A 57345-nucleotide genomic window follows, 5' to 3' on the forward strand; every position below is an offset into this window, starting at 1 on the left:
TTCGACCGGGTTTATGTGACTTCGTGCACACATCACCCCCTACCCAGAAGTCGAAAAAACCCCTCCCTCGACTCGAATCTGCCGTCCTGTACGCACTGACAGGATAAGAAAAGGGCCAAACACGAGGCGCGCGCCCCGCTGCGGGGCGCGCTCTTGCTTTTCAGCCTGGGGGCCTCAATCCTTCAGGACGCCTCCGGTACTCGCGCTGCTGGCCATCTTCGTGTACCGCGCCAGCCAGCCGGTCTTGAATCGGGGCTCGGGCGCGCGCCAGGCCTGCCGGCGCGCCGCCCACTCGCCGTCCGAAATCTTTGCGTTCAGCTGCCGGGCCGGGAGGTCGATGGATAGGAGGTCGCCGTCCTTCAGCAGTCCGATCGGCCCGCCCTCCGCCGCCTCGGGCGAGACGTGGCCGATGCACGCGCCGCGCGTGCCGCCGCTGAACCGGCCGTCCGTGATCAGCGCCACCTTGTCGCCCAGCCCCTGCCCCATGATGTAGCTCGTCGGCGAGAGCATCTCCTGCATGCCGGGCCCGCCCTTCGGACCCTCGTAGCGGATCACCACCACGTGGCCGGGCTTCACCTTGCCGGCCAGGATGCCCTCGCAGGCGTCTTCCTGCGACTCGAAAATGATCGCCGGGCCCTCGTGCTTCAGCATCTTCGGGTCCACGCCGGCCGTCTTGATCACCGCGCCCTCGGGCGCGAGGTTGCCATAGAGGATGGAGAGGCCGCCCTCCCGGCTGTACGCGTTCTCGACAGGCCGGATGCAGGCCGGATCCTTGCTCTTGGCCCGCGCAATGACTTTCCCCAGCGTCTTGCCCGTTACGGTTCGGCACGCGGTGTTCAGCAGGCCGCGAATCTTGCCGATTTCGTTGAGAATGGCGCTGATGCCGCCCGCGCGGTCCACGTCCTCGACATGGTACGGCGAGGACGGCGAGACCTTGCAGATGTTCGGGCATTTCTTCGACAGCTCGTTGATGCGGGCGAGGTCATACGCCACGCCCGCCTCGTGCGCGATGGCCAGCGTGTGCAGCACCGTGTTCGTGCTGCCGCCCATGGCCATGTCCAGCACGAAGGCGTTGTCCAGCGACTCCGCCGTGACGATGTCGCGCGGCTTGAGATCCTCGCGGACCATCTCCACGATCCGTTTTCCGGCGGTGCGCCACAGGCTGCGCCGCTTAGGGTCCTCGGCCAGGATCGTGCCGTTGCCGGGCAGGGCCAGGCCGATCGCCTCGCAGAGGCAGTTCATCGAATTGGCCGTGAACATGCCGGAGCAGGAGCCGGCGCCGGGGCAGGCGTGGCAGGATATGTCCTCGAGCTGCTCCTCGGAAATCTTACCCGCCTTGAACGCGCCGATACCCTCGAACACGCTGATCAGGTCCACCGCGCGGCCGTCCGGCATCTTGCCCGCGCGCATCGGGCCGCCGCTGACGAAGATCGTCGGGATGTTGCACCGCAGCGCGCCCATGACCATGCCGGGGACGATCTTGTCGCAGTTCGGGATGCAGACCATGCCGTCGAACAGGTGCGCGTTGACCATGGTCTCGACGCAGTCGGCCACCAGCTCGCGGCTGGGCAGGGAATACTTCATGCCCGCGTGGCCCATCGCGATGCCGTCGCAGATGCCGATGGTGTTGAACTCGAACGGCGTGCCGCCGGCCGCGAGGATGGCCTTGCGGACCAGGTCGCCGACCTTCCGCAGGTGGACGTGGCCGGGTATGATATCCGTGTACGAGTTGCAGATGGCGATGAACGGCTTGCGCATCGCCTCGGTGGTGAGCCCCGTGGCCCGCAGGAGGCTGCGGTGCGGCGCGCGCTCGAAACCCGTCTTGACCTTGTCGCTTCTCATGGTGATGTCCTTTCCGTTCGTTCCAAGGCTTTAGAGATGGGGGCGGCCTGCCCGAAAGGCAAGGAGAATCGGCCCGGGCGAAAGGCTGTTGCGCGGCGGGGCGTCTTTTGCCATAGTTTGGCCGCCATGAAATCCGTGCGACTGATGACCCTGGCCGCCGCGGCGGCAGGACTGGCGTGGGCGGACCCGGCCGCGGCCCGGTCGGTGGCTGTGGACGGCTATGCCGCCATGGTGAACCAGCGCGTGATTCTCAAGAGCGAGGTCTTCGCCATGGTCTACCCCCTCCAGCAGAAGCTGAAGCTGGAGCACTCGGGCTCCGAGCTGGAGAAGAAGCTGGAAGAGGCCTACACGAACGTCCTGGAAAGCCTGATCGAGCGCGCCCTGATCGTCGAGGAGTTCGTTCGCCAGGGCCGCATGCTGCCCGACCGCGCCATCGACAGCCAGGTCAACAGCCTGATCAGCGAGCGGTTCAACAACAACCGGATGGCCTTCCTCGACGCCCTCGCCGAGGAACGGCTCACCCTCGCGGAATGGCGCGAGCAGGCCAAGGACGGGCTCATCGTCACCATCCTGCGCCGCACGGAGATCCTCGACCGCGTGGCCGTCGCCCCGCGACAGGTCCGCGAGTACTACGAACAGCATCTCGACAGCTACCGTACCCCGGAGGAAGTCCAACTCCGGCTGATCGTCCTGCATCCCGGCGCCACGCCGGAGGAGCGTGCCGCGAAGATCGAGGAGGCCCGGCGCATCCGCGAGCGGCTCGCGGGCGGCGAGGATTTCGCGACCGTCGCCAAGACCGTGTCCGAAGGCCCCAAGGCCGCGCAGGGCGGCGACATGGGGTGGATGCAAACCTCCGACCTGCGGGCCGAACTGGCCGCCGGGGTGAAGGATCTCGGGCCGGGCCAGTTGAGCGAGGTCATCGAAACCTCCGACGAAATCTACCTCGCCAAGGTGGAGGGCCGGAAGCAGGCAGCGGTCGCGCCCTTTGAGGAAGCGCGCCGGAACATCGAGGATCGCCTGCACAAGCAGGAACTGGAACGCCTGTACGACGCCTGGATCGCGCGCCTGAAGAATCGCTTTTACGTCAAGGTGTTCTGAACGGCCACGGGCCGGACCGAGCCATGAGCGCGACGCTCCGCATCGGAATCACCCTCGGCGACGCCAACGGTATCGGGCCGGAAATCGCCCTGCGCGCCGTCACCCGCCGGGGCTGGCCGAAGAACGTGCAGTTCGTGCTCATCGGCGCGCCGGCCGTGATCCAGGCACAGGCCCGCGCCCTCCGTCTACCGCGGCCCGGACCCCGCGTATTCATCTGGAACCCCGTCCCCGCGCTCGCGCCGGCCTGGAAGCCCGGAAGCATCCGCGCCGACGCGTCGCGCGCGGCCGACGCCTGGATCCGCGCCGCCGTCGTCGCCTGCCTGGACGGCCGGCTGCACGCCATGGTGACCGCGCCGATCTGCAAGGAAGGATTTCAGAAGGCCGGCATCCACGTCCCCGGCCACACGGAGCTGCTGGCCGAACTCACCGGAACCCGCCGCTACGCCATGATGCTGTTCGGCGGCCCGCTGCGCGTGGTCCTCGCCACCCGGCACCTGCCGCTGCGCGACGTCGCGCGGGAATTGAACAAAGCCGACGTGCTCGAAGCCATCCGGATCGCCGGCGAGGCCCTCCCGTGGCTGGGCTGCCGCGGCGGGCGCATCGGGGTCTGCGGACTCAACCCGCACGCCGGCGACGGCGGCGCGATCGGCCGCGAGGAAATTACCGTGATCGCACCCGCGATCCGCGCCGCGCGCCGCGCGGGATTCAACGCCATCGGGCCGGTGCCGGCGGACGTCATCTTCCACCAGGCCGTGCGCGGCGCCTTCGACGCCGTGGTGGCCATGTACCACGACCAGGGGCTCGGCCCGCTCAAGATGCTCGCGTTCGAGACCGGCGTGAACGTCACGCTGGGCCTGCCCATCGTCCGCACGTCGCCCGATCACGGCACGGCCTTCGATATCGCCGGCCGCGGCCGGGCGAATCCCTCCAGCATGGTCGAGGCCGTCCGGCAGGCCATCCTGCTGGCCGGGCGCAGGAACCCGTGGCGCCGCCCGTGAACCTGACCCATCCCTCCGAAGTCAGGGAACTGTTGTCCCAGCTCGGTCTGCGGCCGCGGCGGGCGCTGGGGCAGAATTTCCTGATCGACGCCAACATCCTCCGTATCCTGCTGCGCACGGCGGAACTTCACCGGGACGAGCAGGTGCTGGAAGTCGGCCCTGGGCTCGGTGTGCTGACCGAGTGGCTGGTTCGCTATGCCGGCCGTGTCGCGGCCGTGGAAAAAGACCCCGTGCTGTTCGGCTTCCTTCAGCAGCACTTCGCCGGCGCGCCGAATCTCGAGTTAATCCACGCCGACATCCTCGACGTGGACCTGGCCGCCTTGCTCGCCGGGGGCATCACCAAGGTCGTCGCGAACCTTCCCTACTCCATCGGCAGCCGCTTCCTGGTCGAACTGTTCCAGTCCGCCACCCCGCCGGCGCGCATCGTGGTGACGGTCCAGCGCGAAGTGGCGGAGCGCCTCGCCGCCGCGCCGGGGACCGCCGCCTACGGGCTGCTCGGCATCCTCGCCCAGACGGCCTACGCGGTGAAGATCGTCAAGGACATCAGCCCCACCTGCTTCCTGCCGCCGCCCGAGGTGCGCTCCGCGATCGTGGCGCTGGACCGCCTGCCATACGACCGCGAGGATCGCCCGAAGAATCGCGCCGCGTTTCTGACGCTTCTCCAGGGCGCCTTTTCGAGGCGGCGCAAGCAGCTGGCGCCGCTCCTGAAAGCCCACGCCGGGCTGCTCCCCCGGCTGGGCATCGAGCCCCGCGCGCGGCCGGAGGATCTCTCGCCGGAGCAGTGGGTACGGCTGTCGAACGGACTTATACCAAATCCGGGTGAAGGCGGGTAGATTTCGGGCTCGCAGGAGCTCGCCCCTCCATGATTCCTGCCACTGGAGGGCGGAGCTCTGCGACGCCGTTCGCCGCCTCTCACCCGTACATGGTATTACAGGGTAGGATGCGCCGCGGCGCCGCAGAGCTGATCCGCCAGGCGCACGGGCTCGGGCAGACGATAGCGAAAGGCACAACGCAGCACCAGGTCCTCGGCCGTCGCCAGGTCCGCGTCATGCCCGACGCTGATGAAGAGGGGGCGAACGCCATCCCGCGTGCGCAGGACCGTGCCGACGCGCTCTCCGTGGTCGGTCAACGCCGCGCGTGATCCGCGCCGTTTCGCGGGCGCCCGGCACTCGCCGACGAGGAGGCTTTTCGCGCAGCCCACGGACGGGATTCCGGTCAGCACGCCGACGTGGCACGCGATGCCGAATCGGCGCGGGTGCGCGAAGCCCTGCCCGTCGCACATCAATACGTCCGGCCGGCGTTCGAGTTTCTCCAGCGCGGCGAGCAGCGCCGGCGCCTCGCGGAACGACAGCAGGCCGGGGATGTACGGAAACCGCAGCGGCGCGCGGGCCACATGCTGCTCCACCACTTCCCTGCGCGCGAGGTCCCACAGCACGACGGCCGCCACGCACTCCTTTTCCGAGAAGGCGGCATCCAAGCCGGCAATCCAGCGGAGCCCGGCAGGCAGCGGTTGAATCCGGACGCGAGAGGCCATTTTACGCTGCAACGCGATGGCCTGCCGCGGCGACAGGCTCCAAGGATGCGAAAGCCGCGGGCGCTTCATGCCGGCCTCCGTCACGGCATGCAACCCCTTTCCGCCGACAGAGCGGCGGAACTACAATCCTTTGTAGCTCCGGCGCTCCGTCGCCGGAGATTCATGCGATGCATTGGCACCACATCTTTCTACGGAACATTCCAATTACCCCCGCCGCCGGGTGCGGGAGGCGATGGCGCGATCGGCCTCGCGCTCGGCGGTACGGCGCTTGAGGGTTTCGCGCTTGTCCTCGGATTGCTTGCCCTTCCCCAGGGCCAGTTCGACCTTCACGAGGCCCTTCTTGAAATAGACGCGGAGCGGGATCAGCGCGCAGCCCTTGACGGCGGTCTGGCCGGCGAGCCGGTCGATCTCGCGCCGGTGGAGGAGCAGGCGCTTGGGACGCAGGGGGTCGTGCTCCTCGACGCGGGAGCAGGCATAGGGCTGGACGTGCAGCCCGCGGAGGATCACCTGGCCGCCCTCCACGAGAGCATGGCTCTCGGAGAGGCTGAAGCGGCCCTCGCGGATGGACTTGACCTCGGCGCCGCGCAGTTCGATCCCGGCCTCGAGCTTCTCGAGGATATGGTAATCCCGGAACGCCTTCCGGTGCGTCGCCATCGTCTTGATGGCGGGACGCGCTGGGGAAGGAGCCGGGGCCATGCGAACCGTTCCGGCCGGCCGCGGGAACTACAGGGAAAGCGGGTTGCTTTCCAGCGTCTTGCGGACCGGCACAAAGGAGATTTCGGCGGAGAGCTTGCCCTCGGCGATTTCCTTGAGGGCGATGTTCATCGGGGACATCTGCATGTTGTCCGGCTTGACCAGGGGCCGCTCGCCGTGATTCAACTGGCGCACGCGGCGCGACACCATGTTGATCAGCAGCGGGATATTGGGCACTTTTTCCTTCGCCAATTCCATGTACTTGATATTCACCGTTACAGCCTCCAGTCTCTGAAAAGCCGGGCGGGGCGCACTATAGGCGCCCCGCCCGGTTCGTGTCAATGGCCCATTCCGGGCTTAGTACATGTCTTCCATGCCGCCCATTCCCCCGCCGGCGCCGGGCATGGGCTTCTTTTCCTTCTCGGGAATTTCGGCGATCATGCACTCGGTGGTCAGCAGCAGCGAGGCGATGCTGGCCGAGTTCTGCAGGGCGCTCCGGGCGACCTTGGTCGGATCGATGATACCGGCCTTGACCAGGTCGCAGTACTCGTCCTTGGCCACGTCGTACCCGTAGCTGCCTTTCTGCTTCTTGACTTCCTGGATGACGATGGAGCCGTCCACGCCCGCGTTCGCCGTCAACTGGCGCAGCGGGGCCTCGAGGGCCTTGCGGACGATGTCCACGCCGATGCCGGCGTCGCCGTCGATCTTGACGTCGGCCAGCGCCGGCTGGCAGCGCAACAGGGCCACGCCGCCGCCCGGGACAATGCCTTCCTCGACGGCCGCGCGGGTCGCGTGCAGCGCGTCCTCGACGCGCGCCTTTTTCTCCTTCATCTCCGTCTCGGTCGCTGCGCCGACGTTGATGACCGCCACGCCGCCGGCGAGCTTCGCCAGGCGTTCCTGCAACTTCTCGCGGTCGTAGTCCGACGTGGTCTCCTCGATCTGCCGGCGGATCTGGCTGATCCGGCCCTGGATGTCGGCGGTCTTGCCCGCACCCTCGACGATCGTGGTGTTCTCCTTGTCCACGGTCACGCGCTTCGCGCGGCCCATGTCGGTGAGCTGGATGTTTTCCAGCTTGATGCCGAGGTCCTCGGAGATGAACCGGCCGCCGGTCAGGACGGCGATGTCTTCCATCATCGCCTTGCGACGGTCGCCGAAGCCCGGGGACTTCACGGCGCAGCACTGCAGCGTGCCGCGCAGCTTGTTGACCACCAGCGTGGCCAGCGCCTCGCCGTCGACGTCCTCCGCCACGATCAGCAGCGGGCGGCCGGACTTGGCGATGTTCTGGAGCACGGGCAGCAGGTCCTGCAGGTTCGAGATCTTCTTCTCGTACATCAGGATGTAGGGATCTTCCAGGGACGTCTCCATCGCTTCCGCGTTGGTGACGAAGTACGGGGAGAGGTAGCCCTTGTCGAACTGCATGCCCTCGACCACGTCCAGCGTGGTCTCGATGCTCTTGGCCTCCTCGACCGTGATCGTGCCGTCCTTGCCGACCTTGTCCATGGCGTCGGCGATGATCGCGCCGATCGTCGTGTCGCCGTTGGCGGAGATCGTCGCCACCTGGGAGATCTCCTGGCGGTCCTTGACCTTCTTGCTCATCTTCTGGAGCTGCTCGACGACGACCTCGGTCGCCTTGTCGATGCCGCGCTTCAGCTCCATCGGGCTGGCGCCGGCGGTGACGTTCTTGAGGCCTTCACGGTAGATGGCTTCCGCCAGGACCGTCGCGGTCGTCGTGCCGTCGCCGGCAACGTCGCTGGTCTTGCTGGCCACTTCGCGCACCATCTGGGCGCCCATGTTCTCGAAGGGGTGCTCCAGCTCGATCTCCTTGGCCACGGTCACGCCGTCCTTGGTGACGTTCGGCGAGCCGAATTTCTTGTCGAGGATCACGTTGCGCCCGCGAGGGCCCAGCGTGGCCTTGACGGCCCGGCTTAACTTCTCCACGCCGCGCAGGATGTACTGGCGGGCTTCCGCATCGTATACGAGTTGCTTCGCTGCCATGGGGGTTCTCCTTTAGTCCTGGATGATTCCGAGCAGATCGTCCTCGCGGAGGATCTGGTATTCCTTGTCGTCGATCTTCACTTCCGAGCCGCCGTAACGGGGCATCAGCACGCGGTCGCCCTTCTTGACGTGGAAGGGGATCACCTTGCCGTTATCGTCCACCTTGCCGGTGCCGATCGCGATGACCTTGCCCTGCGTGGGTTTTTCCTTCGCGGTGTCGGGAATGATGATCCCGCCCTTCTTGACCTCTTCCTCCTTGACCGGCTCGACCAGGATCCGATCGCCCAACGGTTGTATCTTCATGCCTTCTTACTCCTCCCTTTTGGGTTGGTTTTCTGCGTAAAGGGGCGGCGCCGGGCCGGCGCTTCCCGCTTATTTCTTTTTCTTGTCGTCGTCCACCATCTCGAAATCGGCGTCGATCACGTCGCCTTGGGCGTTGCCCTGGGGGCCCTCCCCGCCGGGGCCGCCGGCCTGCTGCGGACCGCCCTGCGGGCCCCCGCCCGGCTGCTGGGCGCGCGCCTGCGAGTACAGCTCGCCCGACAGCGCCTGCATCCCGGCGTTGACCTTCTCCAGGTCGGCCTTCATGCGCTCCGTGTCGCCCGACTTCACAGACTCCTTGAGCGCGGCCACGGCGCCTTCCACGGTCGCCTTCTTATCGGCGGACACCTTCGCGCCGTGCTCCTTGAGGAACTTCTCCGTCTCGTAGACCGTCGCGTCCGCGCGGTTGCGGGTCTCCGCCGCCTCGCGGCGCTTGGCGTCGTCCTCCGCGTGCGAGGACGCGTCGCGGGTCATCTGATCGATCTCCTGCTTGCTCAAGCCGCTGGAGGCCGTGATCGTGATCTTCTGCTCCTTGCCCGTGCCGAGGTCCTTCGCGCCGACGTGCAGGATGCCGTTGGCGTCGATGTCGAAGGTCACCTCGATCTGCGGCACGCCGCGCGGGGCCGGAGGGATGCCGTCCAGGTGGAACCGCCCGATGGTCTTGTTGTCGGAGGCCATCTTGCGCTCGCCCTGCAGCACGTGGATTTCCACCGTGGACTGGCCGTCCGCGGCGGTGCTGAAAATCTCGCTCTTGCGAGTCGGGATCGTCGTGTTGCGCTCGATCAGCGTCGTCGCGATGCCGCCCAGCGTCTCGATGCCGAGGGTCAGCGGGGTGACGTCCAGCAGCAGGACGTCCTTCACCTCGCCCTTCAGCACGCCGCCCTGGATCGCCGCGCCGACCGCGACCACCTCGTCCGGGTTCACGCCCTTGTGCGGCTCCTTCTTGAACAGCTGCTGCGCGATCTCTTGCACCTTGGGCATGCGCGTCATGCCGCCGACCAGAATCGCCTCATCGATTTTCGACGCTTCGATCTTCGCATCCCGCAGGCAGTTCTCCACCGGCTTGACCGTGCGGCCGACCAGGTCGTCCACCAACTGCTCCAGCTTCGCGCGGGTCAGGCTCACGGTCAGGTGCTTCGGCCCGCTCGCGTCGGCGGTGATGAAGGGCAGGTTGATCTCCGACTGCTGGGAGCTGGACAGCTCGCACTTGGCTTTTTCCGCGGCCTCCTTCAGCCGCTGCAGGGCCATCGGATCCTTCGAGAGATCAATCCCCTGCTCCTTCTTGAACAAATCCACCATCCAGTTGATCACCCGCTGGTCGAAATCGTCGCCGCCCAGGTGGGTGTCGCCGTTCGTCGCCTTCACCTCGAAGACGCCCTCGCCGATCTCCAGCACCGAGATGTCGAACGTGCCGCCGCCCAGGTCGTAGACCGCGATCTTCTCGTCCTTCTTCTTGTCCAGCCCGTAGGCCAGGGACGCGGCGGTGGGTTCGTTGATGATCCGCAGCACTTCCAGGCCCGCGATGCGGCCGGCGTCCTTCGTCGCCTGCCGCTGGCTGTCGTTGAAGTACGCCGGGACCGTGATGACCGCCTGGGTGATCTTCTCGCCCAGGTAGGCCTCGGCGTCCAACTTCATCTTCTGGAGGATCATCGACGAGATTTCCGGCGGCGAGTAGGTCTTGTCGCCGATCTTCACGTGGGCGTCGCCGTTCGACGCGCGGACAACCTCGTAGGGGACCAGCGAGATTTCATGGGCGACTTCTTCGTACTTCCGGCCCATGAAGCGCTTGATGGAAAAAACCGTGTGTTTCGGGTTGGTCACGGCCTGCCTCTTCGCCGCCGCGCCGACCAGCCGCTCGCCGCTCTTCGTGAACGCCACCACCGAAGGCGTCGTCCGGCCGCCTTCCGCGTTCGGAACCACCACCGGCTGGCCGCCTTCCATGATGGCCATGCACGAGTTCGTTGTGCCCAGATCAATGCCTAGAACTTTTGCCATGTTTTGCCTCTGCTTTCTTTCAAATTGAATTTTCGCACCCGTCAATGAGCATCCGCCGTGCCACACGAATATGAAAAACCATGCGCATTAGTCATATTTTATTTAATAGCAATAAATAATGACAATTTAATGCATTCCATCAAGTTATCATGCCAATAGCATGGATTGAGACGATTTGTCCCTATGCATGGTTGGGGGCGCCCTTTTGGCGCAGGGCTTGGTGAGCCTTCGGGCCCGATCTCATTCGCGAGTAGCTTGGACAAACAAGGCGGCCGATCCTTTTTTAAGATTGCTTTTTCGGCGACGAGTTGGCGTTCTAAAAATATAGGCGGCGGGTTCACAGAAAACAGCTTTGGGAGGCCGGCCATGAAGGACGCTATCATTCGAAGTGTCAGGACGCTGGTCCTGCTGCTCGCGGCGGGCGGATGCGCGACGGCACCGAAGTTCAGCCGGACGGGCGCGCAGCCGGCGGACGTGGTGATCGCGAACGCGCGGATCTTCACGAGCAACACCAACCAGTTGTACGCGGACTCGCTGGCGATCCGGGGCGAGCGCATCGCCTACGTCGGCTCGCGCGAGGGCGTCGCGGATTTCGTGGGGCCGAACACCGAGGTGATCGACGGGCGCGGACGGCTGGTGACACCGGGCTTCGTGGATAACCACTGCCACGCCCTGTGGATCGGCGGCATGACATACCTCCAGCCGTGGGAATTGTTCACGCTGGCGACCCAGGACGACATCCTGGCCTGGATCAAGGCGCGCGCGGAGAACTATCCCGACCTGCCGCTGATCGGCGGGATTGGCTGGCGGATGGACCAACTCCCGGACGGCCCACGGCGAGAGATCCTCGACGCCGTCGTGTCGGACCGCCCGGTGATGCTGATGGCCTACAGCGGCCAGGGCGGCTGGCTGAACAGCAAGGCGATCGAGCTGATGGAGGCGCGCAACCCGGAGGCCTTCGAGCGGCTCTCCCCCGTGCGCGACCCGGAGACGGGCCGCTGCACCGGCGAATGCCTGCATTATCACGTGGTCAACTACCTGGATTACTGGACCTGGGACGAACTGGGGCCGACGGTCGAGCAGGGCGTCATGGACGCCATGACGAAAACCCTGAACGAGGCGCTGTCCTACGGCGTGACGACGGTGCACGACATCCAGATCTACCCCCAGTTCATCCCCACGATCCTCAAGTTCCGCGACCGGGGCGGGCTGGACAACGTCCGGGCGCGCTGCGCGTACTTCATCGGGCACGAGCGGCTGGCGGACGAGGCGCAGTTGAAGAAGGACCTGCGGGACTGGAAAAAGCTGCGCGAGACGGAATCCGGTCCGCACCTGGTGCTGGGCGAGTCGCTGAAGTTCTACATTGACGGCACGGGGGACAACCGGACGGCCTTCCTGCTGGAGCCGTACTCGGACGATCCCTCGACCCGCGGCCGGCCGGACTGGACGGAGGAGGAGTTCAACCGGGTGATCGAGATCGCGGACAAGCTGGGCCTGCAATGCTGCACCCACGCGTGCGGCGACGCGGGCGCGCGCCGGGTGATCGACGCCTACGAGCGCGCGTTGAAGACCAACGGCATGCGGGACGCGCGGCACAGCATCGAGCACTGCGAAATGCCGCCGGCGGAGGATTGGCCCCGGATGGCGCGGCTGGACATCGGCGCCTCGATGCAGCCGCAGCACTTCTTCGCCGACGCAATGGTTGAGAACGGGCTGGGCTTCGAGCGAGTCTCGCGGCGGATGCCGTGGCGATCGCTGGACGAGGCCGGCGTGCGGGTGTCGTTCGGCACCGACTGGGCGGCCGGCCCGTTCAACCCGGCCTACGGCCTGCTCATCGCCGCCCTGCGGATGAATTACAAGGGGGATAACTCCTGGGGACCGCGCGAGGCCGTGTCCATCGAGGACGGCATCCGGTTCTGGACGCTGGGTTCGGCCCGGAACTTGTTCATGGAAGACGAGATCGGCTCGCTCGAGGTCGGGAAGTACGCCGACCTAGTGATCTTCAACACGAACCTGCGCAAGATGCCCACGCTGTGGTTCCTGCTGACCCACGAGGTCGGGCTGGGCACGCTGGACCGGTTCGTGGACGTGACGATGGTCGGCGGGCGGAAGGTGTACGAGAAGGGCCGCCCCGGCCGCGAGCGGGGCTCGCTGGCGCTGACCCCCGGCCGGCGGGCGGAGAACCGCGAGGAGATCAGCGCCCGCTCGGGCACCTTTTAACCCGGCCATGCAGCCTTTCACAAGGAACATCCCATGTCCAAGCAGTGGAAGCGTTCTTGTTGGTTCGTCGGTTTAGTCGGGGTAATGGGTTACGCCGTGATGGCCGAAGCGGAAGGGCCGCGCGCCCCCGGCGAGGAAATTGCCGGTTTGTCGTTTATCACCACCGGTCGGGTCCGGTTTGAAGACCCGGACGATCCCGCCCTATCGGGTCGCGTGAGCGTTCAAGAAACCGGGCTCATGGCTCCGCTGGCGAGTCTGCCGCTGGGCGAAGCATCCCTCGCGGGTGGCGGCTGGGCTGGGTGGACGCGGCTCGATTTCAGCGGGCACCCGGACCTCGACACGGAGGACCTCTACGGGCTGGCCCTCTTCCTGGCGGCCGCCCGGCCTTCCGAATCCGGCTGGGGCTGGAGCGCACTGGTTATGCCCGGCTTCTTCACCGACCTCCGCGAGGGCCGCACCGGCGAGGGGAAACTCCTCCTTCACGCCGCGGGGGAATACCCGTTCACCCCGAGGCTCCAACTCACCTTGGGCGCGGCCTATGACACCGCGTTTGGCGAGCCACAGGTCTACCCCGTCGGCGGCCTCATCTGGCAGCCTTTAGAGGCCGTGACGCTCCGGCTCGTGCTGCCCGCGCCGTCCGCCTGCTGGGCACCCACTGCGAACCTCGGACTCTTCGCGCTCGTGCAGCCGGCGGGCGACCGCTGGGCCGTCGACGATGACGAGGCCGGCGAGCAGGTCTTCCTGATCGAGAGCTGGCGCGCGGGGCTGGGCGCCGAACACCGCCTGTTCAGCGATCTCTGGCTGCGCGTCGCGGGCGGCCTGGACTTCGAGCGCCGCTACGAAGCGCACAGTGGAGACCGCACCCTGCTCGACGAGGCCGTGGACGACACCTGGTACGCCTCCATCGCGTTGGTCGTTTACTGACCGAACCGCGCCGGCCCCCTTGCGGGCGGGGTGTTCAACAGGCAAGAGAGCCTGGCCGCCGGGTATCGGGCCGAATCCGGCATGGCACATCCCTCATGCCGAATCACCCGCAGCCCCCCGGCCGGCCTCTGCATCAGCCGGGCAGAGAGAAACCTCCTCATGGGGTCTGACCCCCTTCAGCCTCTATTCGATTGTCACTTCCATATGCGTTCCGTTCCCTGGCCTCCTTTCTATCGCGTTTCATTATAAGAAAGGAATGCGCACCGGAATATTCCGTAAAAAAATAAAAAACTTGAGAGATCCCTCGACTGCTTCGACGAAGGAAGAGGAGACAGGGACAGAGATAGTACAAGACCCCGGAGGCCTTGCGCCGCAGGTGAATCATTTCGGCGACGCGCTCCGCCCATCTTTCTGCCACCGGCGCTTTACCACGCCGGCGGCAGAAGGATGCCGAGGGAGACGGGCGCCGGCTCTCAGCCGCCAAACTGATTCACCCGCCAGACAAGCTGGCGGGGGGGGGCGAGGAAGCAGACAAAAAAAGCCAAGAATAATACCCCTCAACTACGGCTCGGGGGTGGCAGGTGATTTCAGTTGCCCCCCCGCCCAGCGGACCTGGCGGGCCATGCCGATGAGGATGCGGATGTCCTTCACGGTCAGGGTGCCGCGGGAGAGGATGCGGCGGATCCCCATCATCATGTGGTCGGCCTTGTCGCCCTTCATGAAGCCGACGGAGAGGAGCGCCTCGCGCCACATGGAGAACATTTGCTCGCGCATCGCGCCGCTGGCCTCGGGCGAGAACTCGCCGGGCAGCTCGAAAGTGCCCGACGCCAGGAACAGCTCGTAGCAGCAGATCAGGACGGCCTGGGCCAGGTTGAGCGAGGGGTACTCGGGCGAGGACGGGATACGGATGATCTGGGTGCAGCAGGCAAGATCCTCGTTGGACAGGCCGTCGGTTTCCGTGCCGAACACGAGGGCCACCTTGGATTTTTTTGCGGCCTGGATCAAATGCGGCGCCCATTCGCGCGGCGATTTGGCGTGGGAGCGGTAGAGGCCCGGGCGGGCGGTGGAGCCGGCGACGAGGCCGCAGTCCGCGACGGCCTCGGCCAGCGTGGGATATTCCTGGCGGTTCGCAAGGATGTCGTCGGCATGAAGGGCCATTTTGCGCGATTCCAGGTCGTCCAGAGGCCCGCGCGGCGCGGCGATGGCGAGGTGCTGCAGCCCCATGTTCTTCATCGCGCGGCAGACGGAGCCCACGTTCCCGCCGTAGATCGGGCTGACGAGGACCACGCGTATGTTGTCCAAGGACATGGCCCGGCAGGATAACCCAACACCGGATTCAAAACAATGCCGCCCGTTTTAACCACGGATTTCAGGATGGGAAGAAGAGGATATCCGTGCAATTCGCGTTATCCGTGGTAAAAAACGATCATCGATGATGCTGATCTTCAGGGTGGTTTTGCTGGCGATTTCGGCGGTTCTCTGGGCCGCGATCTGCGTGCGCCTCCGCTACCTCGAAACGCGGTTCCCGCCACTGGACTCGACGACGCCGCAGCCATCCCCGCCCGGCGGCTGGCCGGCGGTGTCGGTCGTGATCCCGGCGCGGAACGAGGAACGCGATATCAGCGCGACGCTGCAGGCGCTCGGGCGGCTGGACTACCCGGACTTCGAGATCATCCTGGTGGACGATCAGTCCACGGACGGCACGGCCCGGGCCGCCGAGGCGGCGGTCCGGGTGTTGGCAGCATTCCGCCTGCTCCGCGGGGCCGACCGGCCGGACGCCGGCTGGGCGGGCAAGAACTGGGCGCTCGTCCAGGGCGCGGCGGCGGCGCGGCACGACTGGCTGCTTTTCCTCGACGCCGACGTGGTGTTGCATCCGGCCGCGTTGAAGCAGGCGATGGCCGCCGCGCAGGCCGGCCGGGCGGACGCGTTAAGCGTGCTGCCGGCGATCGAGTGCCGGACGATCTGGGAGAAAACCATCATGCCGCTCTTCGCGCTGTTGAGCGCGCTGATCGAGCCGATGGACCGAGCCAACCGGCCGGGCAGCGCCGGCTCGCGCCTCTCCGGGGCGTTCATCCTCACGCGCCGCGCCGCTTACGAAGCCGCCGGCGGGCACCGCGCCGTCGCCGGACAGATCATCGAGGACATGGCGCTGGCGCGGAACCTCAAGCGCGGAGGGTTCGCCCTACGGCTTTTCTGGACCCACGACCTGCTGGCGACGCGGATGTACGACACGTTCCGCGACCTGTGGGCGGGCCTGGTCCGGTTGAGCTACCCGATGATGGAGTACCGGCCGGAGCGACTGCTGCTCGCGTGGGCGGCCGCGCTGGTCGGCGCGTGGCTCCCGTGGCTGGCGCTGGCCGGGGGCGGGCCGTCGGCCGCGGCCGGCCTGCTGCTCATCGCGATCATGCCGATCGCGCTTCGGAAAATCCTTCAAATCCTGCGCATCCCGTGGACCTGCGGGCTGCTGCTCCCGCCGGCCGCGCTGGTCTACTGCCTCGCCGCCACGTGGTCCGCCGCGAGGCACCATGCGGGCCGCGGGATCGCGTGGAAGCAGCGGCGATATGGGCAGTCCCCATAGCGGCTGCCCCGCAGGTTCCGGCGACGGAGCGCCGGAACTACAGGGGGCCGGCGTCCCTGCTCCGGAATTCGCTCGACGCGGGGCGATGCGTCGGTTATCACGTGCGGCTTAAGAAGCGAGGCGTTTATGGACGAATTACTCACGATTTTGAAGAACAACGCGCTGGAGAAGCCGGAGACCATCGCGCGGATGCTGAACCTTTCCGTGGACGTGGTGAAGGCGCGGATCGCCGAGTACGAGAAGCAGGGCATCATCCGCGGCTACCAGGCGATCCTGAACGTGGACCAGCTCGATGTCGCCCAGTGCACGGCCGTGATCGAGGTCAAGGTCACGCCGGAGCGCGAGGGCGGGTTCGACCGCATCGCCTCCCGGATCAGCCGCTACCCCGAGGTGCAGTCCGTCTACCTGATGTCCGGGGCGTACGACCTGCTGCTCTTCGTGGCCGGGAAGGACCTCAAGGAAGTCGCCTTCTTCGTCAGCGAGAAGCTGGCGACGCTGGACGGGGTGGTGTCCACCGCGACCCATTTCATGCTCAAGACCTACAAGCACCACGGGGTGCTCATGGAGACCCAGGATGCCGACGAACGACTCCAAGTCTCCCCCTAGTTTCATCGCCGGGCACATCGTGGACATGCCCCGCTCGGGCATCCGCGACTTCTTCGACATCGTCAGCACGATGAAGGACATCATCAGCCTGGGCATCGGCGAGCCGGACTTCGACACGCCCTGGCACGTGCGCGAGTACACCGTGTTCGCCCTCGAGCGCGGCGCGACGCACTACACGTCCAACATGGGCCTGCTCGAGCTGCGCCGGGCCATCTCGAAGTACGTCGAGAAGGCCTTCCGCGCGTCGTACAACCCGGAGACCGAGATCCTGATCACCGTCGGCGTCAGCGAGGCCCTCGACCTCGCCCTGCGCGCCACGCTGAACCCGGGCGACGAGGTGCTCTACCACGAGCCGTGCTACGTCTCGTACCGGTCGGACGTGATCCTGGCGCACGGGACCCCGGTCACGGTCGAGGCGAAGCGCGACAACCAGTTCCGGCTGACCCGCGCGATGCTGGAGGCGAAGGCCACGCCGCGGACGAAGGTCCTGCTGCTCAACTTCCCGAACAACCCGACGGGCGCGATCCTCCGGAAGGAGGACCTCGTCGAGATCGCCGCGTTCGCGCGCGAGCGCAACCTGCTGGTGATCACGGACGAGATCTACGCCGAGCTGACGTACGACGGCGAGCACACGAGCATCGCCTCGCTGCCGGGGATGAAGGAGCGGACAATCTTCCTGCACGGGTTCTCCAAGGCCTGGGCCATGACGGGGTTCCGGCTGGGCTACGCCTGCGCGCCGCCGGAGCTGACCGAGGCCATGATGAAGGTGCACCAGTACACGATGCTGTGCGCGCCGACCATGAGCCAGAAGGCCGCCGTAGAAGCCCTCACCAAGCCGCAGACGGCCGTCCAGGAGATGACCGCCGAATACCGGCGGCGACGAAACTACCTGGTCAAGAGCTTCGAGGAGATGGGCCTGCCGTGCACGACGCCCGCGGGCGCGTTCTACGCCTTCCCGTACATCGGGCACCTGGGCATCTCGTCGAAAGACTTCGCCCTGAAGTTCCTCGACCGCGAGAAGGTCGCCGTCGTCCCCGGCACCGCGTTCGGCGCGTGCGGCGAGGGCCACGTGCGCTGCGCGTACGCGACCTCCATGGAGAACATCCAGGAGGCCATGCGGCGCATGGCCCGGTTCGTGAAGGGGCTGTAGTGGCTTCGCTTGCGAAGCCGGCAGGGAAGCCTGTTCTCCGGGCGCCGGCAAGCGGCTAGCCGGCCCAGCCGATGAACGTCGGCCTTCCTCCGGCGTCTCGGATCTCCGCCCTCCAGGCGGCTCACCCCTCCGCGGGCGGCTCGCCGCTCATTTTTTCGTCGGCGGCGGCCGCCTGGAGCAGGCCGACGATGCGGTCGAGGGAGTTCTGGATGACCTCCACCTCGCCGCCGATCTGCTGGAAGCGGGCCATGTTCTCCGTGCGAAGATGCTCGAGGTAGCGGCGGCGCTCGCGGATTTCCTCCAGGCTGTCGACCAACCGCTCGATCTTGGCGTGCGCGGCGGCCAGGGCCTCGGCCGAGACGGTCATCGGCGGGGGCGGGACCTCCTCCAGGGTATCGCCGGGCGCCGGGGCCGGGACCTGGACCTCGCGGCCACAGTCCGGGCAGGTGACCATCAAGCCCGCGCCTCGCAGGTCTATGGCCAGGCTCTTATTACAGAAGGGACAGTCGAAAATGATATCCGTGGCGGCGGCCAACTTGGAGTCATGAGGCGTTTCTGTCACAGGTACCTCCCGTCCATTCTCTGTTGATTTCACTATGCCACCGCCCCCCCGGCGAGGCAAGCCGCCTTTTGCGGCACGGGACGCGGAAATTATGGGGATTGACACTCGCCCCCCCCTTCCGCTAGGTTCTGCGGCCTGTTTGCGGAAAAATAGGGGCAGATTCATGAAAACTACGTTGGTCAGGGAATCGGAGGTCGTCCGCGCGTGGCACGTGGTGGACGCCGCCGGTCAGCCGGCCGGGCGCTTGGCGGTCAAGATCGCCAATATTCTGCGCGGCCGGAACAAGCGCAATTACACCCCGCACGCCGACATGGGCGATTTCGTGGTCGTCATCAACGCGGCGCAAGTCAAGTTGACGGGCTCGAAGGAAGAGCAGAAGATCTACAAAGATTATTCCGGCTACCCGAGCGGCCTGAAACTGCAGAAGGCCAGCGTCATCCGCGTCCGCCAACCCACCCGCATCGTGGCGCAGGCGGTCAAGGGCATGCTGCCGAAGAACCATTTGAGCCGGAAGCTCATCAAGAGGCTGAAGGTGTACGCCGGCGCGGAGCATCCGCACGCGGCACAGGGCGCGAAGGCCCTGGCGGTCTGACATAGGACGGGGGAACGAACGTGGCACACAAAGTAGTGGAATATTCGGCGACGGGGCGGCGCAAGACTTCCGTGGCGCGCGTGCGCATCGCGCACGGCGTGGGGAAGACCACCGTCAACGGCAGGGACTTCAAGGATTACTTCCCCGTGGAGGCGGTCCGGCAGTTCATCGAGCAGCCCTTCGAGGCGGCCGACATGACGAAGCGATTCGACGTGATGGCCAATGTGACCGGCGGCGGCATCATGGGCCAGGCCGGCGCGCTGCGGCACGGGATCGCCCGCGCCCTCCTGCTGGCCGACGTGAACCTGCGCGAGAAGCTCAAGGGCGGCGGGTTCCTGACCCGCGACCCGCGCATGAAGGAGCGCAAGAAGTACGGCCAGCCCGGCGCCCGCAAGCGCTTCCAGTTCTCGAAGCGATAATTCACCGCCTGTTTTCCCGCGGCCCGGATCCGGCGATCCGGGCCGTTTTTTTCTTCCGGCTCGCCCTCCAGTGCCTGACACCCGAGATGGAGGGCGAGCGTCCCCGCGAGTCGTGTTCGGTTGTTTTATGCCGCCCATGTTCTATACTGGCCCGGCCATGCCGATTTTTGAATACGAGTGCGGAAAATGCCGGCGAGTCTCCAGCTTCCTCGTCCGGAATCCTGCCGGCCACCAGCCGCCGGCCTGCCCGCGCTGCGGCCACCCGGACACGACGCGCGTGTTCTCCCGCTTCGCCTCCGTGAAATCCGGCCGCGCCGGCCCGGCCGGAGGCGACGGGCCGGACCTGGCCACGCTGGATGGGCTGGACGAAAACGACCCCCGCTCGCTCGGCCGCGCCATGCGGAAGATGGCCGAGGAGACCGGCGAGCCGATACCGCCGGAAATGGATAACATGATGCGGCGGCTCGAGGCCGGCGAGGACCCGGAAAAACTCGGCGCGGAAATGGAAGGCCTGGAGGGCGGCGGCCCGGCCGGCGACGACACCCTGTATGAAGGATAATCAAACCATGCTCACTCCCGGCTCCTCCTTCCGCGGCTTCACGGTGACCCGATGCTCCCCGCTCGCTCCGCCCCTCGACACAGCGGTCGAACTGCGGCACGAGGCGTCCGGCGCCCGCGTCCTGCACGTCGTCAACGACGACCCCGAGAATCTCTTCTGCGTCGCCTTCCCGACGCCGCCGGCCGACGACACGGGGCTGCCGCATATCCTCGAGCACTCCGTCCTCGGCGGCTCGAAAAAATACCCCGTCCGCGACCCGTTCTTCGAGCTGGTCAAGATCAGCATGGCGACGTTCATCAACGCGATGACCTTCTGGGACCGCACGGTCTACCCCGTCGCCAGCAACGTGAAGCAGGACCTCTTCAACCTCGCGGACGTGTACTTCGACGCGGTGTTCCACCCGCTGCTGTCCGAAAACATCTTCAAGCGCGAGGGCCACCATCTCGCCCCCGACGGCGCGGGCGGGCTCACGGTCAGCGGCATCGTCTACAACGAGATGAAGGGCGTCTACTCGAACCCCGAGTGGGCCATGGAGATGATCGCGCTCCGGAGCCTGCTGCCGGACACGATCTACGGGCGCGAATCCGGCGGCGACCCGCGCGCCATCCCCGACCTGACCTTCGAGCAGTTCCGCGCCTTCCACGAGACCTTCTACCATCCGGCCCGCGGCCTGTTTGTCTGCTACGGCCACATCCCGACGGAGGACTACCTGGCGTTTCTTGCCGAGCGGCTCGCCGGCTATTCCGCGCGCGACGCCGCGCCCCTCCCCGCGCGCCAGCCGCGATGGAGCCATCCGCACGCGGCAGCCGAAACATACGCCATCGGGCACGACGAGCCCGCGTCGGGCCGCACGTACTTCCGGCTGGACTGGCTCGCCGGCGACGCCGCCGACGCGCGCGACACGGCCGCGCTCTACCTGCTCTCGCTGCTCCTCTTCGGGCACGAGGCCGCGCCCCTCAAGAAGGCGCTCGTGGACTCGAAGCTCGGCGAGGACGTCATCTCGTGCGGCGCGGAGCCGGCCGGGCTGGAGCTGACCTTCCGCGTCGGGCTCAAGGGCTCCGAGCCCGACCGGGCCGCCGCCTTCGAACGGCTCGTGCTCGACACGCTGCGCGGGCTGGCGGAGCAACCGTTCACGCCGGAGGCCGTGGACGCCGCGTTCCACCAGGCCGGCTACGAGTACCAGGAGATCCAGTCCGGCTACCCGCTGCACGTGCTCTTCCGCGTGCTCCAGTCGTGGACCTACTCCGACGAGCCGCTGCGCTTCCTGTCCATGCGCGACACGCTCGCGGCCGTGCGCGCGGAAGCGGCGGCCGATCCGCTGTTCTTCAGCCGCCTGATCCGCGAGAGGCTGCTGGATAATCCGCACCGGCTGCAACTCGCGCTGCGGCCGGACCGCGGGCACCAGGCGCGGCTGGACGCGGAATTCGCGGAGCGCATGAAGACGGTCCGCGCCGGGCTCGACGACGCGGCGATGCAGCGCGTCGCGAGGGAGGCCGAGGAACTGGACCGCGAATCCGGCACGCCCAACCCGCCCGAGGCGCTGGCCCTCCTGCCGCAACTCCGGCTTCAGGACCTGCCCGGGACGCCGGCCGAAATCCCGTCGAGGTTGGAGCGCGTTGGTCCCGGCATGCCCCTGCTGGTCAACGACGTGCCGTCCAACGGCGTGGCGTACCTGCACCTCGACTTCAACCTCGACGGCCTGCCGGCGGAGGGGTGGCCGTACGTTTCGCGGTTCACGGACGCGTTCACCAGGCTGGGCGCCGCGGGCATGGGCTACGAGGACGTCGCCCGGAGGCAGGCGGCGCGCCTTGGCGGCCTGCGCGCCTGGCCGTGGTTCCAGACCCGCGCCGACGACCCGGCGGCGCACATGGCGCGGCTGCGCATTGAGATCAAGACGCTGGACGATCGCATCGAGCCCGCGCTGGAGCTGCTCGGCCAACTGCTCTTCGGGCTCGACCCGAACGATCTGGCTCGGCTGCAGGATGTCGTCATCCAGGCGCGGACCTGGGAACGTACAGAGAAAATCCAGGGAGGAACGACCACGCCCCTGTTGCATGCCGGCCGGGGATTCAGCCTGTCCGGGCACCTGCGGGAGATATGCGAGGGGCTGCCGCAACTGTTTCTGCTCGAGGACCTGGGCGACCATTTCGAGCAGAGGGGGGCTGAACTTGCGGGAACCCTGCAGGCCGTGCGCGACTTCCTGCTCGATCCCCGCCGCCTGGCCGCCAGTTTCACCGGGCCGGCGCGGGCCCAGGCCGCGGTGTCGGCCGCCCTGAAAGACTGGGGAGCGAAAATGAAGGACGCGGACGCGGGCTCCGCGCCCGCCGCCTTCCCGGCCTTCACGGGGCCGGTGCTCGAAGGTCTCGCGGCCCCCCTCCAGATCGCGCACAACGCCCTCGTCCTGCCCGCGCCCCACGCCTCGCATCCGGACGAACCGCTGCTCGCGCTCGCGGCGCACCTCGTGACCTTTGACTACATCCTGCCGGAGATCCGCTTCAAGGGCAACGCCTACGGCGCGGGCTGCCGGCACGACCCGTTCCTCGGGACACTGGCCCTGACGTCGTTCCGCGACCCGCACGTCGCGCGCACGCTCGACGTGTTCGAGAAGACCGCCGACTTCGTGCGGCAGGCGCCGTGGAGCCGCGCCGACCTGGACCGCGCGGTGATCGGCAGGGCGCGGGACGACCTCAAGCCGATCCGTCCCGGCGAGGCGACCGGGGTCGCCCTGCACCGCTGGCTGGCCGGCGTGACGCCCGAGCGACGGGCGGAGCGCTACCGCCGCCGGATGCGGGCGACGCCCGACGAGGTGCGGCGGGCGATGCTCGAGGCCCTCGAGGCCGGCCGGCCGCGGCAGGCGATCTGCGTCCTCGCCGGACGCGAGAAACTCGAAGAGGCCAACCGCCACAGGCCGTCGCCGCTCGCCATCGAGGACGTGCTGAAGGCGTGAGCGGCCCTGGAGGGAGGGCGGTCTCGCCAGGCGGCTCATAGAGCCGCCGCTACAGGGGGGTCCCTCTTTTGCAATTCGGACCGGACTGCATTATCATGTGGCGCTGTAGCGGCGCTTCTATGAAGCGCCCTTTGTGCGGCTCGCAGGGCCGTCACTACAGCGGGAGGGAAGGCCATGCGTAAAATCACGGACGGCGTGCACTGGTGCGGCGCGGTGGACTGGGACCGGCGGATGTTTGACGCCCTGGTCCCCCTGCCCGACGGCACCAGCTACAACGCGTACCTCGTCCAGGGCTCGGAAAAAACCGCGCTGCTGGACGGCGTGGACGATTCCAAGATCGATGTGCAACTCGAACTGCTCCGGGACGTCCCGCGGGTGGACTACATCATTGCCCACCACGCCGAGCAGGATCACTCCGGCGCGCTGCCCGCGCTGATGCAACGATTTCCCGAGGCCCGGCTCCTCGCCTCCGCGCCCGGCCGCAAGTTCCTGCTCGAGCTCCTCGACCTGCCCGCGGACCGCGTCGTCGCGGTCAAGGACGGCGACACGCTGGCGCTGGGCGGCAAGACGCTGAAATTCCTGTACACGCCGTGGGTGCACTGGCCGGAAACCATGAGCACGTGGCTGGAGGAGGACGGCATCCTGTTCTCGTGCGATTTCTTCGGGTCGCACCTGGCCACCTCCGAGCTGTATGCCAAGGAAGGCGTCCGCGTGTACAACGCCGCGAAGCTGTACTACGCGCAGATCATGATGCCCTACGCGAAGCAGGTCGCAAAAAACCTGGAAAAGGTGTCCGCGCTGCCGATCCGCACCATCGCGCCGAGCCACGGGCCGCTATACGACAAGCCCGCCATCGTCATGGACGCCTGGCGCGAGTGGGCGTCCGCGCCGCCGAAAAACATGGCCGTCGTGGCGTACGTCAGCATGCATGGGAGCACCCGACGGATGGCCGAGCACCTCGCGCAGGCGCTCGTCGCCCGCGGGATCTCGGTCCGTCAGTTCGAGCTGACCACCGCCGACCTGGGCGAGGTCGCCATGACGCTGGTGGACGCCTCGACGATCCTGCTCGGCACGCCCGCGATGCTGAACGGCGTGCATCCCGTCGCGGCCAACGCCGCGTTCGTGATCAACGCGCTGCACCCCAAGGCGAAGTACGCGGGCCTGTTCGGCTCGTTCGGCTGGGGCTCGAAGCCGCTGGAGAATCCCGCGGCGCTGTGCCCGGACCTCCAGGTGGAGTGGCTGCCGCCCGTGCTGGCCCGCGGCCTGCCCCGCGAAGCGGAGTTCGCGGCGCTGGACCAACTCGCGGACACGGTCGCCGGGCGGCATGCCGCCGCGAGCTAACGGCCATGAAAACCAGGATCATTCAGGCCGCGGAGGACCCCCGCGAATTGGAAAGGCTGTATCGCGCAAACCCCAAGGACTTCACCGGCGCGTTTCGCGAGGCCTTCGCCGAGCGGCGCAACTCGCCCGTTCTGGCGGCGTGGAACGAACGCCTCTTTTTCCAGGAGGCGGCGGAGGAGCCGAAGGGGTCCGCCCCCGGATGGCCCTCCCGCGATATCGGGCTGACGATCGCCCTGGCGCTCGTGGCCGGCACGCTGGCCAAGCTGCCGCACTTCCTGCCGGCGCTGGATGATGAGCGATTCTACCTCTGCAACCTCGGCGGGATTGTCGCCGGCGCCCTGATCGCCTTCTTCTGCCTTCAGAAGGCGTGCCGGGTAAAAACGGCGGCCGCGATCGCCGCCCTGCTGGCGGGAGGAATCGTCTATCTGAATCTCCTTCCTTACCTGTCCCGTGGGCGGCATACCCTGATCCTGTCCTGCCTCCATATGCCGTTCGTCTTCTGGTCTCTTCTGGGAATCGCCTTCCTGGGCGGCCGGTGGAGGGACCTGCGGGGAAGAATGGCCTACATCCAATACAATGGGGAGTTGCTGATCTACAGCACCATCCTGCTCATCGGCGGCATGGTGCTCACGGGGCTGACCTTCGCCCTTTTCGAACTGATCGGCTTGAGGATAGAAAACTGGTACATGAAAAACGTGGTCGTGTACGGCGCGATGGCGGCCCCCCTGGTCGCGACCTTGCTCGTCGTGCGGATCGTCGGAGGCCGGTTCAGGATCGCCCCCCTCCTGGCCAAGGTGTTCACGCCGCTCTTTCTCGTGACGGTCATCGCGTACCTGGCGGCCATGATGATGAGCGGGAAAAGCCCGTTCACCGACAGGGATTTCCTGATCGCCTTTAACGGCCTGCTGCTGGTCGTGCTGGGGCTCTGCGTTTTCTCGATTTCCGAGCGCGGGGCGAGGGCCTCCGCGGGCATCGGCGATTTCATGAACATCGGCCTGGTGGCCGTTACGCTCGTCATCGACGTGATCGCGCTGGCGGCCATTTTCTTCCGGCTGACCTCGTACGGATTCACGCCGAACCGGGTTGCCGTGCTGGGCGCGAACCTGCTGGCTTTCGTTCATTTGTCCGGCATCCTGTGGCGCTACGTGCGATTCGCGAGGGGGAAAGCCGGCATGGATTCTCTCGACCACTGGATCGCGAGATATCTCCCCGCCTACACGACATGGGCCCTGGTCGTGGCCGTGGGATTCCCTCTCGTGTTCCGGTTCAAGTAGAAATCGCCCGTCCGCCGGTTTTCCCAGGGGCCTTGCCGGCCCATCATGGTTCAGCCGGATTCGGCCCCGGCCCGGCGGGCGGGGGCCCGACCACCAACATGGAATTCGTCACGCCGCCCGCGACCCTGGTCAACGAATTGCTCGGATCCATTTTCCACTCGCCGTCGACGACGAACTTGTAGGCGTAGACGCCATTCGTCAGCCACTGGCTCGCGCTCCACACGCCCGCCCGCTTCGGCGTCATGGGCAGCGCCGTCCCGTTCCAGGCATTGAATTCGCCGGCTACGCACACGCCATGCGCTTGGCGATCGTAATAGATGAATTCGACCGCATGATAGCCGTTCGCCGTCGAGGGCGCCCGCGACGGGCGCATGTGGACGAGTTGATTCGTGGCGTACAGAATGGAGTTATCCACGTTCCGATGCGGGTCGGCTTCATGCTCCAGGGCCTTCAGGTCGGTGAACCAGCCCCCGTCGGCATAGATCTTGTAGAAATATCGTCCCGGAAAGAGGTCCACCTCGGCGTACCACCAACCGTCGTCCTCCCGTCGTTTCATGGGCGTCACGTTCTCGCGCCATTCGTTGAAGGTGCCAACCACGGAGACGGTGCGAGCTATCGGCGCGTCATAGTCAAAGTAGACGCGAACCATACTGGTCGGGGCCATCTGTCCAGGTGTCATGTGTTGCGCGAGCCATGCGGCGCTGTTGGTTTGCCCGCGGATCATGGCGAGGTGCCAGGGAGTGAGTTGCTCGTCGCCGCGTAGGGCCGGGTCCGCGCCGGCTTCCAGCAGCGTCTTCAGCACATCCTGGGCTTCGCGCCGGACGGCGATGTACAGCGGCGTCTGTCCAGGCTCGAGCCGGTTGGTTCCGCTGCCGAGGGACGGATCGGCCCCGCCCTCGATCAGCGCCTTGGCGGCGGCATTCCTGTTGTCCCACGCGGCCGCCATCAGCAGCGACCAGTTCCCCTCCCACAGGGGACCGTCCGGATCGGCTCCCCTGGACATCAGCAACTGCATCATCCCCGGGTCGTCATTCTCCATGGCCAGGTACAGCGCGCCGTCTTCCCTGTCGGTTCGCGCCTCGACATCAGCACCGGCCTCGAGCAGGGCGAGCACGTTGTTGGTCCTGCGGCTGCGGACGGCGTCGAGGAGCGGAGTCCGGCCGCCCGGCCGCCGGGTTTCGATGTCGGCGCCGGCGCGGAGGAGGCGACGCACGGTGCCCTCCGCGTCTTCCGTGGCCGCGGCGTGGATCGCCGTCCAACCGTTGGTGGTGGGAAGCGTGAAATCCGCGCCGTGATCGAGCAGTTCGTTCAACGCGTTGGTACGGGCGTCGACGGCCGCCAGGTACACGGGCGTCGCGCCGAAATCGTTCCGCGCATTCAAATCCGCGCCGCGTTCAAGGCACCAGTGGACCGCGGCGGCGCTGTCGAAACGCGCGGCAAGGTGTAGCAGGCTGTTGCCCTTATTATCCAGGACGGCCAGGTCCGCGCCGTGATCGGCGAGCCTTTGCGCGATCGACACGGAGCCGTTCCGGATGGCATAGGCGATGGCGGAGAGCCCCTGGTTGTCGAGAAGGTTGACCGTGGCTCCATGCCGGAGCAGGGACTCTACGGCGTCGGCGGCGTTATTCTGCGCCGCCCGCATGAGCGGCGTTTGTCCCCGCGGGGTGACCGCGTCCTTGTCGGCTCCGGCCTGCAGGAGCCGGGCCACGATCCCGGCATGGTCCGCCTCGGCGGCCACGTGAAGAGCGGTCTCCTCGTCGCGATCTTTTTCGACTTTAACGCCTTGATTCAACAACCAGTCCACGACGTCCGGGTGCCCGTATCGCGCCGCGACATGGAGAAGCTGGAGTTCCGCCGACGGATCCTCCACGCGGGCCCCGCCTTCATGAAGGATATGCAGCAGATTGGTCGAACCCATCATGGCCGCCGCGTAAACAGGGGCGATCAACCCCCGCAGGGGGCCATTCGAATCCGCGCCGCGCTGGAGAAGCAGTTGGACGCAGGCCGGGTGATCCGCCAGCACGGCCAGATGCAAGGGAGAGTAGCCCCATCGTTTCTCGGGCTTGGCATCACCCTGAACACCGGCAACGCTCACGCCGAGATCCAACAGGTAGGACAGAACATCCGTCTGCCCCAGGGCGGCGGCGAGGTGAAGATAGGTCAGGCCGTCCACTGGACAATGCTGCGCCTGCTCCGCCGATCGGACGGCGTTCGTGAACCGGGCGAAATCAGCGCTTCTCAAGGCCTGGAATCCTTCGTCGCCTGCCAGTGTCTGCGGCAGGTTGAGGGCATCCATCAGCCCTTCTCGAAAGCGGGAGACAGGATCAAACTCCTCACCCTCGGCATGGGCTTCGACAGCAGCGACCTTCAGGAACAGCGCAGACAGGATTACAACGGCGGCGCCGGGGAATGTGGCACGATGCATAAGCGGGTCTCCATGAACCATCCAATTCGTCCGAGAAGCGTATTCATATGGATTCCGCGCTAAAAGCGAAATCTTCCGATGACCGCTGTTGCTACGGTTGTTCCCGCGGGCCGCCGCCCCATTGACTTCGCGCCGCCGCTGCCCCATCTTCACGCGCATGCCGGAGCCCGTTTCCAACCGTTCGGGAGCGATGGCCCGCGCCCTGCTGGCGCTGGGCGCGGCCATCCTGTTCTGGTCGTGCGTGCCGCTGCTGCTGAAGTACTTCACGCGCGAGTTGGACGCGTGGACCGTCAACGGCCTGCGCTACACGTTCGCCCTGCTGTTCTGGCTGCCGTACGTCCTGCGGCATCGCCGCGAGTTGCCGGCCCGCTCGCGCATCTGGCGGGACGCGATCCCGCCCGCCGGCATCCACGTGGTCGGCCAGGTCCTCTTCGGGCTCTGCCCGTACTTCAACGACGCGACGGTGATCAACTTCGTCAGCCGCGCGGCTTTCCTGTTCACCACGCTGACGGGCTTCATCCTGCTGCGCGAGGAGCGGGCCGTGGGGCGCCAGCCGCTGTTCTGGGTCGGCATGGCGGCGACGATTGGCGGCCTCGCGGCCATGTACGCCGGCGGGATCGGCACGCCGTCGACGTCGGCCTTCGGCATGCTGCTGCTGTTGGCGACGGCGGCGTTCTGGGGTTTCTACTCGGTCCTGGTGCGGAAGTTCATGAAGCCCTATTCCATCCGGTTGAGCTTCAGCGTGATCAGCCTGTACGCCGCGCCGGGCCTGCTGGCGCTGATGTTCGCGCTGGGCGACTGGCGGAAGGCGCTGGCGCTCGGGCCGGGCTACTGGGCGATGATCTGGCTCTCCGCAATCCTGGGCATCGCCCTGGGCCACACGCTCTTCTACCGCGCGATCCACGCGCTCGGCCCGGTCGCGTCGGAGGGGTCGCTGTTGCTGATCCCGTTCACGACGGCGGTCCTGGCGCACTTCCTCCTGGACGAGCGGCTCGGGCGGCTGCAGTGGATCGGCGGCGTGATCCTCGTCGCGGGCTGCTTCGTCCTGCTCCGGGCCAACCTGCGGGCGCGCGGGCGGGTCACGGCGAAGGAGGCGCAAGCCGCCGCGCCGTCGCCGCGGTGACCCGTATTTTAGGCTTCCTTTTATGACCCCGGCGGGCTTGTCCCGCCGGTGAACGAGGTCGGGGAATCCGCGCCGAGCGCGGCTTCCCCACCTTCCGCTCCTGCCGGACAAGCCGGCAGGGGGCGGATTCCATGCCCAAGCCATCGACGCGATCAGACGATCTTCTTCACCTTCGCGCCCTTGAACCGGCCGACCGGCGGCAGGGGGCCGACGATCGGGGCGGCGTAGCGGACGAACGCGGCGGTGACGTTGTTGCCCTCGGCGTTGATGAACTCGTCGGGCATGTGGCGCGTTTCCTTGGCCACGTTCTTCAACTCCGTGCGCTCGATCCAGGCCTGGTAGACCTTGCCCGGCTTGCGCTTGATCGCGGTGCTGCCGTTGGCGAACTTCCCGCCGGTGGCGAACTTCACCGCGGACTGCCCGGCCAGCCGCGCCTCCTTCGCGTCCACGGCGGAGAGCACTCCGGGGAACGAGCGCTGGAGGTAGCCGAACGTGTCGGCCCGCACGCGCTTGATCTGGAGCTTCGCCTTCACCTGGTCGGCCAGCAGGTCGCCCAGCGCGCCGGAGCCGCTCAACTGCACGTTGCCGTGGGCGTCCACTTCCTTGGTGAACTTCGCCGCGATGGCCGTGCCCTCGGCGTCCGAGATGCCCTCGGAGACCGCCACCACGCACCGCCCGTACTTCTCGTTCACCGCCTTCACGTCGGCGAGGAACTTTTCCATGTCGAACGGCCGCTCGGGCAGGTAGACCAGGTGCGGGCCGTCGTCGGGATACACGCGGGCCAGCGCGGAGGCGGCGGTCAGGAAGCCGGCGTGCCGGCCCATGACCACGTTGATCTTCACGCCGGGCAGCGCGCGGTTGTCCAAGTTGTCGCCCATGAAGGCGCTCGCGACGAACTTCGCGCCGCTGCCGAACCCGGGCGTGTGGTCGTTCTCGCGCAGGTCGTTGTCGATCGTCTTGCAGATGTGGAAGCAGCGGAACTCGTAGCCCGCCTTGCGCGCCTCCTCGTTGATGATGTGCGTCGTCTCGGCGGAATCGTTGCCGCCGATATAGAAGAAATAGCGCACGTTATACTTCTGCATCACCTGGAAGATCTTCGCGCAGTCCTCGGGCGTGGGCTTCTTGCGGACCGAGCCCAGCGCGGAGGAGGGCGTGATCGCCACCGCTTCGAGCGTGGCCTTCGACTCCTTGCCGAGGTCGATGAAATTCTCGTTCAGGATGCCCTGGATGCCGTGGAGCGATCCGTAGATCTTCTTGATTTCCTTGTGCTTCTTCGCCTCCAGCACCGCGCCGACCAGGCTCTGGTTGATCACCACCGTCGGCCCGCCGCTCTGCGCGATGAGCATGTTGCCGGTCAGCTTGCTATTCTTGGCCATTTTGACACCTCTTGGTTAAACGGTTTTCCCGGAATGGAAGCCCGTAGATACCACACCGTGCCGGGCGCTTCAAGCGGGTACTGCGCCGCAGGCCCGGCGCCAGGCGGCCCGGTAGGCGGCCTCGATTTCCCGGGTGACGGCGGCCGCGTCGCAGAGCGGCGACCGGCGCACCCGGTCCGGCAACCCGGCACGGGCAGCCGCGATGGACCCCGCGTCCGCCGACAATGCAACCGATTGCCGCACATAGCGTTCCGCGTCTCCGGCAATCCATTCCGGCGCCCCGACGGTATGCAGCAGGCCGGCCGCGCGCCGGGCGCTCAACCGCTCGCCACATAACGTGATGACCGGAACCCCCATCCACAGGGCATCGCAGGTCGTGGCGTCGCCGTTGAACGGGAAGCTGTCGAGAACAAGGTCCATGTCCCGATAGACCGCGAGATTCGCGATGGTCCGATTGTCAGCATGGAAGCGGACGCGGGCCGGGTCCATGCCGGCCGCGCGCAGCCGGGTAGTCAGCCGCTCGCGCGTATCGGGATCGGCCAGGACATCGCGCGCCAGGAGCAATTGCGACCCCGGAACCTGGTCGAGGATTCGCTTCCAGCACGCGAGGACTTCGCCGTTGAGCTTGGCCAGGTGATGGACGGCGCCGAAGGTGACGAACCCGTTACGCCGGCACGGCAGCTCGGTGGAAGGCTCGGCCGCGTCCGGCGGCGGCCCGTAGCAGTGGTAGCCGGTGGCGGGACGCAGGATCGTCTCGTGGCTCCAGCGGTCGGCCTCGCCGGGCGGCTCGGTCACGGCGTCGGAAAAGCGGTAGTCGATGGCCTTCACGCCGGTCGTGACCGCGTTCCCGTACCAGTGGAACTGGAGCGGCGCGGGCTTGCGCGTGAAAAGCGCCAGCCGCCCGTTGTTGGCGTGCTCGTTAAGGTCGACCAGCAGGTCGATCCGGTCGACGCGAACGAGGTCCGCCGCCTCGGCATCGGACAGACCCGCGATCTCGCGCCAGTCGTCGGCGACGGCGCGCAGTTCGGCGGTCCAGTCATCCCGCGCGGTGCCGGCGGAATACAGCGTGACATGGAAACCGTTTCGGTCCCGGGCGCGCAGGAGGTTCATCAGGTGCGCGCTGCTGTTATGGCGGTGGAGGCAGGCGCTGACGTAGCCGACGCGAAGCGTCCGTTCGGGGTCCGGCTCGCGGACGGGCGGGGGTGCCGCGGGCGCCGCGTGCCAGGCGTTCCACCGCCCGGTCTCCTCGAACAGGTCACGGGCGGTGACGCGGGGATCGTAGAGCATGGCGCGGATGAGGCTGGAGTGCAGGCCCGCATGCCGCCGAAGCAGGGCCCCGGCCCCACGCAGTCCGGCCAGGGCCTCGTCCAGCCGGCCCTGTTCCAGGAGAAACTCGGCGCGGTTGTTGAGCCAGCCGGGCACGTGCGGGGCCGGGAGTTCATCGAGCAGGCGCAGCGCCTCGCCGACGCGGCCCAGACGGCGCAGCGAGACGCCGGCGGCGAGCCGGGCGCCGAGGTGCGCCCGGTCGCGGCCGAGGGCGCGATCGTACGCCTGCAGCGCGGGCGGATGCAGGCCCAGCCGGGCCAGGGCCCGGCCCATACGGTAGAACGCCTCGGCGGCGCGCGGCCCTTCCAGCCGCGCCGCATCGGCGTACGCGCCGGCGGCTTCCTCCCGACGGCCCAGCCGGTCGAGGATCGCACCGCGCAGGAAGGGCCAGGCGGGATCGGCCGGCGCGGCGGCCTGTTCGCGTTCGAGGGATGGCAGAACCGGATCGGGATTACCCGCCGCCGAGCCGGCGAAGCGATCCACGGCCGGCCAGTCGGCGGAATGAAAGGCCGAGCGGCCCGCCTCCAGCGGGGCGGTCATTCCCGGCGGCGCCGGAAGAACCGCCGCAGCAGGAGCCCGGCGACTCCGAGACACAGGAGCACGGTCAGTCCGGGCTCGGGAACGGCCGCGATGGTAATGCCTGTGTTGGGCGTGTCTTCGTAGGCCCAGCGCGTGACACGGATCTGCGTCTGATTGTCGCCGCTGTTGAAATCCGCGGTCAGCTGGGCATACCCGTACAGGTGGTCCGAGCCGGACTCGAACCGGTAGCCGATGTAGAACGACTGGCCCCAGGTCAGTTCGTTCGTGTCCACGCTGGCCGCCCAGCCGGAGCCGCCTCCGAACGCCCCCGCCCATTCCGTGTGGCCCGGCCCGACTGTCTGGCCCAGGGACAGGACGGGGGCCCAGCTGTTGGCGCTGTCGTAGTAGTACTCGACGCCGCCCGGCGTGCCGACGGCCAGTTCCATGTAGCCCATGCACCCGTACAGCGTAGCCGCATAGGGACCCGGATACAATCCGCTGCTTTCGCCGGCAGAGGCCTCGACGGTCGTGGGATCCCACGAGGCGAGGGGGGCGTGAAACCAGCCGGAGTCGATTTCCGGATCGGGGACCAAGTGGATGATCGTGGCCGGCGCGGTCTGCGCCAGCAGGCCGAGCGCGGACGCCAATCCCGCGGCTCGTTTATCGTGCTTTCCCGGTTGTGCGCGCATGAGACCCCCTCGTTGTGTCCATAAAAACACCCCGGTCGCCCGGCTGTCAAGCCCGACGCTTTCCACGCCGGGGCGATTTTGGTAGTGGTTCCGGGCGATGGAAACGATGCGCATCCAGTGTCTTGTACTCGCTGCGGGCATCTTGTTGGGCCTGTCCGCCGCCGGCCGGGCCGACCCGTTCTACCTGCCCAACGAGCATCCGGTCACACGGCTGTTCGGCGTCCCGCCGGCCGAAAGCGGTCTCGTGGCGACCGGCTCATGGGCCCACGGCTCCATCAACATCGCCAACAATTCCACCGATGACCTGGCCGGGGATTCGTCGCTGATGCTGGACGGCGAGACTTATGTCGCGCGAATCGCCTTGCGCCGCGGCTTCGCCGGCGGCTGGGAAATCGGTCTCGACCTGCCGTACGTCCGCCACGCGGGCGGGATACTCGACGACTTCATCGAGTCCTACCACGACACGTTCGGGTTCTCGCAGGGCAACCGCAAGGCCATCCCTTCCGACCGCCTGCTCTACGCCCTGACGCGGAATGGGGAAACGTTGTTCTATCTCGCCGACCCCGCGGACGGGTTGGGCGACGCGGCCGTGAGCCTGGGGCGGCAGTTGTACCGGCGGCTGGACGGGACGCGCGCCGCAGCGGCCCGCGTCGCTATCGAAGCGCCGACCGGGAACCGCGACAACTTGCTCGGCAGCGGCAGCACCGACATCGCGCTCTCGGTCGCCGGCACGGACACAGCCCTGCTCTGTCCCCTGCGTTTGGATGCCGTGCTCGGCGTGCTGTTCCTGGCCGGCGGCGGACTGCTGGAGCAATGGCGCGAGCCGGCCGCCGGGTTCGGCTCGGCCGCGATCACGTGGCCCGCGACGGAAAAGCTTTCCTTCAAGGTCCAGGCAGACGCGCATTCGCCGCTCTTCGACGGTCTCTACATCGGCCGACTGGACCACTGGGGCTGCCAGGTCTCGATGGGCGGAACGCTGCTCCTCCCCCGCGCGGCCGCGCTCGACATCGCCGTGACGGAAGATGTCGCTGTCGCCACGGCGCCGGATGTGGTATTTCATTTCGCGCTCTCGAAATCATGGTGAACCGATGCGCCCAATCGCCCGATGGCTTGTCCCGTCCCTCCTGATGACCGCCGCCGCCTGCCGCGGCGACCTGCTCGCCCCGGCGGAGCCGTCCGTTCAATTCTTCTCCGATTTCAGCGGCGGCGGGCATCTCCTGTACTTCCTCGATCACCGGGACCAGTTGCAGGAGGATCGCTTCGTCACCGAGGGCCTGATGGAAATGGATTTCAGCATGCTCTCGTTCCCCCGCGGCCTCGACCTCCGGCTCCGCTTCGAAATGGACGCCAACATGGGCCGGTCGGTCGCGGAGAATCTCCCCTTCTCGCCCAAGGAAACCGCCTACGAGATCAACCCCTTCGCCGAGTACCGGCGGGACGGCCTGCTCTGCCGCGCGGGCCTGGTCCACGCCTGCCAGCACCTGATCTACAAGGACGACGACTCCCCGTGGTACCTCGAGGAGGGCGTGGACATCCCGCCCGACGTCTACTGGAACCGCCTCTACGCCGGCGCCGGCCGGCCGGAGATCCGTCCCGAGATTCTCCGGGAAACTTACCTCGGAGATTCAGAGGGGCCAAAGCGGCCCCTCGTCGTCTGGTACGCCGAGGCCGGCTGGTACCTGCGCTCGCTCGGCGGGTTGATGGACGACGAGTCGCTCTACGGCGACAACGACTGGGCGTACGACGGGAAGCTGGACCTGATGCTCCCCGTGTGCGTGACCCGGCGCCTCGCGCTGTTCGCCTCCAGCCGCGCGCACGCGCTCTTCGACACGGGCGACAAGGCGTACTGGCGCGAGCGGCTCGAACTGGAGAGCTTTTTCGCCAGCCGCGGCTTCGGCTCGTCGGTCTTCCTGGCCTGGAACGCCGTGGACGAGCATCCGCGGGACAGCCGCGAGGGGCTGTTCGAACTGGGCGCGCGGTTCTTTTTTTAAAATCGTTTTCGACTCGCGGGGACGCTCGCCCTCCAGGATGGAAACGGGTCTTGGAGGGCGAGCCTCTGGCGAGCCGGTCGCGTCATGCGGGTGGCGTACGCGATCGGCATGGCCATCGCACCCCCGCCAGCGCCGCCAACTGCAGCAACAGCATCGGAAGGACCACCGCCGGCACCCAGCGCCCGGCACGCAGCCCGAGCACGAACGGCTCGAACGGGCCGATCCCGTACACGCTCCGGCTGATGCCCACGCCCACCAGCACCGCCGCCACCGCGCCGCCCGCGATCAATCCCGCGCGCCGCAGGGACGTGGGCGCGGGCCGCGGCTGCTCGAACCGCAGCGCGGCCATCAGCAGCGGCGGGCCAAGCAGGACGCAGAACACAAGGTGGTGTACGGCGGCCACGCCGACGATGTATGCGTAGGGGTACAGGCCGAGCAGTTCCGAGCCCAGCGCGCGCCACGCGGCCGCGGCCAGCGCGCCCGGCACGCAGACCGTCACGAAGAAGACCGCGCGCCCCCACGACGCCTCCGGCTCCGGCGCCGCGTCCCACAGCCGCCACGCCGTCCATGCGAACGCGCCCATGCCCGCCGCCTGGAACAAACTGACCGCCCCCAACGCTCCCAAAAGCCAGTCCGCGGCCAGCGAGGCGGCCAGCGCGCTCCACACCCCCGCCGCGCCGAACAGGATCCCCGCCAGCGGCGTCAGCACGATCCCCGGATTGAAGTCGAGGTGCAGCGGGATCAGGTGGAGCCGGGAAAACAGGATCGCGGAGAGGAGTTGCGCCAGGGTACAGGCGGCGAAGCTCGAGTATGGGCGAAGGGTCATGAAGAGGGGGGAGGGTTCAGGGTTCAGGGTTCAGGGTTCAGGGTTCAGGTGGGAGGGGACAAGCAGGAAGCCTCAACGTCCAACAACCAACATCCAACGTCCAACAGAAGAGGTTTCAGTCCTTGGAAGTTGGACGTTGGACGTTGGAAGTTGAACACCATTTTATACTCTCAATTGAAAGGCCGGTCCGCTCCTCCTGAACCCCGAACCCTCCCTCCTATCATACCAACAGCATGCAATCCCCATAACTGTAAAACCGATACCCCTGCTCCACCGCCTCGCGGTAGGCGCGGAGCACCAACTCCCGCCCCCCGAACGCGCTGACCAGCATCAGCAGCGTCGAGCGCGGCAGGTGAAAATTCGTCAGCATCGCGTCCGTGACCTTGAACTCGAAGGGCGGGCGGATGAACAGGTCCGTCCGCCCGGAGCACGGGACCACGCCCCCGCGCTCCGCGGCCACGGCCTCCAACGTGCGCACGGTGGTCGTGCCCACGGCGACGACGCGGCCCCCGCGGGCGCGGGTTTCCGCGACGGCCTGCGCCGTGCGCTCCGGCACCTCGTACCGCTCGGATTCCATGCGATGGTCCTCGACGGTATCCGCCGACACGGGCCGGAACGTGCCGATCCCCACGTGGAGCGTGAGGAAGGTCATGGGCACGCCCGCCGCGTCGAGCCGGCCGAGGAGTTCGGGCGTGAAGTGGAGGCCGGCGGTCGGCGCCGCGACGGCGCCCGGCCGCTCGGCATAGACCGTCTGGTAGCGCCGGTCATCCAGGCCCGGCCGCGCGGGGCGATGGATGTACGGCGGCAGCGGAGGGACCCCCAGCCGGGCCAGCAGGTCCGGGACCGCCGCGCCCTCCACGCGCAGGACCGCGCGGCCTTTTTCCCCGTCCTCGAGCAGGATCGCCCTCGCGTCGGGGCCCAGCCGGATGGCGTCGCCGATCTTCGGCCGGCGGGAGGCGTGCATCAACACCTCCCACGTGCCGGGGACGCGCTCTTCGAGGAACAGGATTTCCACCTTGCCGCCCGTGGGCTTCACGCCGAAAACGCGGGCCGGGATCACCCGGGTATCGTTGGCCACCAGCAGGTCGCCCGCCCGGAGAAACTCCGGCAGGGCCCGAACGCGCTGGTGGCGCAGGACGCCCGTCCGGCGCTCGACGACCAGCATCCGGGCCTCGTCGCGCCGCTCCGCCGGCTCCTGGGCGATCCGCTCCGGCGGCAGCTCGTAATCGAAGTCCTGTGTCCGCATATGATTGGGAATCTATGTCGCCCGGCCAAATCGATCAAACCACAAGTGTAGCGCCGCACGGCGTGCGGCGACGCGCCACGCCGTGGCGCGCTACACAGACCCGCCGCAACCGCTCTTGACGCGGGTTCCATAACTCTTGTACGTTAAGGCTGAAGGAAAGAAAAGGTAGACATCGTGCCGCCGCATGCGGTAGAAATGGGCCCATTGGGTGAGGGCCCGGGAACGTAGGAGACAACTATGAAAAAGGTTTCACGCCGTTTCGCAGGTTTCACGCTGATCGAGCTGCTGGTCGTTATCGCCATCATATCCATCCTGGCCGCCCTGCTCTTCCCGGCGGTGCAGGGGGCGTTGCTTCGCGCGCGCCTGACGCAGATGCTGAACAACGGCGTGCAGATCCAGCGCGGTATCTTCCAGAAGATCACCGACGTGTCCGTCGTCACCGGCCAGTTGTCGTTCGACTACCCCACTTATGCTGAGTGGGGCAACTCCACGGATTACTGGAAGAACCTGATGACCAACAAGGTCCTGTCCGTCGACTCCTCTTTCTTCGCCGGCGGCGGCATCCCGGCCGAAAAAGACATCGACGCCTTTGCCGCGGAAAACAATGCGTGGTGCATGGTCGCCGATATCACCGAGGCCTCGGTGGATACCATCCCCATGATCTTCACCCGCAACCTGGACATCGCGGCCCTGCAGTCGGTCACCGAGGCCAACCTGACGGACGGCCAGAACCCGTTCGGCAAGCGCGGCATGGTGTTCGTGACCAAGGGCGGCGCGGGCTACGTCCTCGACAACACCACGATCAACGACCAGTCGTTCTACGTCGGGGACGCGGTGAACCAGGTCATGCGTCCATAGCAGAAGATCACGGGCGCCAAGCGCCGGATGACCGACGGATGCGTCGGTTATCCGGCGCTTCGTGTTTAGGGGGTGATTGAGCCTCCGCCGAAATCCCGTTCGCGTGCATTAGATGATGAGGAAAGGGCCCCGGGAAAAAGGCTGAGTGATGAAAAAGACTGTAATAATTACGGCAGTGATGATGGTCGCTGCTGGGTTAGCGAGTGCGGATAATCTAGTTGTAACGTCGTTTCATAGCAATGGACAGGTGACGTGGACTTTCCCAACGAATGGCGTAGCGGAGTACCGCGTGGAATGGTGTGCAGATCTATTGGCAGAGTTGTGGTGCGATCTTGAGAGCGGTTTGCGCGGGATAGCCCCAATAGACGACACGATGAACGAGTCTGTGCCGATGTCCTACAGGATCAAGGCGATGGGGCCGGAACCGACGAATATGGTGTACATCCCAGCGGGATGGTTTGATATGGGTAACTGCATGGACCCAAACGAAGGAAGGGACGATGAGTTGCCTGTGCATCGGGTGTATGTGAGTGGGTTCTACATGGACCGTTACGAAGTGAATGGCAACCTGTGGGGCGAGGTGTACGCGGATGCTTTGACAAACGGTTACAGCTTCGACAACACCGGAGCGGCGAAGGGGGCGAATCATCCCGTGCACACTGTAAACTGGTATGATGTAGTGAAGTGGGCCAACGCACGGAGCCAAATAGAGGGCCTAACGCCGTGCTACTACCTTGATGATGCCCACACCATCCTATTCAAAACGGGTACCGAAAATCTATCGTCTTCACAAGTCAACTGGACTGCAACTGGGTATCGCTTGCCTACGGAGGCGGAGTGGGAGAAGGCGGCGCGCGGGGGGGCGAGTGGGCACAGGTTCCCATGGGCGGACGATACGATCAGCCACGGGCGAGCGAATTACACTGCAGATTCATCATACAGCTACGACTTGAGCAATGGACTTCACCCAGACTACTCCAGTGGTGATATTCCGTATACCAGTCCGATTGGCTCGTTTACACCGAATGGCCATGGGCTTTATGACATGGCGGGGAACGCGTACGAATGGTGCTGGGACAGGTACGACAAAAACTACTACTCGGTTTCCCCAAGCGCCAATCCCGTTGGCCCCCTAACAAACATGCCCCGCGTGCTGCGTGGTGGCGACTACCACAACCTTCCGGACTTATGTCGCAGTTCTTATCGCTACAGCGCCCAACCCAACATCGAGTTCTACTACATGAGCTTCCGTCTTGTGCGTGCCGCGCCATAGACACCGAGGCCTCGGTGGATACCATCCCCATGATCTTCACCCGCAACCTGGACATCGCGGCCCTGCAGTCGGTCACCGAGGCCAACCTGACGGACGGCCAGAACCCGTTCGGCAAGCGCGGCATGGTGTTCGTAACCAAGGGCGGCGCGGGCTACGTCCTCGACAACACCACGATCAACGACCAGTCGTTCTACGTCGGGGATTCAGTCAACCCCGTCCTGCGGCCGTAAATCCGTCCGTTTGATCAAGGCGCCGGGCTCCAGGGTCCGGCGCCTTGTTTTTTGCATCCGCTCCTCTTTTATAGTAACTTCAATGCGCACCCTGTAGCGGCGCGTCTATGACGCGCGGGCGGCTCGTAGAGCCGCCGCTACAGCGTGAGCGATCATGCAGGACGACACCGCGCTTTTCGACGTCATTTTGAACGGCCGCCACGAGGCGGTCGAGGGCTTGATCCGCTCGGCGCTGGAACAAGGCCTGACGCCCGATGCGATTCTGCACGAGCGACTGCTTCCCGGCATGGAAGAACTCGGCCGCCGGTACGCCTCCGGGCAGGCGGTCATCCCGGACCTGCTGCTCGGCGCGCGCGCGATGCAGGCCGGGCTGGACGCGCTGGAGCCCCTGCTGCCGCATTCGAAATCGGCCTCCCGGCCGGCGGTCTGCATCGGCACGGTCCAGGGCGACCGGCACGGGATCGGCAAGAACATCGTCGCCATGCGGCTGCGCGCCGCGGGGTACCGCGTGACGGACCTCGGCGTCGACTGCGGCGCGGAGGCCTTTCTCCGCGCGGTGGACAAGGGCGCGCGCGCCGTGCTCTGCAGCGCGCTGATGACCCGCAGCCTGCGCTACCTGCGCGTGGTGGCCGACGCCTTCCGCGACCGGCCGGAGATTCCCATGATCATCGGCGGCGCGCCCGTCACGCCGGATTTCGCCGCGGAGCTCGGGGCGGGATATGCGCCGGACGCTTCAAGCGCTGTCCAGGCGCTTGAAGCCATCCTGCAACGAACGGAATTGAACAGAAGGTAACGGAGGCAACCAAGGAGTAATCGTTTTCTTCGTTCCCTTCGTTGTCTTCTGTTTACTACTCGCCGGGCGGCTCGCAGAGCCGCCTCCACAGGGAAGAGGCGGAGGAACTCCTACTCCGGCAGGATGTCCGGCATCAGGCTGCGCGCCTTGGCCTTCAGTTCCGGGTTCAGCTTGACCGCCTGGTCCGCGTAGTTGGCCGCGGCCCGGAATCCGCCGTTCTCGTAGCAGTACACGGCGATGGAGAGCGTGAGGTTGGCGCGGTCCGCCTCCTTGACGTCGGGCGCGGACAGGTAATGGCCGAGCATCTGCATGTACATACGGACGCTGATCTCCGGCCAGGTCCGCACCAGTTCCCCGTGGCTGCCGAGCGCCACCCGGATGCCCGTGGTGTCGGCGGCGATCGTCGTGCCCCCCAGCTCCGTGCCCGCGCCGGGGAACGGCGCGGCGTTGATGCGGGTCATGAGAAACTTCTTGAGTTCGTCCATCCGCTCGTAGATTTCGCGGATGTTCGCGAGGGTTTTCTGGCCTTCGGGCGTTTGCAGCGCCGGCCCGGCCTGCAGCAGGTTCTGGAGCGCCTTGCGGTAGTCCTTCTGCGCGACGATCGGCCCGTTGGCCCCGCGCACGGCATCGAGGCGGTCCAGGTCCGCCTGGATTTTCTCCGCGCGGACTTTTTCCTCGGCGGCCTGGCGGCTCGCGGCATCCTGGGCCTCGCTTTCCCGGGCCCGGGCGACCTCCGCGTCCACGTAGGGATAGAACAGCGGGCTCGTTTTGCGGAGAAACTCCTCCCAGGTGGACCGGGCCTTCGCGCCCTGACCGTGCTTCATCCACTCGTCCGCGGATTCCTTCTGGAACCGGAAGCCGGACACCTGTTCCTTCCAGGCCCGGGCGGCGGCCTGGAGCCCGTACGGCCAGGCAGGCTCGCTCGACGTGGCCCCGGCATACGCGTTGAAACCGGCCTCCGCGCCGACGAGGTCCAGGCGGCGCAACGCCGCCAGCCCGGAAAAGAGCTTGGCCAGATCGTTGTAGGCCGGCGGCCACTTGGCGGTCTCCTTCCTGACGCTGTCCTCGGTAGCCTCGTTCAGCAGGAGGCTGGCGAGCGTCCGGGCGAGGACGCCCTGATCGGCGCCCTCCGGTGCCACGGCCTGCAGCGGGCTTCGCAGCGCCTCGAGAAGGGGCTTGGCTTCGGCCTCGTTCCCGGACGCCAGCGCCCCGACGGCGTCCAGCAGCTGGAGCCAGGCCACCGTCGCGCCGGCCGTGTCCAAGCCCGTCTGCAGCCGCTTCGCTTGCAGGCGCAGCGCATCCGCCTGCCCGCCGGTCACCTGGCGCATGGCGGCCAGAATGGCCGATTCCATCTCGCGCGGGAACGGGCCGGCCGCGACGGCCGTCGAACCGGAGTCCGGCGGCTTTACGACGGCCGTCGTGCCCGTGGCCGGGGTCGGCGTCCGGGGGGTACCGACCCGCATCGTCGGCGGCAGGACGGGCGCGGGCGGCTTCTCCTCGGGCTTCTTAATCACGCGGACGAGGATCACGGCGAGGACAATGATGAGCAGGAGGAGCCCGCCGACGAGGCCCAGCACGGGGGCCAGCGAGCTCTTCTTTTCCTTCCGGTGATGCCCGCCGCTTTCCAGCTTGGCCACCCGGTGCGCTTCGCGCAGGTCGGTCAACAGCGAGGGATACGTGGGATACCGCATGAACGGGTCCGCCTCGAGCATGCGCCCGATGACGTCGGCGGTCTCGGGCTGCAGCGCGGGCCGCACCACGCGGATGCTGACGGCGGGATTCTTCAGGCGGGCCAGCACGACGTCGGTCGCGGTCTGCCCGTCGAACGGCGGCTTCGCCCCGAGGGCGTGGTAAAGGGTGGCGCCGAGGCTGTAGATGTCCGAGCGGTGGTCCTCTTTCTGGCCGCGGGCCTTTTCGGGCGCGATGTAATAGGGCGTGCCCCAAACCTCGCCGCCGCGGTTCTGCTGCCACGCAATGAACCGCGCCAAGCCGAAATCGGCCACCTTGGGCGTGTGATCCTTGTCGAACAGGATGTTGGCCGGCTTGATGTCGCCGTGGATCAGCCCGATGTCGTGGGCCGCCTTGAGGCCCTCGGCCACGCCGACGCCGATCTCCAGCACCCGGGTTTCGTCCAGCGGATCGCCCCGCCCGATCTGCTCGTCCAGGCGGCCGCCGCTGACAAGTTCCATCACGATGTACGGCTGGCCCTTCTCCTGGCCGCAGGAGTAGATCTGCACCACGTTGCGATGGTTGATGGCGGCGGCGGCCCGGGCCTCGCGCAGGAAGTTCTCCACGAACTGCGGGTCGTTGCCCATGGCCTGCTTCATGACCTTGATGGCCACGTAGCGGCCGAGGGCCTGGTCCAGCGCCTTGTACACCGCCCCCATGCCGCCGGCGCCCAGCAGTTCCAGCAGCAGGAACTGGCCCAGCAGCGCGGGCACCATCTGCTTCAGCCCGCATTGCGGGCAAACGACGGAGGAGAAAGACGGCAGGCGGCTGACGTCCAGGTGCGCGTTGCATTTCCGGCAGGCGATCTTCTCGACCGGATCCGCCAGGATGCTTATGGTCTCTTCGCCGGACACTTTTCCTCGAAGCCTGTGTGATACACCATAGCAGCCGCGCCTGTATGCAGCAATCCGGGATTCACCCGCGCGCACGGCACCCTTCCCGCCGTCTCCAAGGGCCTCTCGTTCAGCCATTCTACTTTTGGCGCTTTTCGGTGCCCGAATCACAGCGGGTTCGTAGCCCCGGCTGTCCTTTCAACAGACGTCCACGGTGCAGCAGGCGCTATGAGCCTGCTGTTCTATCCAGAATGAGAATGGCGGCCCCACACCTCATTTCTATTGACGCCTCACCACCCATCCTGTATTGATCTATTTTAGAACATAAAGGTGAAGTATGACGGGTGGAATAAAGAATATAAGCGGAAAACAGATCGCCTCTGCTCGAAAAAAGAACAAACCAAGAGTGACGCAACAGGAGCTTTCAAATGCGCTGATCAACCTTGGCGTGCCTTTGGACCGCGCCGCCGTGGCCAAGATCGAAATCGGGTTGCGGGGCGTCCTGGACTACGAATTGCTGGCCATCTCCCGCGTCCTGGACGTGAGCTTGGACTGGCTCCTGGCGGGCGATCTCGCCGAACCGCAGGGCGAAATCGCGCCGCCGCCGCGGCCCGCCGCTGAAGAAGAAACCGCGACCGAACCGCCCGCGCGGGATGATGACCGGGCCCTGGTCTTCCTGTAGTCGCGGCTACAGCATTTTTTCCAGCGCCGCTTCGTCGAGAATCTTCACGCCGAGGGTCCGGGCCTTGTCGAGTTTCGAGCCGGCGTCCTCGCCGACGACCAGGAAATCCGTCTTCTTGCTGACGCTGTCCGTCACCTTCGCGCCGGCGGCGCGCAACCGGTCCTTGATCCCCTCGCGGGAATAGCTTTTTAGCGCGCCCGTCACGACGACGGTCTTGCCGTCGAACAGCCCGCCGCCCGAGGCCGGGGCCTCGCTCTCGGGCCCGGCCTCGAAGTTCACGCCCGCTTTCCGGAGCTTCTCGATCACGGCGCGGTTGCGCGGATTGCGGAAGAAGTCGTGGATGCTCTCCGCCATCACCGGCCCGACGTCGCGCGCCTTTTCCAGGTCTTCGACGCCCGCGGCGGCCAGGCGGTCCAGGTCGCGGAACTGCGCGGCCAGCTTCCGCGCCGCGCCTTCCCCCACGTGCAGGATGCCCAACCCGTTGACGAGCCGCCACAACTCCCGATCCTTGCTCGCCGCGACGGCTTCGACTACGTTCGCGGCGGATTTTTCCGCCATGCGCTCCAGGGCGGCCAGGGGCTCCGCCGCGAGATGGTACAGGTCCGCCACGTCCTTCACCAGGCCGCGGTCCACGAGTTGGTTGACCAGCACCTCGCCGAGGTTCTCGATGTCCATCGCCCGGCGCGAGGCGTAGTGCAGGAGGGTGCGCTTGAGCTGCATGGGACACGCGATGTTCTCGCAGCGCCAGGCGACGAATTCCGGGTCGCGCCGGATCGGTCCGCCGCAGGCCGGGCATTTCCCGTCCAGGTGCTTCACCAGATCGAACGGCTTCGCGCCCCGCGGCCGCTCCTCCGGGACGACCGCGACGACGGCCGGGATGACCTCGCCGGCCTTTTCGATGATCACCGTGTCGCCGACGCGGATGTCCTTGCGCCGGATTTCCTCCTCGTTATGGAGCGTCGCGCGGGAGATCGTCGAGCCGGCGAGAAACACCGGCTCCAGCTCGGCGACGGGCGTCAGGGTGCCGGTGCGGCCGACCTGCACGGTGATGGCCTTGAGTTTCGTGCGGGCCTGCTCGTGGGAGTACTTGTAGGCGATCGCGAAGCGCGGGGCCTTGGCCGTGGCGCCGAGTTTCTTCCACTGGGCGAGGCGGTTGACCTTGACCACGGCGCCGTCGATCTCGTACGGAAGCGCCGCCTCGATCTTCTGCAAGTCGCCGGCGGCGGCGATGACCTCCTCGATATCCGCGCAGCGCCGCCAGAACTGCGGGGTCGGAAGCCCGAAGGCCTTGAGGGATTCGAGCACCTCGGCCTGTGTCTCGAAGGCGATGCCCTCGTGGGCGCCGACCGCGTAAAACACGGCCAAAAGCGGCCGCGCGGCGACGATCCGCGAGTCGAGCTGCTTGAGCGAGCCGGCGCAGGCGTTGCGCGGATTGGCGAAAAGTTCCTCGCCGTCCTTCTCGCGCTGGGCGTTGAGCTTCTTGAAGCCCTCGACCGGCAGGTAGGCCTCGCCGCGGACTTCGAGGAGAGGGGGGGGCGCGCGGGCGGCGTCGCGGGAGCTCCGCCCTCCAGATTCTTCTTTGTGGAGGGGCGAGCTCCCGCGAGCCCGCTCCGGCAACGAGCCGGCCAGATTCAGGGGAATGGCGCGGATGGTGCGGAGGTTGGCGGAGATGTCGTCGCCGGTGGTCCCGTCGCCGCGGGTGGCGCCGAGCGTGAAGACGCCGTTCTCGTACCGCAGGCTGACGGAGACGCCGTCGACCTTGGGCTCAATGACGTACTCGATTTCCTCGCCGGGCAGCAGTTTTTTCACACGCGCGTCAAACTCGCGGAGTTCGTCGAAATCGTACGTGTTATCCAGCGACATCATGGGGACGAGGTGGCGGACGTTCCGGAACTCCTTGAGCGGCTCGCCGCCGACGCGGCGGGTCGGGGAGTCGGGCGTCGCGAGATCGGGAAACTGCACCTCGAGATCGCGGAGTTCCTTGTACAGCGCGTCGTACTCGCGGTCGGATATCTCCGGGCGCGCCTCGACGTAGTAGAGGCGGTTGTGGCGGTTCAATTCCCGCCGGAGTTCCGCGATCCGCTTCTCGGCCTGTTTGCGCGTCATCTTCTTCCCTGTATTTCCGCTGCTCCGGCGGCGGAAGGAAGCTCCGGCGGCAGAGCGCCGGAGCTACAGGCGCTGCCGATTCGTTTTCACCATCCACGCCGCCAGGACTGCCACGGCGGCCCCGGCGGTATCCGCCAGCCAATCCGCGGCCTCCATGGACCGCGTCGGCACGAAATACTGGTGGATCTCGTCCAGGCCACCATACAACGAGGCCAGGACAAAGGCGAGCGCGGCCGAGCGCCAGGCCGCCAGGCCCAGCCGGGCGGAAAGCGCGCGGAAGAGCCACAGGGCGAGGATGCCGAAGAAGAGGGCATGGAGGACCTTGTCCTCGTGCGGGTAGGCCAGCGGGCGCGGGAAGCTGGGGCGCGAACTCAAGTAAAAGATCGCCCCCGCCCAGGCGAGCGGCGGCAGCCAGTAATAGAGCCGGGGGCCAAGGGCCTTCACAGCCCCCACCGCCTGGAAACAAAGGGCCAGACGATCTCGAAGGCGATGAGCAGGATGATGATCCACTCGAGGATTTCCAGCCGACGGTTCGCGTTGCGGTCGCTCAACTTCTCGTAGAGGCTCTCGATGGTGTCCAGCTTGCGGAGGTTGCCGGTGTTCCATTCCGCGAGGTGGAAGCGCTGGGAGGCCAGGCGGTAGACGCGGGCGAGGTACTGGTCGCCGAGCAGCTTGAGCGCGTTGCTGACGCGCTCGAAGAGGATCGCCCCGTCCACCTGCATCTGCCCGACGCGTCGCAGGCTGGACATGCGGGAGAGGCCCAGCAGGCGCTGCCAGGTGAAGCGCGAGAGGAGTTCGTAGGAGCGGTCGAGCGAATCGTCGAGCTGGGCGTCAAGCACGCGCAGCTCGAGCAACTCGATGTTGGCGAACTCCAGCACGTCGAGCACGTCGCCGGCGTCGCGGTCGAAGATCAGCGCCGCGTTCCAATCGATCAGCGTCAGGTCGTCGGGGCCATAGGAGAGCTGGACGGAGACGGCGTCGGCGACCTCCTGGGCGGAGAGCGGGCCGGTCTCGGCGCGCAGGATGCGCGCGATTTCCTCGCCGTGCTGCGCGGGCAACTGGTCCAGCGGGCCGGGCCGCTCCGCGTCGCGCACCTCGAACATGAGGTAATCCTCCACGGGGTCGGGCGGACGGGGCCGCGACACGGCCCCGCGGATCCGGAGCAGCAGGTCCTCGACGCGGCGCCGGGCGTCGCGCTCGAGCGCGGCGCCGGCGTTGAGTTCGCAGCTCAAGCGGCCCGCTTCGGCCAGGGGTCCCTCGAACGGGATGGCATACGCCACGGTGACGGCGCCGAAATCGTACAGGACCATGTCCACGGCGGGCGACAGGGCGCGGCCGGCCACCGTCAAGCCCTCGGCCTGCTGGCCGACGTGCAGGGGCGCGGGCTGGTAGCCGCCGTAGTACTTCGGCGCGCGACGGCTGGTCGTCACCTCGGTCTTCACGTCCGACCGCGCCAGCAGGCGCCGGACGCGCTCCAGGTCGATCGAGAGCCCGATATCGAAGACGTACAGCGCGTGGCAAAGGCCTTCCTTGACGATGACCGGGGCCATGGGCGCTCCTTATTTGAGGAAAATCATCCGCACCGAAAGCAGCAACAGGAAGACACCAAAAATCCGGCGCAGCATCAGGGCGGGCACGGCGACGGCGATCTTGGCGCCGAGCAGACCGCCCAGCACAAACCCCAGGCAGATCCAGCCGGCCGCCGCCAGGTTCACATGGCCGTGACGAAAGTAGGTCCAGGCCGCGAGTAAGCCGATGGGCGGCACCAGCATCGCCAGCGTCGTGCCCTGGGCCAGGTGCTGGGAGTAACCAAAGAGCATCACCAGGGCGGGCACGATGAAGACCCCGCCGCCCAGGCCCAGGATGCCGCTCAAGGCGCCCGCCGCCAGGCCCAGGACAACGAACAGCAGTACATTGATCATGAACGCGCTCCTTCCGACGCTCACCAAACTATCATGGTTATTCTACCCGAAGCGTGCCCGCCCGCCAAGCCGCGCGGGGAACGCCCGCCCTTCATTCCCGGTTGCCAGCCGCAACAAAATCCTTCACGGCCGTAAAGGATTTTGTTGCGGTCAAAAGGGATCGGAGACGCGGGCGGCCCGGAAAAAGCGTGCAATCCCGGCGGGCGGCATGGTACATGGCCCCGAGTGCAGGGGCGATTTTCATGACAGCGGAATACCATGGTTCACACCGCATGACGCTGGCCAACCGGATCACCATTCTGCGGATCCTGGCCGTGCCGGTGTTCATCCTGATGCTGGTCTACTACACGCAGGGCTTGGCCCGCGGCCAGGGGGAGGAGATCTACCGCATCGCGGCCCTGGTCGTGTTCGTGGCCGCGGCCAGCACGGACGCGCTGGACGGATACCTGGCGCGCTCCCGCAACGAAATCACGCACCTGGGAAAGATCCTCGATCCGCTGGCGGACAAGGCCTTGCTGCTCTCCTCCTTGATCCTGCTCACGAGGCCGTCGCTCCCGGCGCTGGAACCGCATATCCCGGTGTGGTTTACACTGCTCGTGATCAGCCGGGACGTGGTGCTGATCCTCGGCGCCGCGGTCATTCACGCCGTGGCCGGGGCCGTGGTCGTCAAGCCGCGCGTGGTCGGCAAGATCGCCACGTTCTTCCAGATGGTCACCGTCGCCTGGGTGCTCATGCAGGGCCGGCCAGGATGGTTTGCCGTCTGGGTCGACATCGCCGGCGTGTTCACGCTCGTCTCCGGCGCGTGGTACCTGGTCGACGGATTGCGCCAGCTCGAGAAGCACTCCGGCGTGCCGAAGCCGACGGCGTCATGAGCGAGCCGAAGACCCAGCGGGTCGTCGCGATTGTCGGCCGGCCGAACGTCGGCAAGTCGGCGCTCTTCAACCGCCTCGCCGGCCGGCGCATCGCCATCGTCCACGAGGAGCCCGGTGTCACGCGCGACCGGCTGGAGTGCGCCGCGGAATGGGAGGGCCGACGGTTCGAGCTGACGGACACCGGCGGGCTCTCGACGATGGACGCGTCCGCGGCCGCCAATCTCTTCGAAGCCGAAACGCAGCGCCAGGCGGAGCTGGCGATCCAGGAGGCCGCCGCGCTGATCCTCGTCGTGGACGTCACGGCCGGCGTCCTGCCGCTGGACCGCGAGGTGGCCGGGCGGCTGCACCGAAGCGGGCGCGTCACGGTCGTCGCCGCGAACAAGGCCGATCACCCGGGGCTGGACGCCCAGGCCGCCGAGTTCGAGGAACTCGGGTTCCCCGTGTTTCCCGTCTCCGCGCTGCACAACCGCGGCCTCGACGCGCTCATGACGCCCGTCCTCGCCGCCCTGCCGCCGCCCGCCGAGGGCGCCGAGGGCCCGCCCCTCAAGGTGGCGATCGTCGGCCGGCCGAACGTGGGCAAATCCTCTTATATCAACAAGTTGCTGGGCAGCGACCGGGTGATCGTATCCGACGTGCCGGGCACCACGCGCGACAGCATCGACGTCCCCTTCTCCGTCGGCGCCGGCGAATCCGCGCGGCGATACCTGCTGATCGACACCGCCGGCGCGCGGAAGCTCGGCCGCGCGCACACCGCGGTCGAGCGGTTCAGCCTGTTCCGCGCGCAGAAGAGCATCGAGCGCGCCGACGTGGTCGTGTTGATGCTCGACGCCGAGGCGGGGCCGGGCGAGCAGGACAAGAAACTCGCCGCGCAGATCCTGGAGCACAACAAGGGCTGCCTGCTGCTGGTCAACAAGTGGGATCTGGCCAAGGGGATGAAGGCGGAGGAGTACGAGGCCGCCTTGCGCCGCGTCCTGCCGTTCCTCGATTTTGCGCCGGTCCTGTTCGTATCCAGCCTGACGGGCTACGCGCTGCGGCGCAGCGTCGAGGCGATAGATCGCGTCGCCGCGCAGACGCAGCGGCGGCTGACCACCGGGCTGCTCAACCGGGTGCTTCACGACGCCACGGCGCGAGTCCAGCCGCCGCACATCCGCGGGCACCGCCTGAAGTACTACTACGCGACGCAGACCGGGACGGCGCCGGTGACCGTCCGCCTGTTCGTCAACGATCCCAAGCGCATGACGCCCGCTTACCGCGCGTACCTGATCCGCGAACTGCGGAGCGCGTTCGGCCTGGAGGGCGCGCCGATCGCAATCCAGTTCAAGGCCAGCCACGAGCCGAAAGAGCACGGCTCCTCCAAAACATAGCGTGGAGGCGGGACGCCCCCGTCCCGCCAGACGCCCCCGTCCCGCGAGCGCCGCGAGCGCGCGCCGCCTCCAGAAACCGGTTAAAACAAAGCCTTTCCGACCAATTTTCTTTAAGTTCCTTTTTAAGGTTGACGCCCCTATATATAGGGGTATTTTGCGAAGACATGGTGCGGACCATCAATATGTGGTGGTTCGCCCGGTTTTTTACAGACATAACTGTTTGGCTTTCATTAGGTTGTAATAAGGAGGACCTTTAATGCTGGACACGCGTGATTCGGCGGAGCTTTGTGACAAGGAAGCGGCGCCTTCGCGGCGCGGTACGGCGGCGAAAACCGCGCGGCGCGCGGCCCCGGCAGCCAGGAAAAAGGCCCGGCCCGGCCTCGCCATCCCCCGCGTCTTCAGCGCGCCGGGCGTGAACCCGTTCGACGCCGTGGAGTGGGAGCGGCGCAAGGCGGCCATCGGCGACGAGAAGGGCAAGACGATCTTCGAGCAGGATAACGTGATGGTCCCGCGCGCGTGGTCCATGCTCGCGACGAACGTCGTGGCCTCGAAATATTTCTACGGCGAGCTCGGGACGCCCGCACGGGAGCATTCCGCGCGGCAGCTCATCCACCGGGTCGCGCGGACGATCGCGGACTGGGGGCTGGCGGACGGGGTGTTCGCCTCGCCGGAGGACGCGGAGGTGTTCTATAGCGAGCTGGCGTGGCTCTGCCTGCACCAGCACGGCTCGTTCAACTCGCCGGTCTGGTTCAACTGCGGCCTGTACCACCAGTACGGCGTCGGCAAGGGGAACGGGCACGGCCTGTTCTACTTCGACCGCGCCGAGGGCCGCGTGCGCCGGGCAGCGACCCAGTACGAGCGGCCGCAGTGCTCGGCCTGCTTCATCCAGTCGGTCGAGGACTCGATGGAGGGCATCATGCGGCTCGCGCACAGCGAGGCCATGCTGTTCAAGTTCGGCAGCGGCACGGGCTCGGACCTGTCCACCCTGCGCAGCGAGCGGGAGAAGTTGAGCGGCGGCGGGCGGCCCAGCGGCCCGCTCTCGTTCCTCAAGGTCTACGACTCGATCGCCAGCGTGGTGAAGTCCGGCGGCAAGACGCGCCGCGCGGCGAAGATGAACACGCTGAAGTGCTGGCACCCGGACATCAAGGAGTTCATCCAGGCCAAGCAGAACGAGGAGAAGAAGGCCTGGGCGCTGATCGAGCAGGGCTACGACGGCAACTTCAACGGCGAGGCGTACGGCTCCATCGGCTACCAGAACGAGAACTTGAGCGTGCGCCTGACGGACGGCTTCATGCGCGCGGTGCTCGAGGATGGCGAGTGGCCGACGCGCTGGGTGACCGACCCCTCCAAGCCGGGCCCGACGTACAAGGCGCGTGACCTGATGCGCTGGATCGCCGAGGGCACGTGGACCTGCGGCGACCCGGGCGTGCAGTACGAGGACACCATCCAGCGCTGGCACACCTGCGCGCGCACGGGCCCGATCAATTCGAGCAACCCGTGCAGCGAGTACATGTTCCTCGACGACAGCTCCTGCAACCTCGCGTCCCTGAACCTGATGAAGTTCGTACGCGACGACGGCGCCTTCGACGTCGAGCTCTTCCGCGCCGCCGTCCGGATCTTCATCACGGCGCAGGAGATCGTCGTGGACAACGCGAGCTACCCGACGGAGCCGATCACGGTCCACAGCCACCGGTTCCGCCCGCTGGGGCTCGGCTACGCGAACCTCGGCTCGCTGCTGATGGCCCTCGGGCTGCCCTACGACAGCGACCGCGGCCGGGCGATCGCCGGCGCGCTGACGGCGATCATGCACTTCGGCGCCTACGCGCAGTCCGCGCGCCTGGCGGAGGTCCTCGATCCGTTCGAGGGCTTCGCCGACAACCGGGAGACCATGCTCGAGGTCGTCGGCCGCCACCGCGCCGCGCTCGACACCCTGCCGCCGGGCTGCCCGCCCGACCTGCTCGCCGCCGCCCGCGCGGCGGCGGACGAGGCGCTCGAGGCTGGGAAGAAGCACGGCTACCGCAACGCCCAGGTCACCGTCCTGGCGCCGACCGGCACGATCGGGTTCATGATGGACTGCGACACGACCGGCGTGGAGCCGGACATCGCGATCGTGAAGTACAAGCTCCTCGCCGGCGGCGGCATGCTGAAGATCGTCAACCGCACCGTCCCCGCCGCGCTGCAGCGGCTGGGCTACGGCCGGCCCCAGGTCCAGGAGATCCTCGAATACATCGAGCACAACGACACCATCGAGGGCGCGCCGGGCATCAAGGAAGAGGACCTGCCCGTGTTCGACTGCGCCTTCAAGCCGCGCAACGGGCGGCGGTACATCCCCTACGGGGCGCACCTGCGCATGATGAGCGCCGTGCAGCCGTTCCTCTCGGGGGCCATCAGCAAGACCGTCAACATGCCCACGGAAGCGACCGTGGACGAGATCATGCAGACGTACATCGACGGCTGGAAGCTGGGCCTGAAGGCTATCGCGATCTACCGCGACGGCTGCAAGCGCAGCCAGCCGGTGAACACGGGCAAGACCGAGAAGGCCGCCGAGAAGCCGGGCGGCAACGGCTCCAAGGCGCGCCCCCTGCGCAAGCGGATGCCCAGCACGCGGCAGTCGATCACGCACAAGTTCGACATCGCGGGCCACGAGGGCTACCTGACCGTCGGGCTCTACGACGACGGCTCGCCGGGCGAGCTGTTCATCACCATGGCCAAGGAAGGGAGCACGATCGGCGGGCTGATGGACTCCTTCGGCACGGCGATCTCGATGTGCCTCCAGTACGGCGTGCCGCTCAAGACGCTGGTCGAGAAGTTCGCGCACTCGCGGTTCGAGCCCAGCGGCTTCACGAAGAACCCGGACATCCCGATCGCCAAATCGCTGCCGGACTACATCTTCCGGTGGCTCGGTCACACGTTCCTCGAGGGCTTCAAGGCGCCCGCGCCGGCGAAGTCGCTCCAGCCCGAGCCGGCGGCGGCCGCCCCGGCCGCCGAGAAGCCGGCCAAGGCCGCGGTGCCGGCGCACGGGATGAACGTCCAGGTCCTCGACGCGCAGTTCAAGAACTTCATGGAGGACGCGCCGGTCTGCGACCAGTGCGGCGCGATCACCGTGCGCAACGGCGCCTGCTACCGCTGTTACAACTGCGGCAACTCGATGGGGTGCTCGTAGGAAGCGTTCAGCCTGCGGCTCCGGCGCTCCGCCGCCGGAGCCTGTTTCCCTTTCGCGTTCACCGGCGCACGCCTACCGCTGCCCGGCGGGGTTGTGATCGCGGGCGGGATTCTGATATAAGGCGGCCATGGACCCGGTTTGCTTCACCATCGGCAGCCGCCCGATCTACTGGTACGGCGTGCTCACGGCCCTCGGCTTTCTGGGTGCGGTCACGCACTGGAACTGGCTGGGCCGGAAGCAGCAGCGGCCGCCGGGCTTCGGCTCGGAGCTGGCGTTCTGGATCATGCTGGCCGGCATCGTCGGCTCGCGCGCGGCCTACGTCTTCTCGGAACTGGAGGAGTTCCGCGGACGGTGGCTCGCCGTCGTGCGGATCGACCAGGGCGGGCTCATCTTTTACGGCGGCTTCCTCGGCGCCATCGCCGCGGTGTGGTTCCTGGCCCGGCGGCGCGGGGAGGCGTTCTGGTCGCTGTCCGATTTCACGATCTCCGCCCTCCCCCTCGGCCACGCCTTCGGCCGGATCGGCTGCTTCATGAACGGATGCTGCTACGGCCGGCCCTCCGCCCTTCCCTGGGCCTGCCCCTCGCACGACGCGCTCCGCCACCCGACGCAGCTCTACGAGGCCGCCGCCAACCTGGCGATCTACATCGCCCTGCTCGTCCTCCTGCGGCGCGAGGGCGCGGAGGCCCGGCCCGGCCGGATCACCGGCCTGTACCTGATGACCTATCCCGCCGTCCGGTTCGCCGTGGAGTTCCTGCGCGGAGACCCACGGATGCGTTGGGCGGGGCTCTCGGTCGCGCAGTGGTTGAGCCTGGCGATGATCCTGCTCGGCGCCGCGCTCTGGACGGGAATCGCGCAGCGATGGAGCCGCTCCCCGCCGTGAGCGCGCCGTCCGCCACCGGGGAGACCGGGCGACTGGGTTTCGCCGGGCCTCCCGCCCGGCTGGACGGCTGGCTGGCCGCCGCGCGGCCCGACCACTCCCGCGCCCGCTGGCAGGACTTGATCCGCGAGGGCCGCGTCCGCGTGAACGGCCGCCCGCGCAAGCCCGGTCATCTCCTCAAGGACGGCGACGCCGTCGAGTTCGATATCCCCGCGCCCGCGCCCGTCGATCTGAAGCCGGAGCCCATCGCGCTGGACATCCTGTTCGAGGACGAGCACCTCCTCGTGCTGAACAAGCCGCCGGGGCTCGTGGTCCATCCCGCGCCCGGCCACGACGCCGGCACGCTGGTCAACGCGCTGCTGCACCACTGCGGACCGGGCTTCAGCGTCGGCGGCGACCAGCGGCCGGGCATCGTGCACCGGCTGGACCGCGATACCAGCGGCGCGCTGGTCGTCGCGAAAACCGAGGCCGTGCTGGCCGGCCTGGCCGCCCAGTTCAAGAACCGCGAGGTGCGCAAGCAGTACCTCGCCCTCGCCTGGGGCGCGCCCGTCCCGGCCGAGGGCACCATCGAGACGCTGGTCGGCCGGCATCCGCATCATCGCCAGAAAATGTCCGCCCGGCCCCGCACCGGCCGCCCGGCGGTCACGCACTACGAAACGGTCCAGGTCCTCGGCCCGGTCTCGCTGCTGCGGGTGCGGATCGAAACCGGGCGCACGCACCAGATCCGGGTCCACCTCGCCCACCGCGGCCACCCGGTCGTGGGCGATACCCAGTATGGCCGGGCCCGGCCGGGCGTGCTGCCCGTCGAGCCGGGGCGCCAGATGCTGCACGCGGAGCGGCTGGCGTTCCGCCATCCCGTCACCGGCGCGGAACTCGAGTTCCAGGCGCCGATCCCGCCGGACCTGCGCGGGATGCTGCGGGCCTTGAGTCGGCCGGCCGGCGAGTGAGAGCTTTTGACTTCCCGCCGGCGTCCATCTGGGGCATTCTGGACGGCCGATGAATAAAAAGGCCGAACCGACGGATCTCCGCGACGGCTGGCTGAAGCTGGCGCGCGAGCTGGAGGAACACCTGCAGCAGCTCCGCGACGAGGGCGTCACGGAGGTGGAGGCGGACCCCGAGCAGGTCCGCCGGATCGCGCTCCCGCCGGTGTTCCCGCCGCCCGCGGCGGAAGAGTCCGCCGACGTCGCCGCCGGGCTGGCGGCCGTCGCCGAAAAGGTCCGGGCCTGCACGCGCTGCCCGCTGCACGCCACGCGCACGCGGACCGTGCCGGGCCAGGGCTCGACCGCGCCGGAGATCATGTTCATCGGCGAGGGCCCCGGCGCGGACGAGGACCAGCAGGGCCTGGCGTTCGTCGGGCGCGCGGGCCAGTTACTGACGAAGATCATCGAAGCCATGGGCTTCACGCGCGAGCAGGTGTTCATCGGCAACATCGTCAAGTGCCGGCCGCCGGGCAACCGCGTACCGATGCCCGAGGAGATGCAGACCTGCCTGCCGTACCTGCGCGAGCAGATCGCGCTGCTCAAGCCGAAGGTCATCGTCGCCCTCGGCGCCACGGCCGTGAAAGGCCTGCTCGACACGCAGAGCGGCATCACGCGGCTGCGCGGCCAGTGGATGAGCTACGAGGGGATCGACCTGATGCCGACCTTCCATCCCGCCTACCTGCTGCGGAATCCCGCGGGCAAGAAGGACGTCTGGGAAGACATGAAGGCCGTGCTCGCGCGGCTCGGTCGCGAGCCGCCGCCGAGGAAGTAGTCGGGCTCAACGAGCCCGGCCCCCAAATCCGCGCGTAAGGACCTCCGACCCTATGCGATGCCGCGAAAGTTCTCCTTGGCTGTCACGGCTCGCGGGGACGCTCGCCCTCCAGGCGAGAAATTTATCTGCATCGTATAGAAAGCGTTCTGGAGGGCGAGCGTCCCCGCGAGCCGCAAAGACAGCGGTGTGCGCAGGGAATGCCCGAGTGACCGCCATCCTTACGCGCAGATTTGGGCGGCCGCAGGGGTCTTGCCGGCCACGGTTTTCAGCCGTGCGCGGTCTGGTCGCCTTCCGGCAGTTCCACGCGGACGGTGCTCTTCTTGAGCGTTTCGTGGTCCAGGTGGGCCGAGCCGACGATGGCGCCGCCCAGGTGCCCGATCAGGTGCGCCAGCGCGCCGCGGCACGAGGAAGCGCGGCCGTTGATGACGGTCAGCGTCGCCACGGAATCGGGCAGCGCCAGTTGGCTCCGCAGGAACCCCGACTGGGACGGCAGGCGGAAGCCCTTCTGGCAGTTCGGGCAGCGCCCGCGCCGACCGCCGTCGCTGTCGCGGACCCAGAGCTTCTGGCCGCAGGACGGGCAGCTTATCTTGAAATCCATTTCGCCCTCCTGCCGGAACAGCAGGATGGCCAGGGGCATGGATTTTTCCAGCGGCAGGCGGCGGTAAATGGCGCGGATGCGATCGAGCGAAACGACGTCCAGGAACCGGACCAGGAGCGCGCACCCGTGGGCCTGCCGTACCGCCTCGTCCCAGCCGTCCGTCAAGCGGGGATCGCCGGCGAGGATGCGCAGGCGCAGCCGGTGGCCCTCGATTTCCATCTCGCCCTCGTTGTTCGAGGCGCGGGGGCATACCGCCGACAGGAAGGCCCGGCCCAACTCTTCGTGCAGGCAAAGCAGCAGAATCTGGGCATGGGTGCCCGGCATCACGGGCGGGGTCTTCTCGGTAGCCTCATCATGGCTCATGGCAGTTTGGTATGTAGTCCTCCCGCCCGGTTTGGGCAACAGAAAAAACGGGCGGCCGGCCATGCCTCATACCAGGTACGGGTGAGAGGCGGTACGAACGGCGTCCCAGAGCTCCGCCCTCCAGTGGCAGGAATCATGGAGGGGCGAGCTCCTGCGAGCCCGAAATCTACCCGCCCTCACCCGGATTTGGTATCACTCATGTGGGGACGCCGCTTGTCGGCGCCCGCGGGCCCTGTAGTGAAGCGAAGCGCGTACTACAGGGCGGGCGTCGCAAGCGACGCCCCTACTTTCCGCCATCAGGCGGGGACCAGCCAGGCAAACGCGTAGGGACGCAGCGCCGGCCGGGGGCCTGCCCACGGGTCGCCGACCATGCCCTTCCACCCGGTATCGCCGGGCAGGCGGACCTCGACGGTTCGCTCGCTGCAATTGTGCAGGGCCAGCACGCGCCCGCCTCCGCCCGGCGCGGTCCGCTCGACGGCGAACACGGCGGGCCCCAGGTCCAGGATCCGCTGCTCCCCGTCAGGGTGAAAGGCGGACTGGGCCGCGCGGCTCTTCAGCAAATCGGTCAAGGCGCGGAACACCCGCGCGGCCGGGCTCCCGGGATCGTCCAGGCGCGCCTGCACCTCCGCTTCCGTCCACGCGCGGCGGTTGATGGAGCGCGCGCGGCCCGTGCGCGAAACGGCCTCGGCGTCATTGGGCGCGGCCAGCAGGTTATTCAGGTACAGCGCGGGGACGCCCCGCAGCGCGAGCATCATGGCCTGCGAG

The 57345-nt window shown here is 67.2% G+C and carries 49 protein-coding genes and 1 pseudogene (1 of these 50 only partly in view); 28 read left to right on the forward strand and 22 right to left on the reverse strand.

The annotated features are described in order from the left end of the window. Nucleotides 1–174 precede the first annotated feature (174 nt). Nucleotides 175–1842 carry a dihydroxy-acid dehydratase gene (gene ilvD / locus KA248_04110; protein MBP7829082.1) on the reverse strand — a complete coding sequence of 556 codons (1668 nt, stop codon included), beginning with the start codon at nucleotides 1840–1842 and terminating at the stop codon, nucleotides 175–177. Nucleotides 1843–1968: 126 nt separating this feature from the next. Between ilvD and KA248_04115 the strand changes: the two genes are divergently transcribed. From KA248_04115 to rsmA, 3 genes are read left to right on the forward strand one after another with little or no spacing between them, the layout of a single operon-like run. Then, entirely contained in the window at nucleotides 1969–2940 is a 972-nt protein-coding gene (locus KA248_04115; GenBank protein ID MBP7829083.1) for a peptidyl-prolyl cis-trans isomerase, read from the forward strand. Between the two features lie 23 nt (nucleotides 2941–2963). Further along, nucleotides 2964–3938 (forward strand): 4-hydroxythreonine-4-phosphate dehydrogenase PdxA, encoded by a 975-nt coding sequence (gene pdxA / locus KA248_04120; GenBank protein MBP7829084.1) that lies wholly within the window; start codon nucleotides 2964–2966, stop codon nucleotides 3936–3938. Beyond that, nucleotides 3935–4771 (forward strand): ribosomal RNA small subunit methyltransferase A, encoded by an 837-nt coding sequence (gene rsmA / locus KA248_04125; GenBank protein MBP7829085.1) that lies wholly within the window; start codon nucleotides 3935–3937, stop codon nucleotides 4769–4771. The genes pdxA and rsmA overlap by 4 nt, the downstream gene beginning before the upstream one ends. A gap of 95 nt (nucleotides 4772–4866) precedes the next feature. Here rsmA and nfi read toward each other — a convergent pair whose 3' ends face one another. The 6 genes from nfi to dnaK form a co-directional block, all read right to left on the reverse strand. After that, complete coding sequence (gene nfi, locus KA248_04130; GenBank protein MBP7829086.1) at nucleotides 4867–5541, reverse strand: deoxyribonuclease V; 675 nt, start codon at nucleotides 5539–5541, stop codon at nucleotides 4867–4869. 135 nt (nucleotides 5542–5676) lie between these two features. Then, nucleotides 5677–6168 (reverse strand): SsrA-binding protein SmpB, encoded by a 492-nt coding sequence (gene smpB / locus KA248_04135; GenBank protein ID MBP7829087.1) that lies wholly within the window; start codon nucleotides 6166–6168, stop codon nucleotides 5677–5679. Between the two features lie 27 nt (nucleotides 6169–6195). Further along, nucleotides 6196–6423 carry a DNA-directed RNA polymerase subunit omega gene (locus KA248_04140; protein MBP7829088.1) on the reverse strand — a complete coding sequence of 76 codons (228 nt, stop codon included), beginning with the start codon at nucleotides 6421–6423 and terminating at the stop codon, nucleotides 6196–6198. Between the two features lie 99 nt (nucleotides 6424–6522). After that, complete coding sequence (gene groL / locus KA248_04145) at nucleotides 6523–8160, reverse strand: chaperonin GroEL (protein MBP7829089.1); 1638 nt, start codon at nucleotides 8158–8160, stop codon at nucleotides 6523–6525. Nucleotides 8161–8172: 12 nt separating this feature from the next. Then, nucleotides 8173–8463 (reverse strand): co-chaperone GroES, encoded by a 291-nt coding sequence (gene groES / locus KA248_04150; GenBank protein MBP7829090.1) that lies wholly within the window; start codon nucleotides 8461–8463, stop codon nucleotides 8173–8175. Nucleotides 8464–8532: 69 nt separating this feature from the next. Further along, nucleotides 8533–10473 carry a molecular chaperone DnaK gene (gene dnaK, locus KA248_04155; GenBank protein MBP7829091.1) on the reverse strand — a complete coding sequence of 647 codons (1941 nt, stop codon included), beginning with the start codon at nucleotides 10471–10473 and terminating at the stop codon, nucleotides 8533–8535. A 366-nt stretch (nucleotides 10474–10839) separates the two neighbouring features. Between dnaK and KA248_04160 the strand changes: the two genes are divergently transcribed. Further along, nucleotides 10840–12693, forward strand: a complete 1854-nt coding sequence (locus KA248_04160) for an amidohydrolase (protein ID MBP7829092.1) — start codon at nucleotides 10840–10842, stop codon at nucleotides 12691–12693. A 237-nt stretch (nucleotides 12694–12930) separates the two neighbouring features. Continuing rightward, nucleotides 12931–13617: a hypothetical protein gene (locus KA248_04165; protein ID MBP7829093.1), complete on the forward strand. Its 687-nt coding sequence runs from the start codon at nucleotides 12931–12933 to the stop codon at nucleotides 13615–13617. Nucleotides 13618–14178: 561 nt separating this feature from the next. Here the strand turns inward: KA248_04165 and KA248_04170 are convergent. Next, entirely contained in the window at nucleotides 14179–14925 is a 747-nt protein-coding gene (locus tag KA248_04170) for an RNA methyltransferase (GenBank protein MBP7829094.1), read from the reverse strand. Between the two features lie 124 nt (nucleotides 14926–15049). Between KA248_04170 and KA248_04175 the strand changes: the two genes are divergently transcribed. From KA248_04175 to KA248_04185, 3 genes are all read left to right on the forward strand, one after another. Next, nucleotides 15050–16195, forward strand: a complete 1146-nt coding sequence (locus KA248_04175) for a glycosyltransferase (GenBank protein MBP7829095.1) — start codon at nucleotides 15050–15052, stop codon at nucleotides 16193–16195. A 126-nt stretch (nucleotides 16196–16321) separates the two neighbouring features. Continuing rightward, nucleotides 16322–16801 (forward strand): Lrp/AsnC family transcriptional regulator, encoded by a 480-nt coding sequence (locus tag KA248_04180; protein ID MBP7829096.1) that lies wholly within the window; start codon nucleotides 16322–16324, stop codon nucleotides 16799–16801. Next, on the forward strand, nucleotides 16770–17951 hold the full coding sequence (locus tag KA248_04185; GenBank protein MBP7829097.1) for an aminotransferase class I/II-fold pyridoxal phosphate-dependent enzyme: 1182 nt from the start codon (nucleotides 16770–16772) through the stop codon (nucleotides 17949–17951). The genes KA248_04180 and KA248_04185 overlap by 32 nt, the downstream gene beginning before the upstream one ends. Nucleotides 17952–18072: 121 nt before the next feature. On the opposite strand, the gene KA248_04190 is transcribed toward KA248_04185, so the two are convergent. Next, entirely contained in the window at nucleotides 18073–18513 is a 441-nt protein-coding gene (locus KA248_04190; GenBank protein MBP7829098.1) for a hypothetical protein, read from the reverse strand. A 163-nt stretch (nucleotides 18514–18676) separates the two neighbouring features. On the opposite strand from KA248_04190, the gene rplM reads away from it, so the two are divergent. From rplM to KA248_04220, 6 genes are all read left to right on the forward strand, one after another. Further along, entirely contained in the window at nucleotides 18677–19105 is a 429-nt protein-coding gene (gene rplM, locus KA248_04195) for a 50S ribosomal protein L13 (GenBank protein MBP7829099.1), read from the forward strand. Nucleotides 19106–19125: 20 nt separating this feature from the next. Next, a complete protein-coding gene (gene rpsI / locus KA248_04200; GenBank protein MBP7829100.1) occupies nucleotides 19126–19524 on the forward strand; it encodes a 30S ribosomal protein S9 in 399 nt (132 codons plus the stop codon). 157 nt (nucleotides 19525–19681) lie between these two features. Then, nucleotides 19682–20083, forward strand: a complete 402-nt coding sequence (locus KA248_04205) for a zinc ribbon domain-containing protein (GenBank protein MBP7829101.1) — start codon at nucleotides 19682–19684, stop codon at nucleotides 20081–20083. 7 nt (nucleotides 20084–20090) lie between these two features. Further along, entirely contained in the window at nucleotides 20091–23030 is a 2940-nt protein-coding gene (locus KA248_04210) for an insulinase family protein (GenBank protein ID MBP7829102.1), read from the forward strand. 174 nt (nucleotides 23031–23204) lie between these two features. Then, complete coding sequence (locus KA248_04215; GenBank protein MBP7829103.1) at nucleotides 23205–24371, forward strand: FprA family A-type flavoprotein; 1167 nt, start codon at nucleotides 23205–23207, stop codon at nucleotides 24369–24371. A 5-nt stretch (nucleotides 24372–24376) separates the two neighbouring features. Continuing rightward, on the forward strand, nucleotides 24377–25645 hold the full coding sequence (locus KA248_04220) for a DUF4153 domain-containing protein (GenBank protein ID MBP7829104.1): 1269 nt from the start codon (nucleotides 24377–24379) through the stop codon (nucleotides 25643–25645). A gap of 43 nt (nucleotides 25646–25688) precedes the next feature. Here the strand turns inward: KA248_04220 and KA248_04225 are convergent, their stop codons facing one another. Next, nucleotides 25689–28070: an ankyrin repeat domain-containing protein gene (locus tag KA248_04225; GenBank protein ID MBP7829105.1), complete on the reverse strand. Its 2382-nt coding sequence runs from the start codon at nucleotides 28068–28070 to the stop codon at nucleotides 25689–25691. Nucleotides 28071–28227: 157 nt separating this feature from the next. On the opposite strand from KA248_04225, the gene KA248_04230 reads away from it, so the two are divergent. Continuing rightward, the gene (locus KA248_04230) at nucleotides 28228–29193 is read left to right on the forward strand and encodes a DMT family transporter (GenBank protein ID MBP7829106.1); all 966 of its coding nucleotides are present in this window, start codon (nucleotides 28228–28230) and stop codon (nucleotides 29191–29193) included. Nucleotides 29194–29345: 152 nt separating this feature from the next. Here the strand turns inward: KA248_04230 and KA248_04235 are convergent, their stop codons facing one another. From KA248_04235 to KA248_04245, 3 genes are all read right to left on the reverse strand, one after another. Continuing rightward, on the reverse strand, nucleotides 29346–30569 hold the full coding sequence (locus KA248_04235) for a 6-phosphofructokinase (GenBank protein ID MBP7829107.1): 1224 nt from the start codon (nucleotides 30567–30569) through the stop codon (nucleotides 29346–29348). 69 nt (nucleotides 30570–30638) lie between these two features. Next, a complete protein-coding gene (locus KA248_04240; GenBank protein ID MBP7829108.1) occupies nucleotides 30639–32435 on the reverse strand; it encodes a hypothetical protein in 1797 nt (598 codons plus the stop codon). After that, the gene (locus tag KA248_04245; protein ID MBP7829109.1) at nucleotides 32432–33103 is read right to left on the reverse strand and encodes a hypothetical protein; all 672 of its coding nucleotides are present in this window, start codon (nucleotides 33101–33103) and stop codon (nucleotides 32432–32434) included. Before KA248_04245 ends, KA248_04240 begins: the two co-directional genes overlap by 4 nt. Before the next feature lie 97 nt (nucleotides 33104–33200). Here KA248_04245 and KA248_04250 point away from each other — a divergent pair, with 97 nt between their 5' ends. Continuing rightward, nucleotides 33201–34187 carry a DUF3187 family protein gene (locus KA248_04250; GenBank protein ID MBP7829110.1) on the forward strand — a complete coding sequence of 329 codons (987 nt, stop codon included), beginning with the start codon at nucleotides 33201–33203 and terminating at the stop codon, nucleotides 34185–34187. A 4-nt stretch (nucleotides 34188–34191) separates the two neighbouring features. After that, the gene (locus tag KA248_04255) at nucleotides 34192–35094 is read left to right on the forward strand and encodes a hypothetical protein (GenBank protein ID MBP7829111.1); all 903 of its coding nucleotides are present in this window, start codon (nucleotides 34192–34194) and stop codon (nucleotides 35092–35094) included. Nucleotides 35095–35176: 82 nt separating this feature from the next. On the opposite strand, the gene KA248_04260 is transcribed toward KA248_04255, so the two are convergent. Both KA248_04260 and queA read right to left on the reverse strand, forming a co-directional pair. Continuing rightward, nucleotides 35177–35920 (reverse strand): hypothetical protein, encoded by a 744-nt coding sequence (locus KA248_04260; protein MBP7829112.1) that lies wholly within the window; start codon nucleotides 35918–35920, stop codon nucleotides 35177–35179. A gap of 220 nt (nucleotides 35921–36140) precedes the next feature. Then, entirely contained in the window at nucleotides 36141–37166 is a 1026-nt protein-coding gene (gene queA / locus KA248_04265) for a tRNA preQ1(34) S-adenosylmethionine ribosyltransferase-isomerase QueA (protein ID MBP7829113.1), read from the reverse strand. Nucleotides 37167–37403: 237 nt separating this feature from the next. On the opposite strand from queA, the pseudogene KA248_04270 reads away from it, so the two are divergent. The 4 genes and pseudogenes from KA248_04270 (at nucleotide 37404) to KA248_04285 (ending at nucleotide 40320) form a co-directional block, all read left to right on the forward strand. Next, nucleotides 37404–37514, forward strand: a pseudogene (locus KA248_04270) (prepilin-type N-terminal cleavage/methylation domain-containing protein). A 655-nt stretch (nucleotides 37515–38169) separates the two neighbouring features. Further along, nucleotides 38170–39297 (forward strand): SUMF1/EgtB/PvdO family nonheme iron enzyme, encoded by a 1128-nt coding sequence (locus tag KA248_04275; protein MBP7829114.1) that lies wholly within the window; start codon nucleotides 38170–38172, stop codon nucleotides 39295–39297. A 29-nt stretch (nucleotides 39298–39326) separates the two neighbouring features. After that, complete coding sequence (locus KA248_04280) at nucleotides 39327–39527, forward strand: hypothetical protein (protein ID MBP7829115.1); 201 nt, start codon at nucleotides 39327–39329, stop codon at nucleotides 39525–39527. A 154-nt stretch (nucleotides 39528–39681) separates the two neighbouring features. Further along, the gene (locus tag KA248_04285) at nucleotides 39682–40320 is read left to right on the forward strand and encodes a B12-binding domain-containing protein (protein MBP7829116.1); all 639 of its coding nucleotides are present in this window, start codon (nucleotides 39682–39684) and stop codon (nucleotides 40318–40320) included. 110 nt (nucleotides 40321–40430) lie between these two features. Here the strand turns inward: KA248_04285 and KA248_04290 are convergent, their stop codons facing one another. Then, the gene (locus tag KA248_04290; protein MBP7829117.1) at nucleotides 40431–42902 is read right to left on the reverse strand and encodes a serine/threonine protein kinase; all 2472 of its coding nucleotides are present in this window, start codon (nucleotides 42900–42902) and stop codon (nucleotides 40431–40433) included. Nucleotides 42903–43287: 385 nt separating this feature from the next. Here KA248_04290 and KA248_04295 point away from each other — a divergent pair, with 385 nt between their 5' ends. Continuing rightward, nucleotides 43288–43563 (forward strand): hypothetical protein, encoded by a 276-nt coding sequence (locus KA248_04295; GenBank protein ID MBP7829118.1) that lies wholly within the window; start codon nucleotides 43288–43290, stop codon nucleotides 43561–43563. A 6-nt stretch (nucleotides 43564–43569) separates the two neighbouring features. Here the strand turns inward: KA248_04295 and ligA are convergent, their stop codons facing one another. The 4 genes from ligA to KA248_04315 form a co-directional block, all read right to left on the reverse strand. After that, nucleotides 43570–45669 (reverse strand): NAD-dependent DNA ligase LigA, encoded by a 2100-nt coding sequence (gene ligA, locus KA248_04300; GenBank protein MBP7829119.1) that lies wholly within the window; start codon nucleotides 45667–45669, stop codon nucleotides 43570–43572. 63 nt (nucleotides 45670–45732) lie between these two features. Further along, on the reverse strand, nucleotides 45733–46113 hold the full coding sequence (locus KA248_04305) for a VanZ family protein (GenBank protein MBP7829120.1): 381 nt from the start codon (nucleotides 46111–46113) through the stop codon (nucleotides 45733–45735). Continuing rightward, nucleotides 46110–47219, reverse strand: a complete 1110-nt coding sequence (locus KA248_04310; protein ID MBP7829121.1) for a hypothetical protein — start codon at nucleotides 47217–47219, stop codon at nucleotides 46110–46112. Before KA248_04310 ends, KA248_04305 begins: the two co-directional genes overlap by 4 nt. A gap of 9 nt (nucleotides 47220–47228) precedes the next feature. Continuing rightward, nucleotides 47229–47591 carry a sulfite exporter TauE/SafE family protein gene (locus tag KA248_04315; protein MBP7829122.1) on the reverse strand — a complete coding sequence of 121 codons (363 nt, stop codon included), beginning with the start codon at nucleotides 47589–47591 and terminating at the stop codon, nucleotides 47229–47231. Between the two features lie 242 nt (nucleotides 47592–47833). Here KA248_04315 and KA248_04320 point away from each other — a divergent pair, with 242 nt between their 5' ends. The 6 genes from KA248_04320 to KA248_04345 all read left to right on the forward strand — a co-directional run bounded on the left by KA248_04320 (nucleotide 47834) and on the right by KA248_04345 (nucleotide 55619). Continuing rightward, nucleotides 47834–48463, forward strand: a complete 630-nt coding sequence (locus tag KA248_04320; protein MBP7829123.1) for a CDP-alcohol phosphatidyltransferase family protein — start codon at nucleotides 47834–47836, stop codon at nucleotides 48461–48463. Continuing rightward, on the forward strand, nucleotides 48460–49827 hold the full coding sequence (gene der, locus KA248_04325) for a ribosome biogenesis GTPase Der (GenBank protein ID MBP7829124.1): 1368 nt from the start codon (nucleotides 48460–48462) through the stop codon (nucleotides 49825–49827). The genes KA248_04320 and der overlap by 4 nt, the downstream gene beginning before the upstream one ends. Before the next feature lie 256 nt (nucleotides 49828–50083). Continuing rightward, nucleotides 50084–52990, forward strand: a complete 2907-nt coding sequence (locus KA248_04330; GenBank protein MBP7829125.1) for a vitamin B12-dependent ribonucleotide reductase — start codon at nucleotides 50084–50086, stop codon at nucleotides 52988–52990. Between the two features lie 127 nt (nucleotides 52991–53117). After that, entirely contained in the window at nucleotides 53118–53870 is a 753-nt protein-coding gene (gene lgt / locus KA248_04335) for a prolipoprotein diacylglyceryl transferase (GenBank protein ID MBP7829126.1), read from the forward strand. Further along, entirely contained in the window at nucleotides 53849–54814 is a 966-nt protein-coding gene (locus tag KA248_04340) for an RluA family pseudouridine synthase (GenBank protein MBP7829127.1), read from the forward strand. The genes lgt and KA248_04340 overlap by 22 nt, the downstream gene beginning before the upstream one ends. Before the next feature lie 49 nt (nucleotides 54815–54863). Continuing rightward, the gene (locus KA248_04345) at nucleotides 54864–55619 is read left to right on the forward strand and encodes a uracil-DNA glycosylase (protein MBP7829128.1); all 756 of its coding nucleotides are present in this window, start codon (nucleotides 54864–54866) and stop codon (nucleotides 55617–55619) included. A 265-nt stretch (nucleotides 55620–55884) separates the two neighbouring features. Here the strand turns inward: KA248_04345 and KA248_04350 are convergent, their stop codons facing one another. After that, nucleotides 55885–56580: a hypothetical protein gene (locus KA248_04350; GenBank protein ID MBP7829129.1), complete on the reverse strand. Its 696-nt coding sequence runs from the start codon at nucleotides 56578–56580 to the stop codon at nucleotides 55885–55887. Between the two features lie 296 nt (nucleotides 56581–56876). Beyond that, nucleotides 56877–57345: the 3' portion of a sugar phosphorylase gene (locus KA248_04355; GenBank protein MBP7829130.1), read on the reverse strand. The gene runs 1232 nt beyond the window's last position; only the last 469 of its 1701 coding nucleotides appear in the window; its start codon lies beyond the right edge, outside the window; the stop codon is at nucleotides 56877–56879.

Source organism: Kiritimatiellia bacterium, assembly GCA_018001225.1.
Taxonomy (GTDB): Bacteria; Verrucomicrobiota; Kiritimatiellia; order CAIQIC01; family JAGNIJ01; genus JAGNIJ01.

Coding starts and splice junctions, on each gene's coding strand:
- KA248_04205 (MBP7829101.1), top strand. CDS start 19,682: ATGCCGATTTTTGAATACGAGTGCGGAAAATGCCGGCGAGTCTCCAGC.
- ligA (MBP7829119.1), bottom strand. CDS start 45,669: ATGACGCGCAAACAGGCCGAGAAGCGGATCGCGGAACTCCGGCGGGAA.
- KA248_04140 (MBP7829088.1), bottom strand. CDS start 6,423: ATGGAATTGGCGAAGGAAAAAGTGCCCAATATCCCGCTGCTGATCAAC.
- pdxA (MBP7829084.1), top strand. CDS start 2,964: ATGAGCGCGACGCTCCGCATCGGAATCACCCTCGGCGACGCCAACGGT.
- KA248_04285 (MBP7829116.1), top strand. CDS start 39,682: ATGCAGGACGACACCGCGCTTTTCGACGTCATTTTGAACGGCCGCCAC.
- KA248_04315 (MBP7829122.1), bottom strand. CDS start 47,591: ATGATCAATGTACTGCTGTTCGTTGTCCTGGGCCTGGCGGCGGGCGCC.
- KA248_04170 (MBP7829094.1), bottom strand. CDS start 14,925: ATGTCCTTGGACAACATACGCGTGGTCCTCGTCAGCCCGATCTACGGC.
- KA248_04330 (MBP7829125.1), top strand. CDS start 50,084: ATGCTGGACACGCGTGATTCGGCGGAGCTTTGTGACAAGGAAGCGGCG.
- groL (MBP7829089.1), bottom strand. CDS start 8,160: ATGGCAGCGAAGCAACTCGTATACGATGCGGAAGCCCGCCAGTACATC.
- KA248_04185 (MBP7829097.1), top strand. CDS start 16,770: ATGCCGACGAACGACTCCAAGTCTCCCCCTAGTTTCATCGCCGGGCAC.
- KA248_04255 (MBP7829111.1), top strand. CDS start 34,192: ATGCGCCCAATCGCCCGATGGCTTGTCCCGTCCCTCCTGATGACCGCC.
- KA248_04180 (MBP7829096.1), top strand. CDS start 16,322: ATGGACGAATTACTCACGATTTTGAAGAACAACGCGCTGGAGAAGCCG.
- KA248_04320 (MBP7829123.1), top strand. CDS start 47,834: ATGACAGCGGAATACCATGGTTCACACCGCATGACGCTGGCCAACCGG.
- KA248_04165 (MBP7829093.1), top strand. CDS start 12,931: ATGGCTCCGCTGGCGAGTCTGCCGCTGGGCGAAGCATCCCTCGCGGGT.
- KA248_04235 (MBP7829107.1), bottom strand. CDS start 30,569: ATGGCCAAGAATAGCAAGCTGACCGGCAACATGCTCATCGCGCAGAGC.
- KA248_04220 (MBP7829104.1), top strand. CDS start 24,377: ATGAAAACCAGGATCATTCAGGCCGCGGAGGACCCCCGCGAATTGGAA.
- KA248_04210 (MBP7829102.1), top strand. CDS start 20,091: ATGCTCACTCCCGGCTCCTCCTTCCGCGGCTTCACGGTGACCCGATGC.
- KA248_04350 (MBP7829129.1), bottom strand. CDS start 56,580: ATGAGCCATGATGAGGCTACCGAGAAGACCCCGCCCGTGATGCCGGGC.
- KA248_04160 (MBP7829092.1), top strand. CDS start 10,840: ATGAAGGACGCTATCATTCGAAGTGTCAGGACGCTGGTCCTGCTGCTC.
- KA248_04250 (MBP7829110.1), top strand. CDS start 33,201: ATGGAAACGATGCGCATCCAGTGTCTTGTACTCGCTGCGGGCATCTTG.
- rplM (MBP7829099.1), top strand. CDS start 18,677: ATGAAAACTACGTTGGTCAGGGAATCGGAGGTCGTCCGCGCGTGGCAC.
- KA248_04225 (MBP7829105.1), bottom strand. CDS start 28,070: ATGCATCGTGCCACATTCCCCGGCGCCGCCGTTGTAATCCTGTCTGCG.
- KA248_04340 (MBP7829127.1), top strand. CDS start 53,849: ATGGAGCCGCTCCCCGCCGTGAGCGCGCCGTCCGCCACCGGGGAGACC.
- KA248_04230 (MBP7829106.1), top strand. CDS start 28,228: ATGCCGGAGCCCGTTTCCAACCGTTCGGGAGCGATGGCCCGCGCCCTG.
- KA248_04345 (MBP7829128.1), top strand. CDS start 54,864: ATGAATAAAAAGGCCGAACCGACGGATCTCCGCGACGGCTGGCTGAAG.
- lgt (MBP7829126.1), top strand. CDS start 53,118: ATGGACCCGGTTTGCTTCACCATCGGCAGCCGCCCGATCTACTGGTAC.
- KA248_04280 (MBP7829115.1), top strand. CDS start 39,327: ATGATCTTCACCCGCAACCTGGACATCGCGGCCCTGCAGTCGGTCACC.
- KA248_04175 (MBP7829095.1), top strand. CDS start 15,050: ATGATGCTGATCTTCAGGGTGGTTTTGCTGGCGATTTCGGCGGTTCTC.
- KA248_04215 (MBP7829103.1), top strand. CDS start 23,205: ATGCGTAAAATCACGGACGGCGTGCACTGGTGCGGCGCGGTGGACTGG.
- smpB (MBP7829087.1), bottom strand. CDS start 6,168: ATGGCCCCGGCTCCTTCCCCAGCGCGTCCCGCCATCAAGACGATGGCG.
- KA248_04240 (MBP7829108.1), bottom strand. CDS start 32,435: ATGACCGCCCCGCTGGAGGCGGGCCGCTCGGCCTTTCATTCCGCCGAC.
- KA248_04115 (MBP7829083.1), top strand. CDS start 1,969: ATGAAATCCGTGCGACTGATGACCCTGGCCGCCGCGGCGGCAGGACTG.
- der (MBP7829124.1), top strand. CDS start 48,460: ATGAGCGAGCCGAAGACCCAGCGGGTCGTCGCGATTGTCGGCCGGCCG.
- dnaK (MBP7829091.1), bottom strand. CDS start 10,473: ATGGCAAAAGTTCTAGGCATTGATCTGGGCACAACGAACTCGTGCATG.
- KA248_04310 (MBP7829121.1), bottom strand. CDS start 47,219: ATGGCCCCGGTCATCGTCAAGGAAGGCCTTTGCCACGCGCTGTACGTC.
- ilvD (MBP7829082.1), bottom strand. CDS start 1,842: ATGAGAAGCGACAAGGTCAAGACGGGTTTCGAGCGCGCGCCGCACCGC.
- queA (MBP7829113.1), bottom strand. CDS start 37,166: ATGCGGACACAGGACTTCGATTACGAGCTGCCGCCGGAGCGGATCGCC.
- KA248_04260 (MBP7829112.1), bottom strand. CDS start 35,920: ATGACCCTTCGCCCATACTCGAGCTTCGCCGCCTGTACCCTGGCGCAA.
- KA248_04245 (MBP7829109.1), bottom strand. CDS start 33,103: ATGCGCGCACAACCGGGAAAGCACGATAAACGAGCCGCGGGATTGGCG.
- groES (MBP7829090.1), bottom strand. CDS start 8,463: ATGAAGATACAACCGTTGGGCGATCGGATCCTGGTCGAGCCGGTCAAG.
- nfi (MBP7829086.1), bottom strand. CDS start 5,541: ATGAAGCGCCCGCGGCTTTCGCATCCTTGGAGCCTGTCGCCGCGGCAG.